The 57,155-nt window shown below is 60.3% G+C and carries 52 protein-coding genes and 1 riboswitch (1 of these 53 running past the window's edge); of the genes, 29 read left to right on the top strand and 23 right to left on the bottom strand.

The window, feature by feature from the left end; genetic code table 11:
* Window positions 1–479: the 5' portion of a FadR/GntR family transcriptional regulator gene (locus IP76_RS21905; RefSeq protein WP_054160366.1), read on the bottom strand. 220 nt of this gene lie to the left of the window's left edge; the window shows 479 of its 699 coding nt (coding positions 1–479); it begins with the start codon at window positions 477–479; its stop codon lies off the left edge, out of view.
* Window positions 480–632: 153 nt separating this feature from the next.
* Between IP76_RS21905 and IP76_RS21900 the strand changes: the two genes are divergently transcribed.
* From IP76_RS21900 to IP76_RS21875, 6 genes are all read left to right on the top strand, one after another.
* On the top strand, window positions 633–1,430 hold the full coding sequence (locus IP76_RS21900; RefSeq protein ID WP_054160365.1) for an ABC transporter substrate-binding protein: 798 nt from the start codon (window positions 633–635) through the stop codon (window positions 1,428–1,430).
* A 61-nt stretch (window positions 1,431–1,491) separates the two neighbouring features.
* On the top strand, window positions 1,492–2,163 hold the full coding sequence (locus tag IP76_RS21895; RefSeq protein WP_054160364.1) for an amino acid ABC transporter permease: 672 nt from the start codon (window positions 1,492–1,494) through the stop codon (window positions 2,161–2,163).
* Window positions 2,163–2,903 (top strand): amino acid ABC transporter ATP-binding protein, encoded by a 741-nt coding sequence (locus IP76_RS21890; RefSeq protein ID WP_054160363.1) that lies wholly within the window; start codon window positions 2,163–2,165, stop codon window positions 2,901–2,903. Before IP76_RS21895 ends, IP76_RS21890 begins: the two co-directional genes overlap by 1 nt.
* Before the next feature lie 31 nt (window positions 2,904–2,934).
* Window positions 2,935–4,200: a cysteine desulfurase-like protein gene (locus IP76_RS21885; protein WP_054160362.1), complete on the top strand. Its 1,266-nt coding sequence runs from the start codon at window positions 2,935–2,937 to the stop codon at window positions 4,198–4,200.
* Between the two features lie 31 nt (window positions 4,201–4,231).
* Window positions 4,232–5,644, top strand: a complete 1,413-nt coding sequence (gene hydA, locus IP76_RS21880) for a dihydropyrimidinase (protein ID WP_054160361.1) — start codon at window positions 4,232–4,234, stop codon at window positions 5,642–5,644.
* Between the two features lie 124 nt (window positions 5,645–5,768).
* Window positions 5,769–6,020, top strand: a complete 252-nt coding sequence (locus tag IP76_RS21875) for a WGR domain-containing protein (RefSeq protein WP_054160360.1) — start codon at window positions 5,769–5,771, stop codon at window positions 6,018–6,020.
* A 51-nt stretch (window positions 6,021–6,071) separates the two neighbouring features.
* Here IP76_RS21875 and IP76_RS21870 read toward each other — a convergent pair whose 3' ends face one another.
* From IP76_RS21870 to IP76_RS21840, 7 genes are all read right to left on the bottom strand, one after another.
* Window positions 6,072–6,983 (bottom strand): nucleoside hydrolase, encoded by a 912-nt coding sequence (locus IP76_RS21870; RefSeq protein WP_054160359.1) that lies wholly within the window; start codon window positions 6,981–6,983, stop codon window positions 6,072–6,074.
* A gap of 6 nt (window positions 6,984–6,989) precedes the next feature.
* On the bottom strand, window positions 6,990–8,096 hold the full coding sequence (locus tag IP76_RS21865) for an ABC transporter ATP-binding protein (protein WP_054160358.1): 1,107 nt from the start codon (window positions 8,094–8,096) through the stop codon (window positions 6,990–6,992).
* Between the two features lies 1 nt (window position 8,097).
* Window positions 8,098–9,834 carry an ABC transporter permease subunit gene (locus tag IP76_RS21860; protein WP_054160357.1) on the bottom strand — a complete coding sequence of 579 codons (1,737 nt, stop codon included), beginning with the start codon at window positions 9,832–9,834 and terminating at the stop codon, window positions 8,098–8,100.
* Between the two features lie 122 nt (window positions 9,835–9,956).
* Window positions 9,957–11,027 carry an ABC transporter substrate-binding protein gene (locus IP76_RS21855; protein WP_054160356.1) on the bottom strand — a complete coding sequence of 357 codons (1,071 nt, stop codon included), beginning with the start codon at window positions 11,025–11,027 and terminating at the stop codon, window positions 9,957–9,959.
* A gap of 106 nt (window positions 11,028–11,133) precedes the next feature.
* On the bottom strand, window positions 11,134–12,297 hold the full coding sequence (gene argE / locus IP76_RS21850) for an acetylornithine deacetylase (protein WP_054160355.1): 1,164 nt from the start codon (window positions 12,295–12,297) through the stop codon (window positions 11,134–11,136).
* Window positions 12,294–14,636, bottom strand: a complete 2,343-nt coding sequence (locus IP76_RS21845; RefSeq protein WP_082352671.1) for a glycoside hydrolase family 3 C-terminal domain-containing protein — start codon at window positions 14,634–14,636, stop codon at window positions 12,294–12,296. Before IP76_RS21845 ends, argE begins: the two co-directional genes overlap by 4 nt.
* A gap of 133 nt (window positions 14,637–14,769) precedes the next feature.
* Window positions 14,770–15,714 (bottom strand): LysR family transcriptional regulator, encoded by a 945-nt coding sequence (locus tag IP76_RS21840; protein WP_054160354.1) that lies wholly within the window; start codon window positions 15,712–15,714, stop codon window positions 14,770–14,772.
* Between the two features lie 248 nt (window positions 15,715–15,962).
* Here IP76_RS21840 and IP76_RS21835 point away from each other — a divergent pair, with 248 nt between their 5' ends.
* The 3 genes from IP76_RS21835 (at window position 15,963) to IP76_RS21825 (ending at window position 18,463) form a co-directional block, all read left to right on the top strand.
* Window positions 15,963–17,213 (top strand): NAD(P)/FAD-dependent oxidoreductase, encoded by a 1,251-nt coding sequence (locus tag IP76_RS21835; protein ID WP_054160353.1) that lies wholly within the window; start codon window positions 15,963–15,965, stop codon window positions 17,211–17,213.
* 53 nt (window positions 17,214–17,266) lie between these two features.
* Entirely contained in the window at window positions 17,267–17,680 is a 414-nt protein-coding gene (locus IP76_RS21830; RefSeq protein ID WP_054160352.1) for a RidA family protein, read from the top strand.
* A gap of 105 nt (window positions 17,681–17,785) precedes the next feature.
* Window positions 17,786–18,463 (top strand): DUF1028 domain-containing protein, encoded by a 678-nt coding sequence (locus IP76_RS21825; protein WP_054160351.1) that lies wholly within the window; start codon window positions 17,786–17,788, stop codon window positions 18,461–18,463.
* A 36-nt stretch (window positions 18,464–18,499) separates the two neighbouring features.
* Here IP76_RS21825 and IP76_RS21820 read toward each other — a convergent pair whose 3' ends face one another.
* From IP76_RS21820 to IP76_RS21800, 5 genes are all read right to left on the bottom strand, one after another.
* A complete protein-coding gene (locus IP76_RS21820; protein ID WP_082352670.1) occupies window positions 18,500–19,309 on the bottom strand; it encodes a DeoR/GlpR family DNA-binding transcription regulator in 810 nt (269 codons plus the stop codon).
* 93 nt (window positions 19,310–19,402) lie between these two features.
* Window positions 19,403–20,452: an ABC transporter permease gene (locus IP76_RS21815; RefSeq protein WP_054160386.1), complete on the bottom strand. Its 1,050-nt coding sequence runs from the start codon at window positions 20,450–20,452 to the stop codon at window positions 19,403–19,405.
* A gap of 14 nt (window positions 20,453–20,466) precedes the next feature.
* Entirely contained in the window at window positions 20,467–21,996 is a 1,530-nt protein-coding gene (locus IP76_RS21810; protein WP_054160350.1) for a sugar ABC transporter ATP-binding protein, read from the bottom strand.
* Entirely contained in the window at window positions 21,993–22,613 is a 621-nt protein-coding gene (locus IP76_RS21805) for a DUF2291 family protein (protein WP_054160349.1), read from the bottom strand. Before IP76_RS21805 ends, IP76_RS21810 begins: the two co-directional genes overlap by 4 nt.
* Before the next feature lie 70 nt (window positions 22,614–22,683).
* Window positions 22,684–23,625: a D-ribose ABC transporter substrate-binding protein gene (locus IP76_RS21800; RefSeq protein WP_054160348.1), complete on the bottom strand. Its 942-nt coding sequence runs from the start codon at window positions 23,623–23,625 to the stop codon at window positions 22,684–22,686.
* Window positions 23,626–23,974: 349 nt separating this feature from the next.
* On the opposite strand from IP76_RS21800, the gene IP76_RS21795 reads away from it, so the two are divergent.
* The 4 genes from IP76_RS21795 to IP76_RS21780 are packed head-to-tail and all read left to right on the top strand — an operon-like array spanning window position 23,975 to window position 28,253.
* On the top strand, window positions 23,975–24,955 hold the full coding sequence (locus IP76_RS21795; protein WP_054160347.1) for a sugar phosphate isomerase/epimerase: 981 nt from the start codon (window positions 23,975–23,977) through the stop codon (window positions 24,953–24,955).
* Window positions 24,956–25,000: 45 nt separating this feature from the next.
* Entirely contained in the window at window positions 25,001–25,822 is an 822-nt protein-coding gene (locus IP76_RS21790; RefSeq protein ID WP_054160346.1) for a transketolase, read from the top strand.
* Complete coding sequence (locus IP76_RS21785; RefSeq protein ID WP_054160345.1) at window positions 25,822–26,784, top strand: transketolase family protein; 963 nt, start codon at window positions 25,822–25,824, stop codon at window positions 26,782–26,784. Before IP76_RS21790 ends, IP76_RS21785 begins: the two co-directional genes overlap by 1 nt.
* Window positions 26,781–28,253 (top strand): FGGY family carbohydrate kinase, encoded by a 1,473-nt coding sequence (locus IP76_RS21780; RefSeq protein WP_054160344.1) that lies wholly within the window; start codon window positions 26,781–26,783, stop codon window positions 28,251–28,253. Before IP76_RS21785 ends, IP76_RS21780 begins: the two co-directional genes overlap by 4 nt.
* Before the next feature lie 64 nt (window positions 28,254–28,317).
* Here the strand turns inward: IP76_RS21780 and ribB are convergent, their stop codons facing one another.
* The 3 genes from ribB to IP76_RS21765 all read right to left on the bottom strand — a co-directional run bounded on the left by ribB (window position 28,318) and on the right by IP76_RS21765 (window position 31,677).
* Complete coding sequence (ribB, locus tag IP76_RS21775) at window positions 28,318–28,950, bottom strand: 3,4-dihydroxy-2-butanone-4-phosphate synthase (protein ID WP_054160343.1); 633 nt, start codon at window positions 28,948–28,950, stop codon at window positions 28,318–28,320.
* Between the two features lie 113 nt (window positions 28,951–29,063).
* A riboswitch (FMN riboswitch) is annotated at window positions 29,064–29,208 on the bottom strand.
* A gap of 102 nt (window positions 29,209–29,310) precedes the next feature.
* The gene (locus IP76_RS21770) at window positions 29,311–30,312 is read right to left on the bottom strand and encodes a GlxA family transcriptional regulator (protein ID WP_054160342.1); all 1,002 of its coding nucleotides are present in this window, start codon (window positions 30,310–30,312) and stop codon (window positions 29,311–29,313) included.
* Window positions 30,313–30,648: 336 nt separating this feature from the next.
* Window positions 30,649–31,677 carry a LacI family DNA-binding transcriptional regulator gene (locus IP76_RS21765; protein WP_054160385.1) on the bottom strand — a complete coding sequence of 343 codons (1,029 nt, stop codon included), beginning with the start codon at window positions 31,675–31,677 and terminating at the stop codon, window positions 30,649–30,651.
* Between the two features lie 304 nt (window positions 31,678–31,981).
* Here IP76_RS21765 and IP76_RS21760 point away from each other — a divergent pair, with 304 nt between their 5' ends.
* From IP76_RS21760 to IP76_RS21695, 14 genes are all read left to right on the top strand, one after another.
* Window positions 31,982–33,001, top strand: a complete 1,020-nt coding sequence (locus IP76_RS21760; protein ID WP_054160341.1) for a sterol desaturase family protein — start codon at window positions 31,982–31,984, stop codon at window positions 32,999–33,001.
* 117 nt (window positions 33,002–33,118) lie between these two features.
* On the top strand, window positions 33,119–34,093 hold the full coding sequence (locus tag IP76_RS21755; protein ID WP_054160340.1) for a substrate-binding domain-containing protein: 975 nt from the start codon (window positions 33,119–33,121) through the stop codon (window positions 34,091–34,093).
* Between the two features lie 103 nt (window positions 34,094–34,196).
* The gene (locus IP76_RS21750; RefSeq protein ID WP_054160339.1) at window positions 34,197–35,192 is read left to right on the top strand and encodes an ABC transporter permease; all 996 of its coding nucleotides are present in this window, start codon (window positions 34,197–34,199) and stop codon (window positions 35,190–35,192) included.
* An 11-nt stretch (window positions 35,193–35,203) separates the two neighbouring features.
* Window positions 35,204–36,022, top strand: a complete 819-nt coding sequence (locus IP76_RS21745) for an ATP-binding cassette domain-containing protein (RefSeq protein WP_054160338.1) — start codon at window positions 35,204–35,206, stop codon at window positions 36,020–36,022.
* A gap of 98 nt (window positions 36,023–36,120) precedes the next feature.
* Complete coding sequence (locus IP76_RS21740) at window positions 36,121–36,432, top strand: MocE family 2Fe-2S type ferredoxin (RefSeq protein WP_054160337.1); 312 nt, start codon at window positions 36,121–36,123, stop codon at window positions 36,430–36,432.
* A gap of 3 nt (window positions 36,433–36,435) precedes the next feature.
* Entirely contained in the window at window positions 36,436–37,215 is a 780-nt protein-coding gene (locus tag IP76_RS21735) for a TIM barrel protein (protein WP_054160336.1), read from the top strand.
* Between the two features lie 21 nt (window positions 37,216–37,236).
* The gene (locus IP76_RS21730; protein ID WP_054160335.1) at window positions 37,237–38,061 is read left to right on the top strand and encodes a 3-methyl-2-oxobutanoate hydroxymethyltransferase; all 825 of its coding nucleotides are present in this window, start codon (window positions 37,237–37,239) and stop codon (window positions 38,059–38,061) included.
* A 25-nt stretch (window positions 38,062–38,086) separates the two neighbouring features.
* A complete protein-coding gene (iolG, locus tag IP76_RS21725; RefSeq protein ID WP_054160334.1) occupies window positions 38,087–39,088 on the top strand; it encodes an inositol 2-dehydrogenase in 1,002 nt (333 codons plus the stop codon).
* A gap of 54 nt (window positions 39,089–39,142) precedes the next feature.
* Window positions 39,143–40,336, top strand: coding sequence for an NAD(P)/FAD-dependent oxidoreductase (locus IP76_RS21720; protein WP_054160384.1), 1,194 nt, complete (start codon window positions 39,143–39,145; stop codon window positions 40,334–40,336).
* A gap of 105 nt (window positions 40,337–40,441) precedes the next feature.
* Window positions 40,442–41,389 (top strand): hypothetical protein, encoded by a 948-nt coding sequence (locus IP76_RS21715; RefSeq protein WP_054160333.1) that lies wholly within the window; start codon window positions 40,442–40,444, stop codon window positions 41,387–41,389.
* A complete protein-coding gene (locus IP76_RS21710; protein ID WP_054160332.1) occupies window positions 41,386–42,261 on the top strand; it encodes a ThiF family adenylyltransferase in 876 nt (291 codons plus the stop codon). The genes IP76_RS21715 and IP76_RS21710 overlap by 4 nt, the downstream gene beginning before the upstream one ends.
* A complete protein-coding gene (locus tag IP76_RS21705) occupies window positions 42,258–43,463 on the top strand; it encodes a hypothetical protein (protein WP_054160331.1) in 1,206 nt (401 codons plus the stop codon). Before IP76_RS21710 ends, IP76_RS21705 begins: the two co-directional genes overlap by 4 nt.
* Complete coding sequence (locus tag IP76_RS21700; RefSeq protein WP_054160330.1) at window positions 43,447–44,553, top strand: GNAT family N-acetyltransferase; 1,107 nt, start codon at window positions 43,447–43,449, stop codon at window positions 44,551–44,553. Before IP76_RS21705 ends, IP76_RS21700 begins: the two co-directional genes overlap by 17 nt.
* Window positions 44,550–45,557: a hypothetical protein gene (locus tag IP76_RS21695; protein WP_054160329.1), complete on the top strand. Its 1,008-nt coding sequence runs from the start codon at window positions 44,550–44,552 to the stop codon at window positions 45,555–45,557. The genes IP76_RS21700 and IP76_RS21695 overlap by 4 nt, the downstream gene beginning before the upstream one ends.
* 34 nt (window positions 45,558–45,591) lie before the next feature.
* Here IP76_RS21695 and IP76_RS21690 read toward each other — a convergent pair whose 3' ends face one another.
* From IP76_RS21690 to IP76_RS21680, 3 genes are all read right to left on the bottom strand, one after another.
* Window positions 45,592–48,990 carry an acyl-[ACP]--phospholipid O-acyltransferase gene (locus IP76_RS21690; protein ID WP_054160328.1) on the bottom strand — a complete coding sequence of 1,133 codons (3,399 nt, stop codon included), beginning with the start codon at window positions 48,988–48,990 and terminating at the stop codon, window positions 45,592–45,594.
* Between the two features lie 90 nt (window positions 48,991–49,080).
* Window positions 49,081–49,359, bottom strand: a complete 279-nt coding sequence (locus IP76_RS21685) for a YiaA/YiaB family inner membrane protein (RefSeq protein ID WP_054160327.1) — start codon at window positions 49,357–49,359, stop codon at window positions 49,081–49,083.
* 41 nt (window positions 49,360–49,400) lie between these two features.
* On the bottom strand, window positions 49,401–50,087 hold the full coding sequence (locus IP76_RS21680; RefSeq protein ID WP_054160326.1) for a PspA/IM30 family protein: 687 nt from the start codon (window positions 50,085–50,087) through the stop codon (window positions 49,401–49,403).
* A 105-nt stretch (window positions 50,088–50,192) separates the two neighbouring features.
* On the opposite strand from IP76_RS21680, the gene IP76_RS21675 reads away from it, so the two are divergent.
* Window positions 50,193–50,789, top strand: a complete 597-nt coding sequence (locus tag IP76_RS21675; protein WP_054160325.1) for a TetR/AcrR family transcriptional regulator — start codon at window positions 50,193–50,195, stop codon at window positions 50,787–50,789.
* A gap of 72 nt (window positions 50,790–50,861) precedes the next feature.
* Here the strand turns inward: IP76_RS21675 and IP76_RS21670 are convergent, their stop codons facing one another.
* From IP76_RS21670 to IP76_RS21655, 4 genes are all read right to left on the bottom strand, one after another.
* Window positions 50,862–52,730: a diguanylate cyclase gene (locus IP76_RS21670; protein ID WP_245281541.1), complete on the bottom strand. Its 1,869-nt coding sequence runs from the start codon at window positions 52,728–52,730 to the stop codon at window positions 50,862–50,864.
* 375 nt (window positions 52,731–53,105) lie between these two features.
* Window positions 53,106–53,858 carry an ABC transporter ATP-binding protein gene (locus IP76_RS21665; protein WP_054160323.1) on the bottom strand — a complete coding sequence of 251 codons (753 nt, stop codon included), beginning with the start codon at window positions 53,856–53,858 and terminating at the stop codon, window positions 53,106–53,108.
* Window positions 53,852–54,916 carry an iron ABC transporter permease gene (locus tag IP76_RS21660; RefSeq protein WP_054160322.1) on the bottom strand — a complete coding sequence of 355 codons (1,065 nt, stop codon included), beginning with the start codon at window positions 54,914–54,916 and terminating at the stop codon, window positions 53,852–53,854. Before IP76_RS21660 ends, IP76_RS21665 begins: the two co-directional genes overlap by 7 nt.
* A gap of 3 nt (window positions 54,917–54,919) precedes the next feature.
* A complete protein-coding gene (locus tag IP76_RS21655; protein ID WP_054160321.1) occupies window positions 54,920–56,050 on the bottom strand; it encodes an ABC transporter substrate-binding protein in 1,131 nt (376 codons plus the stop codon).
* A gap of 118 nt (window positions 56,051–56,168) precedes the next feature.
* Between IP76_RS21655 and IP76_RS21650 the strand changes: the two genes are divergently transcribed.
* Entirely contained in the window at window positions 56,169–57,002 is an 834-nt protein-coding gene (locus IP76_RS21650; protein ID WP_054160320.1) for a class I SAM-dependent methyltransferase, read from the top strand.
* Window positions 57,003–57,155: the final 153 nt, after the last annotated feature.

Raw genomic sequence — 57,155 nt, 5'->3', positions numbered from 1 at the left:
GAGCAGGCAGAGACGATGAGCCCATGAAATTCAAGATCAGCATCGACATTGGCCAGCAGGTCCTGGCTCGCCCAGCACTCTTCCATGGTTTTGGTTGCTTGCTCCATCTTGTCGAGCTCCAGCTGCGTTAGTCGACCGGCGGCAAGCCCGGCGATCTCGCCTTCGAGCATGATACGGGTCTGGAAGACGTCAAAGACTGAATAGCTGTCAGAGTAGCGCCAAGGCGCCATATGGCCTGAAGTGCCGGGCGCGGCGCGTGACGGCTCGGCAACGAAGGTTCCCCGACCGGCCTCCGTCTTCAGGAGACCCAGCGTTTCAAGCGTCAGCAGCGCTTCGCGCAGCGAGGCGCGGCTGATGCCGAACTTCAGGGAGAACTCCCGCTGGGAGGGGATTTTTTCGCCGGGCTTCAACTGGCCGGACTGGATCATGCCCTGGATCTCGCGCGCCACAGACTGCGGTAGAAGCGTCTTGTTGAACATGCGATCCCTTTTCTCGCCTCTTGCCAGAGGTCCAATCTATTTTTTCCGACACCATCTTGCCAAGCGGAAAGCAGCATGCTTGTTTGGTCTAACTGGTCTGACCAGTTAGACCAATGTAGATTGAGTCATGTTCAAAAAACAAGGGGAACTCTCATGACACGCGCATTCACACTCAAAGCGACGCTTCTTGCCGGCCTGATGACCGCAATCGGTTCGGCGGGCGCCCAGGCCGCCGACTTCACTGTCGGCGCGAATATCGGCAACGTGCCGTGGGAATTCGAAGATGCCAGCGGCAAGGTCACTGGCTTCGAAGTCGATCTCGTCAACGAGATCGCCAAGCGCCTCGGCAAGACGGTGGAATTCGTCAACACGCCATTCAACGGCCTTTTCCCGGCGGTGCAGTCCGGCCGCATCAATATGGCGATCTCGTCGATCACCATCACCGAGAAGCGCCTGGAATCGGTGACCTTCGCCCAGCCCTATTATGACAGCGATCAGTCGCTCACCGTTACCGCCGCCTCCGGAATCACGGGCCTCAAGGACATGGGCGAAAAGGTCGTCGGCGTCGACACCGGCTCGACCGGCGACATGTGGGCCGAAGCCAACAAGGGCGAATACAAGCTCGGCGAAATCCGTCGCTTCGAAGGCCTGCAGCCGGCCATGCTCGATCTCGTCGCCGGCCGCGTCGACGGCTACATCTCCGACATCCCGGCGCTTCTCTACTACGTCAAGGACAAGCCGGAACTGAAGGTGGTCGAGCGCATTCCGACCGGCGAGAAATACTCGATCATGTTCAACAAGAACGACCCGCTCGCAACCGAAGTGAACGCCGTGATCACCACGCTGAAGCAGGAAGGCTTCATCGCCAAGCTGCACGAGACCTGGTTCGGCGCCAAGGCGGAAGACACGACCTCGACCGTTACCGTCCTCGATATGCCCAAGGGCAAGTAACCTGTGATGCATCCGGCGGGACGCCCATGTTCCGCCGGTTCACCAAGGGAGCCGATGCGGCATGACACTTCTCAATACCTTCTTCAATCTGCAGGTCCTAGCCGACAGCCTGCCCGCGCTTCTGTGGGGCCTGGTCGTGACGCTGCAGATCGGCGTGACCAGCATTGTCGTGGGTCTCGCCGGCGGGCTGTTTCTGGCGGTTTCCAGGCTCTATGCGCCCGGCTTCTTCAAGCTGCTGATCCGCATTTACATCGACATCTTCCGCTCGATCCCGCTGCTCGTCCTCTTGATCGTCGTTTATTACGCGCTGCCCTTCGTCGGCATCCGCCTCTCGCCTTTCCTGTCTGCGGTGACGGCACTGTCGCTGGTCTCGGCGGCCTATACGGCTGAAATCTTCCGGGCCGGCATCGAGGCGATCCCGCATGGCCAGTTCGAAGCCTCGGCAGCACTCGGCCTGTCCAACCGGCATACGATGATCGACGTGATCCTGCCCCAGGCGATCCGCATCGTCATTCCGCCGCTCACCAACAACTGCATCAACGTGATGAAGGATACGGCGCTCGCCTCCGTCGTTGCCATGCCGGATCTCCTCAAGCAGGCAACCCAGGCGCAGGCGCTTGCGGCCAACCCGACCCCGCTAATCGGGGCTGCGCTGATCTACATTGCCTTGCTCTGGCCGATGGTCGCCGTCGTCTCGCGTCTTGAGAAACACTTCAGCCGGGGGAAACGCTGATGACCACCCCTCTCATATCCATTCGCGGGCTGACCAAGGCCTATGGTACCTTCACCGTGCTGCATGGCATCGATCTCGACATTGCCGAAGGCGAAGTGGTCTGCGTGATCGGCCCGTCGGGCTCCGGCAAATCGACGCTGATCCGCTGCATCAATCACCTCGAAGCCTTCGCGCCGGAAAGCCGGATCACCGTGGACGGCATTCGCGTCGAGCCCGGTCCGGCGCTTGCCAAGGTCAGGGCCGAAGTCGGCATGGTCTTCCAGTCCTTCAACCTCTTCCCGCATATGACAGTCCTGAAGAACGTCATGCTCGCACCGATGCGGGTGCGCGGCACCCCAGAGGCAGACGCCGAACGCAAGGCGCGCGAACTGCTCGCCCGTGTCGGCATCTCGGAACAGGCGGAAAAGTTTCCCGGTCAGCTTTCCGGTGGCCAGCAGCAGCGCGTGGCGATTGCCCGGGCGCTTGCCATGGAGCCGCGCGTCCTGCTCTTCGACGAGCCGACCTCGGCGCTCGACCCGGAAATGGTCGGTGAAGTGCTCGACGTGATGCGCAAGCTTGCAGGCACCGGCGTCACCATGATCGTCGTCACTCACGAAATGGGCTTTGCCCGGCAGGTCGCAGACCGGGTGATCTTCATGGACGGCGGACGGCTGGTCGAAAGCGGCAAGCCTGAGGAGATCTTCGACACACCCAAGCATGAGCGGACGCGCGGGTTTCTCCGCGCTGTCCTCAATCACTGAATAAGAAAAATACAATCGGAGGACCACAAGGATGGCCACAACCTCGCCGCTCAATCTCGAATTCGTCCGCAGCCAGTTTCCCGGCCTCGATCGCGGCTGGACCTTTTTCGACAATGCCGGCGGATCGCAGATCCTGAAAGGCGCCGTGGAGCGGATCAATACCTTCCTCTACGAGAAGAATGTCCAGATCGGCGGCTCCTACGAGGTATCACAGGCAGCGGCCGCCGCGCTCTACGAGGCCCGCACCGCCGCGATGCATCTGGTCAATGCCAGCAGGCCCGAAGAGATCGTCTTCGGCAACTCGACCACGGCACTGCTGCAGAACCTTGCTCGCGCCATGCATAGCCAGCTATCCGAAGGCGACGAGATCATCATCACCGTCTCGGATCATGAGTCCAATATCGGCCCCTGGGACCGGTTGCAGGAACGCGGGATTGTTCTGAAGATCTGGCCGCTCAACAAGGATAGCCTGACCCTCGACCTTGCCGATCTCGCCCCGCTGATGAGTGACCGCACCAAGCTGGTCTGCGTCACTCATTGCTCGAACATTCTCGGTTCGATCAACCCGATCCGCGCGATTGCAGATTTCGTTCATGCCCGCGGCGCGAAGATCTGCGTCGATGCGGTTGCCTATGCGCCGCACCGCGCGGTCGATGTGCAGGCCTTCGATATCGATTATTACGTCTTCAGCCTCTACAAGACCTATGGTCCGCATTATGCGCTGATGTACGGCAAATACGACCTATTGCTCGAACTCGACACGCTCTACCACTATTTCTATGGTCGCGACAAAGTGCCGGGCAAGCTGGAGCCGGGCAATCCCAACTATGAGCTTGCCTATTCGACCTGTGGCATTGTCGACTATCTGGTGACGCTCGGCGAGCAGGCCGGCGAAACCGGGACGACCCGGCAGAAAATCGAAGCGGCCTATGGCGCGATCACGACGCAGGAAGATGCCCTGACCGAACGGCTTCTTGCCTATCTGCGCTCGCGCAATGACTGCACGATCGTCGGGCAATCCGTAAACCGAGAAAGCCATCGGGTGCCGACCATCGCCTTCCGCTTCGACGGACGCGAAGCCGGCGAATTGTGCAAGGCGATGGATGCCGAGAAGATTGCCATGCGTTTCGGCGATTTTCACTCGCGCCGACTTGCCGAATATCTCGGGCTGACCGACCATGGCGGCATGCTGCGCGTCTCGATGGTGCACTACAATACCATTGAGGAAGTGGACCGCTTTACCGCAGCACTGGACCGGATCCTCTCCGGCGAGGCTGGGCTTGCCAAAGCCAGCTGAAGACGACGACCTGTAAAGCAAGGAGACTGGCATGCGCTTCGATACGGTAATCCGACATGGGACGGTGGTGACGGCAAGCGACACCTTCGTCAGCGACGTCGGCATCAAGGATGGCCGGATCGCAGCACTCGCCGCAGAACTCACGGATGCGGACGAGGTGATCGATGCGACCGGCCTTTTCGTGCTGCCAGGGGGTATCGACAGCCATGTGCATCTCGACCAACCCTCCGGCGACGGCATCGTCATGGCCGATGACTTCGACAGCGGCACGCGCTCAGCCGCGATCGGCGGCAACAGCACGGTTCTCGCCTTTTGCATGCAGGAGAAAGGTCAGTCGCTGCGCGAAGCCTTGAAGGTCTATCACGCCAAGGCGGAGGGGAAGTGTCATGTCGACGTGTCTTTCCACCTCGTCATCACCGATCCAACGGCAGAAGTTCTCGGCCAGGAACTGCCGGCCCTCGTTGAGGATGGCTACACATCGCTCAAGGTCTTCATGACCTATGAAGGCCTGCGCCTGCGCGACGACGAGATCCTCGCGACGCTCGACACGGCACGCCGCACCGGTGCGCTGGTCATGGTCCACTGCGAAAACGAGGATGCGATCCGCTACCTGATCGGACGGCACGAGGAAGAGGGCAAACTCGCGCCGAAATACCATGCCACGACGCGACCGGTGGCGGCGGAACGCGAGGCGACCCATCGCGCGCTTTCACTCGCCGAAATCGTCGATGTGCCCATCGTCATCGTCCACGTCTCCAACCGCGAGGCGATGGAGGAAATCCGAAGAGCCCGTCAGCGCGGCCAGAAGATCGCGGGCGAGACCTGCCCGCAATATCTGATGCTGACCGCCGACGACCTCGATCTCGACGGCATGGACGGGGCAAAATTCGTCTGCTCCCCACCGCCCCGCGACAAGCCGAGCCAGGATGCCTGCTGGGAGGGGCTCGAACAGGGCGTCTTCGACCTCTTCTCCTCCGACCACTGCCCGTTCCGCTTCGACGATCCGGAAGGCAAGCTCAACGAGAAGGGAAAGCGGAATTTTCGCTGGATCCCGAACGGCATTCCAGGTGTGGCAACCCGCCTGCCTATCCTCTTTTCCGAAGGCGTGATGAAAGGCCGGATCGACATCAACCGCTTTGTCGCGCTGACTTCGACCAATCACGCCAAGCTTTACGGCCTGTATCCGCAGAAGGGCACGATCGCGATCGGGGCAGATGCCGATATCGCGCTCTGGGACCCGAAGAAGCAGGTAACGCTCACCAACGACATGCTGCAGCATGGGGCTGACTATACGCCCTATGAGGGGCTGGATATCAAAGGCTGGCCCGTCCATCTCATGGTGCGTGGAAAGACCGTCGTCCACGGGCAGGAACTGGTCGGTGGCGACCCAGTCGGCCTCTACCAGGCACGCGGCCGCTCGGGGCTTGTCTCCCCTCCGAAATAAAACGGGGGGCCTTGCTCACCGGCGACACCCGCGCCCTACAATCATCAGCCGCGTGAATCGGTCGCCCCGCTTCGATTCAAAACTCTCGTTGGACGAAAGGACCCGAATATTCGAGTCTCGTCCCATGAATGCAGACCCCGACCACCAGATTTATATCGAACGCATCGACCCGGCCAAGAACATGGCCCGCTTCTATGCCATGGAGATTTCAACGTCGCTGTTTGGCGGCATCTGCCTCACGCGGATCTGGGGGCGGATTGGCCGGCGCGGACAGACGAAGATGCATCTCTTCGAGCAGGAAGCCGAGGCCGTGGACCTCTTCCGCGATCTCATCCGGCGCAAACATGCCCGCGGCTATCGGCCCCCAACACGTTGACGGGTTTGGCAAAATGAAAAGCCGCAGTCGAGCGCATTGCCTGCTAGACGGCTATCTCAGCGCATCGAGACACAGCCGCCGGAAAGCCTCTGCATCCACCCCAGTCACGATGGTGCAATTGGGCTCGCGGCCAGCGAGATGGCGTTCGCTGACAGCCGCGACCACCTGGCCGGCGGCCGGGCCGCTGTCCGTGCAGATGGAGACGTGACCCTGCACGGTCGAAAACATGTCCGGCGCCAGCATCCAGGCGATGGCAGCGGGATCGTGCAGGCAGGGATCCTTGGATCCGTAGTGGATCAGGAGATGGGCAAACTCCCGTGCCACCGGCGTGCCAATGGCTTCTGCCTCCCGGATCATCTCCTCCGTCACGACCGCCTGGCGGGTGACGTCGAGGCCGAGCATGGTGATCGGAATGCCGCTGTCGAAGACGATGGCCGCGGCATGCGGATCGACGGCGAAATTGAACTCCGCCAGCGGTGTCGTATTGCCAGGGCAGAAGGCCGCCCCGCCCATCAGTGTGATCGCCTCGATGAAATCCGGCAATTCCGGATCGAGCAGCAGGGCAAGCGCGAGATTGGTCAGTGGTCCGGTGGCGCAGACATGCAGCCTGCCTTCCATCCGTGCGATGCGCGAAATCGCCTGTGCCGCATGGCCATCGGCAAGGGGCATTGTCGGCGGCGGCAGCGTGCTGCCGGCCAGCCCATCCGACCCATGCATGATCGAAATACGACCGCGTGAAGCCATGATCGGCCGGGCAGCGCCGGCATGGACAACGATATCCTGACGACCGGCAAGTTCGAGGATGCGCCGCGCATTGTCGACGACCGGCTGCAGGCCGACATTGCCTGCCACACAGGTGAGCGCGATCATGTCCAGCGCGTCAGGCCGCCCCAAGGCAACCAGCATGGCCAGCGCATCATCTGCACCCGGATCGCAATCATAGATGAAACGCAGGGCAGTCATCAGGTGTCAGGCCTTGTCCATCAGGAAACGGGCGGCATCCGGTGTCCAGCCGAACCGGACCATGGAGCCGACCGCGACGTCGAAATCACGCGCAGGCGCGCGGGCAATGATCTCCTGCTCGCCGGCGTCAATAATGACACGCAGTTCCGCACCACCATAGACCGTTTCGCGTACCCGCCCCTCGCAGAAGCCTTCACCAAGTGTGATTGCCTCGGGACGCACGACAAGCGCGCCACGGCTGCCGTCTGGCAGCGTGTCACCGGCAACCGGCAGCGCGCCGATAGCGGTTTCGAGCCTGCCTGCCTTGACCGTGCCGCGCAGTATCGAGGAAACCCCGATGAAGTCGGCTACGAACAGGTCCTGCGGTTCGTCATACATTTCGCGCGGCGTGCCGAGCTGGGCTATTCTGCCCTCATTCATCAGGCAGATGCGATCCGAGAGCGCCAGCGCTTCCTGCTGGTCATGGGTGACGAAGATGATCGTCGCACCGGTTTCGCGGTGGATGCGCTTGATTTCGATCTGCATCACCTCGCGAAGCTTCGCATCAAGTGCGCCAAGCGGCTCATCCATCAGGATGATCGCCGGATCGTAGACGAGGCAACGGGCGAGCGCCACGCGCTGTTGCTGGCCACCGGAGAGCTGTGACGGTGAACGTGACGCGGCGTGGGCAAGCCCCACCGTCTCCAGAGCCTTGGCAACTTTCGTGGCGATCTCGGCCTTGGGGAGGTCGCGCATCTTCAACGCGAATCCGACATTCTCTGCGACCGTCATATGCGGAAAGAGAGCGTAATTCTGAAAGACGACGCCGATGTCGCGCTTGTTGACCGGGGCATGGGTCTGGTCCTTGCCATCGATGATGACGGTGCCAGTGGTCGGCTCCTGCAGACCGCAGATCAACTGCAAAAGCGTGGTCTTGCCTGAGCCCGATGGGCCGAGAAGGGTGAGAAGCTCGCCCTTGCGCACTTCGAGATCAACGTGATCGAGCGCAATGGTGTGGCCATAGAGCTTGGCAAGCCCTTTGACCTGAAGCTTGATGTCCGGCGTGTTGGCAGAAGCGGCTGACATGTCGAAACGGGTTCCTTTGGTCGTGATGGGATCGGCGGCGTCACGCATATCAGCGCGGCCTCGCCTTTTCAGCGATGACGAAGAGTACGGTCACCACCGCCACGATGAAGACCGAGGCCGCAGCCAGGGTCGGGGAAATGCTGAGGATGATATCGTCCCACATCTGCTTGGGCAGGGTCTGCTTGACGCCGGCACCAACGAAAAGCGCGATTGTCAGCTCCTCGAAGGAATGCAGCAGGCCGAAGAGGAAGGCCGCGACCGCACCGCCCTTGACCATGGGAAGGAGAACGAGGCGGATCTGCTGCCAGCGGCTGGCGCCAAGCGTTTCGGCGGCCTGCAGCAGACGCCAGTCGAAGCTCCTGAAGGTCGTCAGCAGGATGACAAAGACGATCGGCATGGCGGAGAGCGTATGGCCGAGAATGATGCCGGTATCAGTGGCGATCAGGCCAATCTTGGCCATGACGTAGAACAGCGATACACCGATGACGATGTTCGGGACGACCATTGGCAGCATGAAGGACAGGAAGATGAGACCGCCTGCCTTGCGCTGCGTGCGCGCCAGGCCATAGGCCGCCATGCCCGAGATGATGGTGGCCGCAATGCCGGTGATGATCGCGATGACCGCCGAGCGCGTGGTGGCCCCCATCCATTGGCTTGAGCTCAAATAGGCTTCAAACCAACGCAGCGAGAAGCTCTTCGGCGGGAATTCGAGGAAGCTCGAACCGGAAAAGGCCATGGGAGGAAAAGCCAGCACCGGCACAATCAGGATCGCGATGACGATCCAGACGAAGGCCGTGAAGACACCGCGACCGAGGCGGGCGGGAAAGAGGTTCGCGACGAAATCGCTGACCGCCGCACCCACTTCGATGACAACGCCGCCTATCGCGCCAATGATGCCCCCGCGCTTTGCCATAGTGCCACCGCCAGAGACAGCGGACATGCCGAAGAAACGGTCATAGACCGCAATGGTGATCAGCGTGACCGCAAGAAGCAGAGCCGCCAGCGCGCCTGCAAGGCGCATGTTGAACAGCTTCTGCACCTGAGTGATCATCATCTGGCCGATCACCGTCTCATTGGGCGAACCGAGCAGGGCCGGCGTAATGAAGAAGCCGAGGCCCATGACGAAGATCAAGAGACCGGCGGCCGCGACGCCCGGCATGGACAGCGGTACGAAGATACGCCAGAAGGACTGAGCCCGGCTCGCGCCCATTGTCATGGCAGCCGGAAGCAGGCGACCGTCGATGGCCAGCATGGTCGGTAGCATGGTGAGGATGGCGACCGGCAGCATCGCATGCGCCATGCCGAAGACCACCGCACCACGGCCATAGAGGAGATCGAGTTCCGTGTCGAAGCCGATGCCTGTCAGCATCTGGGCGACAATCCCCTTGCGGGCGAGAAGCACGATCCAGGCGAAATTCTTGAGGAGTGGACTCACCCAGAAAGGCAGAAGTACCAGCCACATGGCCATACGCCGGCGACGTTCTTCCATGCCGGCCAGCCAGACGGCAATCGGGTATCCGACGAACAGGCAGACGATCGTCACCTGCGCTGCAATCGCAAACGTGTTGACCAGCACCTTCACGTAGACGCCAGCAGAGAACATCTGCTCGTAGACGGAGAGGTCGAAGGCACCGCTCTTCGGATCGATGAAGGATTGCCAGATCAGCGCGCCCGCCGGCAGGATCAACAGCAGCGCCATATAGACAAGGCCGGGGGTGGAGAGCCAGAGACTATCCAGCTTCAGGCGCTGCCGAAGGGACGTCTGTGTGGCGGGATAATCAGCCATAGTGGTTCCGTGTGTTGAAATGGCCCGTCCTGCGTATCGCCGGACCGGGCCACCCAGTGTCAGATGGTCAGCCCCATCCCAAGACGGGGCCTCTTTAAGCGAACGAACGGGTCAGACCGGGCTCAGCTGAGGATCCACTGCTCGAAGCGCTGGGTCAGGGCATCCTGGTTTTCGGCCCAATACGCGGCATTGAGCACCGTCAGACCCTTGATATTGTCCGGCGCGGTCGGCAGCAGGGCGGCCTTCTCAGCGCTGAGATGTTCATAGGCCTTCATGTTGGTCGGGCCGCAAGCCAGGATATCCGTATAGGCCGCCTGACGCTTGGCATCCAGGCACCATTCGATGAACTTGCGGGAAAGGTCCGCCTTTTCGGTGTTGCCGGCAATGGTCCAGCCGTCAATGTTGAACAAGCCACCATTCCAGACGATACCGGCCGGCGCCCCGGCATTGATCGCGGCCTGGGCGCGGGTCGACCAAGTCGACATCATGTCCAGTTCACCGTCCTTGAGCAGCTGGGTCGCATGGGCACCGGAGGTCCACCAGATGTTGATGCTGGACTTGATCTTGTCGAGGCTCTTGAAGGCGCGGTCAACATCAAGCGGATAGAGCTTGTCGAGCGGCACGCCATCGGCGAGCAGCGCCATCTCCAGCGTGGTAACCGGGCTACGCCACAGGCCGCGACGTCCCTGGAAGGCTTCCGTGTTCCAGAAGTCGGCCCAGCTTGTCGGCACGGTCTTCAGCGTGTCCTTGCGATATCCCATGGCGAGCGCGAAGATCGCGACGCCGACGAAATCCTTTTCAAAGGTATGCGGCGTGAAATCGGCCTGGTTCGGAACCTCGATATTGACCGGCAGCATGTAGTTGTCACCGAGCTGGCGGATGCGCAGCACGTGTTCCGGCGTCATCAGGGCGACGTCAAAAAGCTTGGTGTCGGTATCGATCGCCATCTTGTACTGCGGGATCGGATCCGGCTCATTCGTGTTGGTCTGGATCGTCACGCCGGTCTCGGCGGCGAAGGTGTCGTAGAAGGCGACCTTGAAGCCCTCGTAAAATGCGCCACCCATGTCGCGCACGACGAGGGTCTCGCCAGCGAACACGCGGTTACCCTTGAGGATTACCGGAGCTGCGAGTGCGACGGCTGCCAGGCCTGTGCTTGCCTTCATGAAGCCACGGCGCGAAATACTGTTGTTCATTTGGACCCTCTGGGTTTGTTGATATTTATCAGTCTACATTTCGCATCGATGCAGCTTAGGTAAATTACATTTTTCCGTGCATCTGCTTTGGGACATGCGAAGCAGGTCAGGATAGGCCACGGCAAAAGCGATCCACGAGACCGAGAAGCAGGCTGTCGCAAGCGCGAAGCTGGCTTTGCTCGATGAATTCATCCGGCCGATGCCCTTGTTGCATGCTGCCCGGACCGCAAATTACCACCGGCACATCGAGCGCCTGGGCGAACAACCCGCCCTCCGTGCCGAAGCTCAAGCGGCATTCCGTCGTGCCTTCCGGCAAGCAATCGGCAAAGGCCTGAACGGCAGGATCATCCACCTCGGTGGCGAGGCCCGGATAGCTTCCGCTGTCTTCGACATCGATTGCGGCTTCCGGGAAGCGATCTTGATAGGGGGCAACGGCTGATGCTGCGATCCGACGGATTCGTTCGCCCAGCGCCAAAGGATCGTCTGCCGCCATCATCCGGCATTCCATCAGAAGTTCGGCTCTATCGGGCACAAGATTGACGGCTGTTCCTCCGACAAGCTTGCCGACATGCACAGTGGCATAAGGCACGGAATAACCCGCCTCCCGGGGACCACGTGCTTCGATCTCATCCTGCAGCCTGCGGAGACCCAGAATGAAATCGGTTGCCAAGTGCAGCGCATTCAACGCAAGCGGTGCTTCGGCAGAGTGCCGGGGAACGCCGGTGGCAGTCACCCGAAACGCCATCTTGCCCTTGTGCCCGAGACCGAGCTGCATCGATGTTGGTTCTCCGACGACGATCAGATCTGGTCGGATACCGCGATCGGCAATATCGTCGAGCATCGGCCGGACACCAACGCAGCCGATTTCCTCATCATAGGAGATTGCGATCCAGAGCGGCGCAGTCAGCGAGGGAACATCCAGCCTTTCGGCAAAGGCCATGATGCAGGCGATGAAGCCCTTCATATCGGCCGTTCCGCGACCATAGAGACGGCCATCGCGGCGGGTCATCTCGAAGGGCGGCACCGTCCAATCCTGACCGGCGACGGGAACGACGTCGACATGTCCAGAGAGCATCAACCCGCCGGGGCGGTCCGGACCGAAACGTACCAGCAGGGCAGCCTTCTGCCCGGTCGCATCGGGAAAGCGCTCGCAAACGCCCCCGGCTCCGTTCAATTCCGTCTCGATCTCCGCAATGAGCGGGAGGTTTGTGTCGGCGCTGAGGGTCGGATACGCGATCAGCCGCGCAAGCCAGTCTTCCGTCGCAGTCACAGTTCGGCCTCGGCCGCATCCATTGCCGCGTTGATCTCGGCGATCAGGCCAGCCACGTCCGTTTCGGGGATGGACAAGCGCAGACGCCGTTCCAGCGAGGTGAAGATGCCGTAGAACGAGTTCGAGCAATGGTTCAGCATGCGCATGGCGTCTTCCGCCGTGATGCCGCAACGCTTGACCAGATAAGCGCATATGCGCTCACAGGCGATTGCATTGGGCAGGACGTAAGCCGGCTGGGTATCATAGGCGAGTCGACGGAACGGCAGCACCGATGGCTTGAGCTTTACCTCTGCGGACAGGCGTGGGTCCCGCGACGATGCACCGACGACAACGTGGGCCGCCACGCCTTCGAGTACCCAGCGACCGAGCGCCGGATCCCAGACCGAAAGATCCCTACCCTTCAACAGGATCTCGACACGCTTGCTCTCACCCGGCAGCAGGAAGGGCTTGGCAAAGCTCTTAAGCTCCTGAGGCGACCGCTTCAGGCGCTTTCCGGGTGCCCGGAGATAGAGCTGTGCCACCTCGGCACCGGCGCGATCGCCGGTATTGGTCACGGTGAAGGAAACGGTAAGTTCATCGCGAAGGCCGATCTGTACCGACGATAGCGTCAGGTCGGAATAGGCGAATGTCGTGTAGCTCAGGCCATGGCCGAAGGGAAACAACGGCTCGATCTCACGCAGGTCATAGGACCGGTAGCCGACATGGATGCCTTCGCTGTAGATGTGTCGGCCGTTCTCGCCGGGATAATGCAGGAAACCCGGCACATCCGTGAGGCGCTGCGGGAAGGTTACGGAAAGTTTGCCCGAGGGGTTGACCGCACCGGTCAGGAGATCAGCGACGCCGCCGCCCATGGCCTGGCCGGAATAGAAGGTAATGAGCACGGCACCAACCGTATCGAGCCAAGGCATTTCCACCGCATCCGGGCAGGCTATGATGACAGCGACCTTGCTGGAGACAGCCGCAAGTGCCGCGATCATCGCATCCTGGCCGGGGCCGAGCGCAAGCGTGGTGCGGTCCGAGCCCTCGCCGTCATAGGCGCCCTCGGTCGAGGTGTAGACGAGAACGAGATCTGCCTTTACCGCCAGTTCCAGGGTCTCGGCATCGGCCTCCGGACGGAAGATCAGGCTGTGAGCTGTTCCGAGTACCTTTTCCAGCTCGGCGAGCGGCTGGTCGACCATGGTCGGCGTGGTGGTGGCGCAGCCCGAGCCCTGGATCACCGGCGTGCCGGCATCACGGCCGACAACCAGAATGGTTTTCATCTCGGCCCGGATCGGCAGCAGGCCGTCATTCTTCGCCAAAACCATGGAAGCGGCGGCCATGGCACGCGCTTCGGCATGGTGCTCGTCTGCCGTATAGGCCGGCAACGGCCTTGCGGCACCCTTGTTGCAAAGTTCGATCAGCTCCAGCATGCGGCGGCAGGAGAGGTCTGCAACATCAGGAGAAACCGTGCCGGCGTTGAGTGCGGCTAGCAGATCGGCCTTGCGACGCGGGCTTTCCGGCATGTCGAGATCGCCACCCGATATCAGCGAGGTCGGACGGTCCTTGATGCCGTGCCAGTCGGAGACGACGACACCTTCATAACCCCAGTCGCCGCGCAAAACATCGTTCAGAAGCCACGGGTCCTCGGAGGCCTGCACCCCGTTCAGCCGGTTGTAGGAGGACATGATTGTCCAGGGATTGGACTGCTTTATCGCGATCTCAAAACCCTTGAGGTAGATTTCGCGCAGCGCCCGCTCCTCGACGATGCTGTCCATCGTTGTGCGTTCGACCTCGGAATTATTGCAGGCGAAATGCTTGAGTGATGTGCCGACACCCTGGCTCTGGATGCCGTCGATCACGGCGGCCGAGAGCTTGCCGGTAACAACAGGGTCTTCCGAATAGTATTCGTAGGAGCGACCGGCCAACGGTGTGCGACGTATGTTGATACCAGGCCCGAGCAGGAGGTGCACACCCATTGTGCGGCATTCCTCACCGAGCAATTCGCCCAGCCGATACATCAGGCCTTCATCCCAGCTGTTGCCCATGGCTGAACCATTGGGAAAACAGGTCGCCGGCTTCATCTCGCCCCAGGCGACCGCCACATCGCTGGCGCGCTGGTTAACCACCGACAGGAAGGCATCGATGTCCATGCCGCCACGTTCGTCGCCGTCGATCTGCGGGATCGAGTAGCGAACGCCATAGGTGCCATCCGTCATGACGATCGGCTCGATGCCATGGGCGGGAATGGCGGCCGTCTTCCACATTCCGAAACCGGAGAGAAGATCCACCTTCTCCGCGTTGGACATGGACTGGACGATGGCGTCGATCTTCGGATCGGCGGATGCGGTCTTCTCAGGCAAAACTCTTCTCCGGGTATGATGACACGGCCAACCGGCCGGGCAATGGCGCGCAACCTCTCATTCGCGCAGAGAAAAGCAAAATAAGATATTCGAAACTGGTGCTTTGAAAAAAACGAGCCAACGCGTCGTGGATCTAGACGCGGCGCAAATTGAGGATCGGCGCATCCATGCCTGGAACATAACTGTCCGAGATCAGATGCCTGCAATGATCCTCGAAGCTACGCACCAGGCGGGTCGAAACCTGTTGCCCGACCCGGATCAGACCAATGCGCATAGGCCTGTGTTCACCGGCCAGCCGCAGCGAAACCAGACGCCGGCCATCCAGCGCCGCCTTGTTCTTCGGCCGGACATTGGCAAGCGTGTACCCATAACGATTGCCGACCATGGTGCGGATGACCTCCTGGTGTTGGATCTGGCCGACAATGTTCGGCGTAACGCCGGCTGCAGCGAAGAGACCAAGGAAATAATCCCGCGACAGCGGCAAATCGAGCAGGATGAAATCATGCTCCGCGAGTTCATCGAGCGTGACGGCTGAACGGGCGGCGAGAGGATCAGTCTCCGCGACCTGCACATAGGGCGGCAGCTCGGCGAGCGGAATGAATTCGAAATCCTCAGGCACCGAAAGATCATAGGACAGCGCAATATCGAGTTCGGCCCTCTCCAGTTTTGCCAGGAGAACGCTGTGATCTGCTACTGTCGGGCGAACCTGAACGCCCGGGAAAGCTGCACCGAAGCTGTGGCTGACCTCGGGAAGCAGCATGGGGGCAAAGGTCAGGAGGCAACCGAGTGACAGCGTGCCGCGAACCTGCTCCGTCGCCTCTGAAGCCGTCGTATAGAGGTTCTGGACCTGCTCGATCACTGCCTTGGCCTGGACCAGCAACTTCTGGCCGGCCGGCGTGAGCGACAGGCCCTGCGCATGACGTCTCAGGAAAAGCTGGGTGTTAAGCTCAATTTCAAGCTGCGAGATCGCCGTGGAAATCGAAGGTTGCGATACGCGGATTCGCTCGGAGGCAAGCGTGATCGAGCCGGCCTCGGCTGTTGCAATGAAATATTCGATCTGGCGAAGCGTAAAGCGCATGTGAAACCCCGATGCAGACGGCGCGCGCGGCGTTGCAGGCACCCTCTCAGCGCCCGCCTGCCCTTGCAGACTTGATAAATGTCCTTCTCAGAACTGTAAACGCCCGGCGCATGCCGAGGAACGATTTGCTTTCGATGATCCTAATCAGTGCTGCAGGAAATCATAATTTTCCCAAACCAAGAGCTTCGCTAGACCGTCATCATGAAACCGCAGGAAGGCTGACCCGTTCAGCCAGAGAAGGACAAGTCATGTCGGTCGAAACTATCCACACGCTCGTCATCGGCGCGGGCCAGGCCGGTGTCGCGATGAGTGAGCATCTTGGCAGGAACAACGTGCCGCATCTCGTGCTGGAAAAGGGTCGCATCGCCGAAGGATGGCGCTCGAAGCGGTGGGACTCCCTGGTTGCCAATGGTCCTGCCTGGCATGATCGCTTCCCCAACCTGGAGTTTTCCGGCAATCCCGATGCCTTCGTGCCAAAGGACGAGGTGGCCGATTATTTCGAAGCCTATGCGAAGAAACATGATGCGCCGATCCGCTGCGGCGTGGAAGTGACCGGCGTCGAACGACTTTCCGGCCGCTCTGGCTTTCGTGTGGAAACGACGAGCGGGATTATCGAAGCGCTGAACGTGGTCTCCGCAACGGGCCCTTTCCAGCAGCCGAGCATTCCACCGCTGGTGCCCGCAGACGCGAACGTCCGGCAGATGCATTCGAGCGACTATCGCAATCCGGCTCAACTCGCGGACGGGGCCGTCATGGTTGTTGGTGCCGGGTCCTCCGGTGTCCAAATCGCTGAAGAATTGATGCGCTCTGGCCGCAAGGTCTATCTGTCCGTCGGCGCGCATGATCGCCCGCCTCGGGCTTATCGCGGCCGTGATTTCGTCTGGTGGCTCGGCGTGCTGGGCAAATGGGACGCTCAGGCTCAGGCGCCCGGCAGTGAACACGTGACGATTGCGGTGAGTGGCGCACGCGGTGGAGAGACAATCGATTTCCGCCGGCTTGCTGCGCAGGGTATGGTGCTGGTCGGCATGACCCAAGGCTTTACCGATGGCAAGCTGACCTTCGCCCCCGATCTTGCACGCAATCTAGACCGTGGCGACGCCAATTATCTCTCCTTGCTCGACGAAGCGGATGCCTTTGTTGCCGCTAACGGGCTCGACCTGCCGGAAGAGCCGGAAGCCCGAGTGCTCGGCCCTGCCGTCGATTGCGTCACAAACCCGCTCACAGAGGTCGAACTGGCCGAAGCCGGCGTGACCACCATCATCTGGGCGACCGGCTTCCGCTCCGACTATAGCTGGCTGAAGGTCAATGCCTTCGATGAGGCGGGACGCCCGCGACACCAGCGCGGCGTGTCCTCCGAAAAAGGCATCTACTTCCTCGGTCTTCCCTGGCTGTCCGGTCGCGGCTCAAGTTTCATCTGGGGCGTCTGGCACGATGCCAAGCACGTGGCCGATCACATCCTGATTCAGGACGCCTACCTGGCCTACACGCCACAGGACTGACCGGCCCTAAACACAGCTCCCGCAATTGATTGCCTGATCCCATGGAGACGCAAATGGCCCATACCCGCATTCGCAAGTTCAACACCAAGGAAACCTATCCCGAGCAGAACCTCGACAACGATCTCTGCCAGGCCGTTGTCGCACGCGGCACGACGATCTTCCTGCGCGGCCAGTGCCCGCAGGATCTCGACACGGCGAAGAATATCGACAGCCATGATCCCGTCGAGCAAACCCACAAGGTAATGCAGAACATCATGCAGCTCGTCGATGAAGCCGGCGGCAAGCCGGAACACATCACCAAGCTCGTCGTCTACCTGACCGATGTGCGCCACCGCGAGGCGGTCTACCGGACCATGGGCGCTTATATCAAGGGCGTCTTCCCGGTCTGCACCGGCCTCGTCGTCGTCGCACTGGCCCGCCCGGAATGGCTGGTCGAGATCGATGCCACCGCCGTCATCCCGGACTGATCCAGACTGCGAAAAGCCGGTGGGCCGGATCTGTGTCCGGCCTGTCGCTTCATCTTCAACGCGACGATTCACACGCCAGATCATCCGCCACCAGGGAGTTTCCGCATGACATTTTCCATTGTGGCGCGTTGCGCCAGGACCAATCAGTTCGGCGTGGCGATCTCCTCATCCTCTCCCGCCGTTGCCGCACGTTGCGCCTGGGCCCGCGCCGGGGTCGGTGCGGTGGCAACGCAGAATATCACCAATCCGGCACTTGGACCCTTCGCACTGGACAGGCTCACCACCGGCGCCAGCGCCGAAGAGGCTGTCCATGCAGCGCGCGACCACGATGACTTTCCGGACTACCGCCAGCTGCTGGCCATCGACGCAAACGGGGTGACGGCCATTCATTCCGGCGCGAATGCGCTCGGAATATGGACCTCGGCCTTCGGACGGGACTGCGCCGCAGGCGGAAACCTTTTGGCAAATGACGGCGTGCCGTCCGCCATGATCGCGGCTTTCGAAAACTCGCCCGGTCCGCTTGGCGACAGATTGATGGCGGCCATGACAGCAGCAGTCGAGGCAGGTGGTGAAGCCGGCCCAATCCACTCCGCCGGCCTTTTAATCGTCGACACTCAAAGCTGGCCTTATGCGGAACTGCGTGTCGACTGGCTCGACGACGGATGCCCCGTGGCCGCAGTTGCTCATGCCTGGGAGATCTACAAACCACAGGCAGGCGCCTACGTGACCCGCGCACTCAATCCCTCGGCGGCCCCATCTTACGGGGTACCGGGCGACGAATAGAGCAAGTCTTGGTCATCTGAAACCAGGATCGAGGCTTCAGACCGCGATCAGTACTTCCACGCCACGGCGCTCGAATTCACGGGCAACGCGGTCCGGAATGCCGTCATCGGTGATCAGTGACTGGATGACATCGAGAGATCCGAGACGGGTGAAGGATGACCGGCCGATCTTGGAGGAATCTGCCACGAGATAGACATGGGCGGCGGCCTTGATCATGGCTTCCTTCAATTGCAGATCGGCGAAGCTCGGATAGGTGAGACCGGCCTCGAGATCGACGCCGGCCGTCGCGAGGAACAGCTTTCCGGCAAAGATATTGCTGAAATATTCGACAGATTTATCACCCGACAGAGAGAGTGTCGGCGATTTAAACTGGCCACCCGGCATGTGGACGGCGAAACTCGGCACGGCGCCGAGGATGATCGCAATGTTCAGCGCATTGGTGATCAGGGTCAGGTTGCGGCGGTTGGTCAGCCGCATCGCGATCTCGGTCGTGGTGGTGCCGGCGTCGAGGATCAGGGTTTCGCCATCCTTGACAAGACCAGCTGCAAGCGCGCCGATCTTGCGCTTCTTGTCCATGTTCTCCTGATGATGGAGCGTCATGGTGCCGGTCTGCGGTGCCACCGAATTCAGGTAGGCACCGCCATGTTCGCGGGTGATGAAGCCCTCGTTTTCCAGCCGCTCGAGATCCTGACGGATCGTCGCTTCCGACACATGGAAAGCCGAAGCCAGTTCCCGGACGCGGGCCGAGCCCTCTTCCTGCAACCATTCCAGAATTCTGCGCCGCCGCGGTTCGGACAAAAGCCCGATCATGGAGTCGGAAGAGTCATTTTCAGTCTTCGCTTCCATATGACGGTCCAAACCTCGAATTTCGCAAGCAAACGATACTGTTCGATTTAAGCTGACCCTTCGCGTTCAACAAGTGCCTGACGGTTGAAATCCTCAAGCCGTCTGCTGCTGCAAAACCACCCGTGCCTGCAGTTTCTGCTGCACCTGATCGACAACAACGGCGGCGATGATGACCAGCCCCTTGATGACGGTCTGCCAGAAGGACGAGACACCCATCATGATCAGGCCGTCTGCCAGGATGCCGATGACGAAGGCACCGACGATGGTGCCCCCGATACGGCCGCGACCGCCGGACATCGAGGTCCCACCAAGAACGGCCGCCGCAATGGCATTCAGCTCGAAGGTCTCACCAGTCGCCGGATGGCTCGCCTGCAGCTGGGAGGCAATGATCAGACCGACAAGCGCGGCACAAAAGCCCGAGAACATGTAGACGAAGAGCTTGATCCGATCGACGTTGACGCCGGAAAGAGCCGCGCCCCGCTCATTGCCGCCGACGGCATAGATATGCCGGCCAAGCGGCGTGCGGGTGGCGAGATAGGCCGCGAGCAAGGCGACGACGACCATGATCCAGACCGAAAGCGGGAAGCCGAAGAGCGATCCGGAGCCAATCAGACGGAAGGTATCGGACCCATAATCCGGATTGCCTGCGAGATTCGGGAAGGTGCGGCCATCAGAGAACAAAAGGGCGGCACCGCGCGCCACATAGAGCGTGCCGAGCGTTGCGATAAAGGGGGCCACGTTCAACTTGGTAATCAACAGCCCGTTCACCAGCCCGATCACCACCCCGACGACCGCAACGATCAGGCAGATCTCCAGCGTGTTGAACTGAAGACTGTAGCCAATCTGCAGATCGACGCCGTAGAGGACCAGATAACCGGCCACCATGGCGCACAGGCCGACGATCGAGCCGACCGAGAGATCGATGCCGCCCGACACGATGACGAAGGTCATGCCGATGGCGAGCAGCGCATTGAGGGCCACATGCTTGGAGATGATCAGCATGTTGGCGCCGCTGAGAAAATTCGGCGCGGCAATCGCGAAGAAGGCGAAGACCAGGATCAGCGCGACGAAGGTACGCATGCGCAGCAGAAGCAGAAGTGCGGAGGCCTGCGAGGTCGAGCCGGTCGGCTTGGCGGTGGACATGGTGGCGGAGCTGCTCATTGGTGTTCGACCTTGTTCGAATTGGGCGTTGCTGCGGAAATCACGTCCGAAGCGGCGGCACCGGCCGGGAAATCACCGGTCAACCTGCCATTCGCCATCACGAGAATACGGTCGGAGAGGGCAAGCACCTCCTCCAGATCCGAGGTTACGAAGAGAATGCCCAGGCCTTCCGAGGCGAGCTTGCGCATCGTCCGGAAGATCTCGGCCTTGGCACCGATATCGATGCCGCGAGACGGCTCGTCCATCAGCAGGATGCGCGGCTTGGTCATCAGCGCCTTGCCGATCACCACCTTCTGCTGGTTGCCGCCGGACAGGCTCGACACCGGGTGTTCGAGGCTGGCGATCTTGATCGCCATACGCTTGACGAATTCGACGGCCTTCGCCGCCTCTGCCTTGAGGCTGAGATGGAATCCCCGGGTGAAGTCACCAAGCGACGACAGGGTCAGGTTCTCGCGGATCGACATGATCTGCACCAGACCGTCACGCTTGCGGTCCTCCGGAATCAGAGCAAGGCCACGGCGAATACGCCCCGATACGCTCTTCTCCCGAACCAGATCGCCTTGAATATAGAGGCGGCCCGAGGATGCGGGATGCTGGGCCATGATGCATTCCAGCAGTTCCGAGCGCCCGGCCCCCATCAGGCCATAGAGGCCGACGATCTCACCTTCCCGCACACTGAGCGACATGTGATCGACGAGATATCCACCCGCAGCGCGCGGCAGGCAGACATCCTCGACCCGGAAGACTTCACCGCCGAGATCATGCTGTTCCGTCTTCGGAAATTCCTTTGAGGCACTGCCGATCATGTTGGCCACGATCCACGGGATATCGACGCCCTGCATGGAGCGCGCACCGGTGATCACGCCATCGCGCAGAACGGTGATGTAGTCACCGATCCGGATCAATTCCTCCAGCCGATGCGAGATATAGACAATGCCGACACCTTCCCGCTTGAGGTCGCCGATCACCCGGAACAAGACCTCGACTTCTGTCGCGGACAGGGCGGAGGTTGGCTCATCGAGGATGAGGATCCGGGCGTTTTCCGCCAGCGCCTTGGCGATCTCGATGATCTGCTGCTGGCCAATCCTCAGATTGCCCAGCGGCGTATCCGGATCGATATCCTGCTCCAGACGCTTCATCAGCGCCCGGGCTGCGGCCGACTGCCCTGCCCGATCGATATGGACCCCACCAATCGTCTTCTCGTGTCCAACGAAAATATTCTCGGCGACTGTGAGGTTTGGAAAGAGATTGAGTTCCTGAAAGACGATGCCGACACCGTGACGCGCAGCATCCGCCCGGTCGGCAAAGGTGACCGGCTTGCCATCAAGGGTGATCGAACCGCCGTTCAGCTGCTCGACACCGGCGATCACCTTCATCAGCGTGGACTTGCCGGCACCGTTCTCGCCGACCAACACATTGACGGCGCCAAGGCGCAGATCGAAATCGACATTCTTCAAGGCTTGCGTGCCAGGATAGACCTTGGAGCCGTTGCGGATCGTCAGACCGATAGGATGTGCCTCGCTCATGGCACGACCTCGATCGACACCGGCGTAATGAGCGGTTTTTCGCTCACCGAGCGGATGACAACGGCACCCAGGAATTGGATCGACTTGCCTTTCAGCGGCACGTCCGCAGACGGCAGCTTCGAGACGGCCCGATCATTCAGGGCGCGGCCGAGGCGGGCATACTCGATCTGGTCGCGGAAAGTGGAAAAATCAAAGAGCGCTGTCGCATCGCGCAATGCTGTTCCCTTGACCACCGGACCGAGCTGCAAGGTAGCGTCGGCTTTGCCGTCACCATCCATGTCAATTTCGGCCACGGCTGCCTTTGAGGCGCGGTTTTCAGCGACCACCATCGCCTGCCCCTTGACGACGAAGTTCCAGCCGCCACCGGCACCGCCGACCTTGAGGCCGAAGCGCGAACCGGCGCCATCGAGCCCCGACGCCAGCGCATCACGCAGCGTTGTGAAGTCAACCGCCTTCCCTGTCAGCGCAGGGACGAGTTTGGCGTCAAAGCTTTCGGCAACCAGTTCCGCGATCGGATCGGCCGACGCTTGATCGGCGCTCTCGGTTTTCACCAGCTTGCAGCCGGACAGGCACAGCAAGGCGAGCATGCTCGAGGCGAGCAAGATGGATTTCATCATCGAAGGACCATTTCTCTGCACAGAACGGACCACCCGGAACACGAGGTTTCCGGGTGGCGATCTCACGTTCTCAGGGCTTCAGCGCGAATGTCTCGAGCTTCGAGCTGTTCTCGGCATTGATCAGGATGCAATCCATCAGCTGCTTTTCATCGACGCCGGTGGACCCGGTCTTGATGAACTTGTCGGCCTGCTCGACCGCCAGCTGTGCCTGCTGGTAGGCCGGCTGGAGGACGGTAGCCTTGATCCCACCCTTGAGGATGGAATCACGCACATCGTTGGAGCCGTCGAAGCCGACGACGATAACGTCTTTTCGACCAGCAGCTTCGAGGGCCGCATAGGCGCCCATGGCCATTGTGTCGTTGCCGGAGATCACGCCCTTGATATCGGGATGCGCCTGCAGCATGGATTCCATGACGGTATAGGCTTCAGTCTGGGACCAGTTGGCCGTCTGACGGGCGACCATCTTCATGTTCGAATACTGGTCGATCACATCGTGATAGCCCTGCGAACGAATGCCGGCATTGGTGTCGGATTCCTTGCCGACCAACTCGGCATAGTTACCGCCCTCCGCCATCAGCTTGACGAATTCCTCGGCACCGAGCTGTGCGCCCTGGTAGTTGTTCGAAACGATCTGCGACACGGCAACGCCGGTAGCCGTGATTTCGCGGTCGATCAGGAAGGACGGAATGCCCTTGTCCTTGGCCTTCTGTACAGCGGCGACGGAAGCATCCGCACCGGCGTTGTCGAGGATGATCGCCTTGACGCCCGCAGCGATGGCGCTGTCGAACAGCTCGTTCTGCTTGTTGGCATCGTCATCATGCACGAGGATCATCGTCTCGTAGCCGAGCTCCTTGGCTTTGGCCGCGGCACCGTCCGCCTCCGCCTTGAAGAACGGATTGTCGTGGCTCGGCGTGATGATGGCGATCGTATCCGCAGCCATAGCGAAGCCAGGCACAAAGCCGGACAGGCTTAGGGCGCAAACGGATACCAGCAAACGTCTTGAAATTTTCATGAGAACCTCCCTTTCTCGCAAGCCACAAGTCGTGACCTGTCCAATTCCTATCGAATGATTTCGAATTCTGTCAATCTGTTTTTGTTTTATGACGCAAACTGTCGATTTCTTTCGCCACATGCTGCAAACGCGCGCAAAATCAGATGATTCATATCGCAATGCAGCAATTCAGCCCGCAAAATTGAAAAAACCCTTGCCGAGATTTACGAGATATGGAAGATATCGAAATCAAACAACAGCATTCGAAAGACAACTATTGCGGCCCAGGGCAAAAAGCCGCCATTTGCGGCCGAAGCCCTCTGATGGGGGTTCGCGTGGTCTTTTGCAGTCGACAACGGAGGAGTGATCTATGACGACACAGCGTTTTGGCGCCGGCATCTGGCATTTTGCAACCTATGTGGATCGGTATGCGACCGACGGCTATGGCGCACCGCGCAGCGTCATCGACGCGATCGATCTTGCCGGACAGGTCAAGGACCTCTCCGTCGTCGACATCAACTACCCCTTCTTCGGCGGCGACTTCTCCAATGCCCAGATCAAGGAAGCGCTCGACCGTAACAAGCTCGGCGTCATCGGCATCACGCCGGAAATCTATACCCGCGAATTCTCGAAGGGCTCCTTCACCAACCCCGACGCGGGCGTTCGCCGCCGCACCCATGAACTGGTGACGGAAGCCTGCGACCAGGTCCGCTATTTCGGCGCCGACTACGTCAAGCTCTGGCCCGGCCAGGACGGTTGGGACTACCCCTTCCAGGTTGACCACGGCACCCTGTGGAAGCATTCACTCGACGGCGTGGGACAGCTTGCAGCCGAAAACCCGGACCTCAAATTCGTCATCGAATACAAGCCGCGCGAACCGCGCGTGCGCATGAGCTTCGGCTCTGTGGCCCGCACGCTGCTCGGCATAGAAAAGATCGGCCTGCCCAATATCGGCATCCTTCTCGATTTCGGCCATGCGATCATGGGTGGCGAATCCGCCGCCGACAGCGCGCAGCTCGCCATCGACTACGGTCGTCTCTTCGGCATGGACGTGAACGACAACTACCGCAGCTGGGACGACGATCTGGTTGCCGGCAGCCTGCATCCGATCGAGATCTTCGAATTCTTCTATGTGCTGCGCAAGAATGGCTGGGATGGCGTCTGGCAGCTCGACCAGTTCCCGTTCCGCGAGGACAGCATCGCAACGGCGAACCACGCAATCGACTTCCTCAAGGCCGCATCGAAGGGGCTGGATGCGCTCGATATCGATGCGCTCAAGGAGGCCCAGAGCCGGCATGATGCCATCGCCGCATTGCGGATTGCTCAGAAGGCACTGTTCGGCGCCATGTGAGCGCCGGTTGCGGAAGGGTTCGGCCCTGACTGAAAGGCTTATTGAATGCTGAAGAACGATACGGTTCAAACCATACGGGACAAGGCGCTGTGGATGCGCCGACGGGCCTTCAGGATGGTCCATGAGGCCCAGCTCGGGCATCCGGGCGGCGATTTCTCCGCCATCGACATCATCGCGACCCTCTATTTCGGCGTGATGCGTTTCGATCCGGCAAAGCCCGACCTCGAAGGGCGGGACCGGTTCATCATGTCGAAGGGGCATGCAACGGGAGCGCTTTATACGGCGCTCTGTGCCGCAGGCTACTATCCCGAGGATTGGCTTTCGACCTACATGCAGCCGAACTCGAAGCTGAACGGCCATCCGAACCGCAACTATCTTCCGGGTGTCGAGACGAATACCGGACCGCTCGGGCACGGCATGCCGGTCGCGCTGGGGATCGCCATCGCCGGCCAGATTTCCGGCAGCGATCACCGCACCTTCGTTCTGACCGGCGACGGCGAGTTGCAGGAAGGATCGAACTGGGAAGCTGCGATGACGGCCGGGCATCGCAAGCTCGAAAACCTGACGCTGATCGTTGACCGCAACCGCTTGCAGCAGGGCATGGGAACCGAAGAGACCAACGGTCTCGATCCGCTGGACGACAAGTTCCGCGCCTTCGGCTGGGAAGCCGTTATGGTCGACGGCCATGATCTCGGCGGGCTGCTCGATATATTGTCGGAACCGCGCACGGGCAAGTCGAAGCCGCTTTGCGTCATCGCCAACACGGTCAAGGGCAAGGGTGTGTCCTTCATGGAAAACAAGGCATCCTGGCACCATGGCGTGCCGAATGCCGAACAGTTTGCAATTGCTATGGAGGAACTGGTCTGATGGCTGCTCCCGCCGCAAAACAAGATGGCTTCCATGATTGCCGCGACGCGTGGGCGCGCACGCTGGAAGAGCTTGCCGCCGACAATCCTGATATCGTGGCCGTGGTCAACGATTCCATCGGCTCCTCGAAACTCGGTGGTTTCCAGAAGAAGTTCCCCGACCGGCTGGTCAATGTCGGTATTGCCGAACAGACTATGGTCGGCGTCGGTGCCGGCCTTGCCAATGGCGGCAAGATCCCCTTCGTTTCGGCAGCGTCCTGTTTCCTCACCGGCCGCGCGCTGGAACAGATCAAGGCCGACATTGCCTATGCTCGCTTCAACGTAAAGCTCGTCGGCCAGTCCTCGGGCGTCGCCTATGGCGAACTTGGTCCGACGCATCACTCGATCGAGGACTTTGCCTGGCTGCGTCCGCTCGACGCGATCACCGTCGTCACGCCTGCCGATGCCTGGGAGACAGCCGAGGCCGTCAAATGGGCCGCTGCCCATGACGGTCCGGTCTATCTCCGCCTGAGCCGCATGCCGGTTCCCGATCTGGACATCGCGAACCGCGTCTTCCGGCCGGGCAAGGCGGAAGTCGTGCGCGAGGGCCAGGACGTGACCCTGATCGCCAGCGGCACCACCGTGCATCTGGCCGCCCGTGCCGCCAATGCCCTGCAAGCCGAAGGTGTCTCCGCTCGCGTCCTCAACATGGCGACGCTCAACCCGCTGGACGAGGCGGCGCTGTCCGCCGCAGCAAGCGAGACGGGCGCCATCGTGACGGTCGAGGAAGCCAATATTCGTGGCGGCCTTGGCGGTGCTGTCGCCGAATTCACCGCGGGTCACCTGCCCGTTCCGGTCGAGCGGGTCGGTTTCCCGGGCTTCGTTGTGACCGGCTCGGTTGACTGGCTGTTCGAACACTACGGCATTAGCGAAACCGGCATCGCGTCCGCTGCGCGCCGCGCCATTGCACGCAAAAGACCATGAAGCAGCCGCTCGTCATCGCCATTGACCAGGGCACGACCAATACCAAGGCCGTGCTTGTTGACGGGCAGGGCCACGTCGTTGCCAAGGCCTCGATACCGCTCCGGTCGACCTATCCGAAACCAGGCTGGGCCGAGCAGGCGGCAGACGATATCTGGACCAGCGTCCAGGCTGTCATCGCGGATGTCGCAGCTCAGAGCCCGGTCGAGATTTCCGGCATCGCCATCAGCAACCAGCGCGAAACACTGGTTGTCTGGGATGCCCAAACTGGCAAGGCCATAACACCCGCCATTCTGTGGCAATGCCGCCGCACGGCATCCGCCTGCCAGGCACTGATCGAAGCTGGACAAAACGCGCGCGTGGAGAGCACGACCGGTCTTTCGATCAACGCCCTCTTTCCAGCCTCCAAGCTGGGATGGGTGATGGAAAATGTCGAAGCGGCAGGCGAGCTTGCGGAACAGGGGCGCTTGCGGGCAGGCACCGTCGACAGTTGGCTCCTGTTCAGGCTGACCGGCGGCGCGGTCTTTGCGACGGATCACTCCAACGCGTCGCGCACGCAATTGTTCGACACGGCCAAGCTGGCTTGGAGCGAGGATGTTTGCCGGCTGTTCGGGGTCCCGGTCGCAGCACTTCCGCAACCCCTGCCCTCGAACAGTGTTTTCGGTCAGACGCAGGAAGGCACAACCGCCCTTCCCGGCGGCGTTCCGATCCTGGCAATGATGGGTGACAGCCATGCTGCGCTGTACGGGCACGGCGTCCGCGCCCCTGGCCTGGTCAAGGCGACCTATGGCACGGGATCGTCGCTGATGACGCTCACCGGTGAGCGCGTCCTGTCCGGCCACGGGCTTTCCAGCACGATTGCATGGTCGGACGATAGCGGCACTGCCTATGCCCTGGAGGGCAATATCACGGTATCGGCCCAGGCCATCGCCTTTGCCGCGACCATGCTCGGACTATCAGGGCCGCAAGCCTTGTCCGATCTTGCCGAGACCGTTCCGGACAGCGGCAATGTCACCTTCGTTCCCGCTCTGGCAGGCCTCGGCGCACCGCACTGGAACGACGAGGCGACGGGTACGATTGCCGGCATGACGCTGGCCTCGACGCCGGCGCATGTGGCCCGCGCCACGATGGAAGCGGTCGTGCTGCAGATTGCCGATGTTTTCCGGGCAATGGAGCAGGATACGGGCCAGCCTCTGGCCGGTCTTCTGGCTGACGGCGGCGCCTCGATGAATGATTTCCTGATGCAGCTTCAGGCCGATATCCTCGATCGACCCGTCATGCGTGGCGATCAGGCGGAAGTGGGTGCCCTCGGTGCCGCCTCCATGGCGCTTCGCACCCTCGGCGTGATGCTTGACGAAACCAGCCATGCGCTGAACTTTGCGCCGGGCTCGGTGGAAGATCAGAAGCGCCGGGATGTGCTTCGCCGGTGGCAGAAGGCCATCGCACGAGTGAAAGCCTCAATCGCAGATTAGTAGCATATGATGGATATAGGGGGAGATGCGGTCAGCAACCGGCATCTCCCCGTAGCCTTCGAAATCAGGCGGCAGCCGCCTTCTCTTCCCGTTTCGCTTGAATATAGAGCGTCAGATCCGCGATCGTGATCAGCGGCAGCTTGTGCTTTTCACAAAAGACCTCCAGTTGCGGCAGACGGGCCATGGTGCCGTCGTCATTGGCCACTTCGCAGATGACACCCGATGCCTTCAGACCCGCAAGCCGCGCGAGATCGACGGCAGCTTCGGTATGGCCCGAACGGCCAAGGACACCCTCCGGATGGGCGCGCAGAGGAAAGATATGGCCAGGCCGGGCAAAATCCTCTCCGACCGTCTTTTCATCCAGCAGCGCACGCACGGTCGCGGCCCTGTCTGCAGCAGATATTCCAGTCGTCGTGCCATGGATATAGTCGACTGAGACGGTAAACGCGGTCTTCAGAAATTCGGTGTTGCGCGGCACCATCAATGGGATATCGAGCGCATCCAGCCGATCTCCCTCCATAGCAACGCAGATCAGTCCGCGTGCATGGTTCATCATGAAAGCAACGGCCTCGGGTGTGATTGCTTCGGAGGCGACGATCACATCACCTTCGTTTTCCCGGTCCTCGTCGTCCACCACAACGATCATGCCGCCGCGCGCAAGCGCGGAAATCGCCTCTTGAATTTTCGATACAGTCATTCCTATGCCTTTCAAGGGTGCTCCGCTTTCGCGGCAAACCACGACCCTGCGGTCGCCATTCATCCCTTGGGCGAACAAAGCCCACGCCATCTCCTTGCGGAGGGCGTCGCAGACTATGTCCTCTTCCATCCGGACTTTAACCGTCGGCTCCGGCATCGCACCGGATCTGCTGCCTTTCACCGAAATGAAAGCGCTCGCGGGCTCCCGGCAAAGCCGGATACCGCCGGTGGGGAATTACACCCCGCCCTGAGAACATGAGAATGATACTATCTGTTTTGGTGGAGATGCAAGCCGGATAGCGACTTGCGCAGGATGAACAGCCGACCGATCCAAACAGCCCGAGGCGATCCAAGGCCAGCGTCAAGCCGCCGCGCTGTTGCCAATGGAACTTCTCCATTCTGCCGCCGACTGCCCATAGGCACTGCGGAAGACGCGGGAGAAGTGCGACGCGTTCACGAAACCCACGGCAACGGCGATCTCGATCAGTGGCGCCTTGGTGCGCGCGAGCAGATGGCGCGCCCGCTCAAGGCGGATCCGTCGATAAACGGCCGATGGCGTGCTCTTGGCCTTCTCGACGAACAACCGCTCCAGTTGCCGCCGCGACAGACCAACGGCGGACGCCATCTTCGAGATCGACAGCATCTCTTCGATATTCTGCTCCATCAACAGGATCACAGCGCGCAAGCGCGTATCGTCATAATCGGTCGAAAGAGGCCGGCGCGGCTGGATGTCCAGATGCGTTCGTGCCTTGTCGATCTGCAGGACTTCAAGCGCATTGCGCTCCGCAGACGGGCCGATATGCCGACGGACAATATGCGCCGCCATGTCTGCGGCACTGCTTCCGCCAGCGCAGGAGCCGCGTGACCGGTCAAGCTGGAAGATCCTGTCTGCTCGGACAGCGAGATCAGGAAAGCGTTCGCGAAACGCATCATAATGCAGCCAGCTCACACAGGTCTCGTGCTTAGCCATCAGACCTGCCTCAGCGAGGATGAAAGTGCCCGTACAGACCCCGATCAGCCGAACCTTCTTGGCCGCCGCGCGGCGGAGATAGGCAAGCGTTTCCTCATCAACGGGGTTTTCGCAATTGAGCAGCCCGCCCACGACGACGATGTAGTCAAACTGGGTCGGATCGACGAGGCCCGACGTCGGCGCGACCTGGATACCGCAGCTTGAACCAATGAGATTGCCCTTGCTGCTCAGCACATGCCAATCAGCAAAGCGCCGTCCCGACTTATCCGTGTCATCGCTTGCAAGCCTGAGCGTATCAACGAACAGGGAAAAGGCGGAGAGCGTGAACGACCGGGCAAGCACGAATCCGATGTTCAACCGTCCGCTGACCGTGGCCATCATCGTGGATTTCATGCGTTTATTCCTTCGACCCTTCGCCTGTCGCGAGGCTTTCGATCATAGAACAGCACGGCCATGGTGAGGAAGCCTTCTTCCTTCATTTTATCTGGAAGCCATGGTGCGGCTTCGAGATCTACAGTGCCTCACCCTACCACTCGCTCCTGAAGAGGCCGGCTTGGCGGAATGTCGCAAACAGGCGCCAGCCACACGGCAGTCCCAACAACGGACCTGTGCCGAAGCATTGAACCGTCGAACAGCAAAACCCGGATGCCCATGCAAGGCGCCGGACCCTCAAGATCCAAGGAGTTATGATTGGGTGAAAACGCCTTAGGTCATCCGGGTATATCCAACTCAGATATTTTCCCGCGTATAGATCTCGAAGGGCGTGATCTTCGTCAGGCTACCGACATCCTGAGGGGCCGATGCAGCCTCTATCATCCCACTGATTGCGCAGTCCGCCATCTGACGAAGGGGATGAGCAATCGCGACCGTCATAGTGCCATCCAGCAGGGCTGCGCGCGTGACGTCCATGAGTTCGTAGCCGACAACGACCAGGGTGCCGCTTCTGCCCTGCGCGCGCAGTGCCGATAATGCGCCGCTGATACCGCCGCCCGCGACATAGAGGCCGGCAAGGTCGGAATGCTCGCGCAGCAGCTTTTCCGTCATTTCTTGCGATACGGCGGAGGATTCAAACGTGGACAATGGCTCTAGCAAGGTGAATTCGGTGGCATACTCCCTAAAATAGCTCCGGAATCCGGTTTCGTTCATCTCCTGATTTCGGTAGCGCGGATTTCCGAGCAGAATGCCAATCTTGCCTGGCGCCTTGCAAACATTCGCGATCGCCCAGGCCGCCTGCCTTCCGACTTTCCAGTTGTCGAGGCCGACATAAGGAAATTGACCGGTCGCCGAAAGCTGGGTGATGAAGGCAAAAACGGGCACGCCGTCATCCGTGATCCGATCCAGCGCCTCGGTCACGACCGGATGAACTGCCGCTGTGACGCAAATGGCCTGGCAGTCCCGAGACAATTCCAGGGCACGGCTAGCCGTATTCTGCGGCGAAAGATCCTCCAGAAATTCGATACGGAGTTCGACATCGGCATCGGTCACGGCTCTTGCGGCATCGCGCAGCGCAGCCGCGGTCATCTGGTAAAAGGGACGATGCGGCTGCAGCAGCAGCACGCCGAACCGGTATTTTGGCCTGCTTGCCAGATTGCGATTCTGGATCGCACCCAAGCCGTAAAAGCCGATCTCACCGGCAGCCCGCTCCACCTTCTCGCGCATGGCCGGCCGAACGCCATCCTGCCCGGCAAGTACCCGGTTTACCGTCGCGACGGACACCCCTGCCTTCTCGGCCAGATCGCGGATCGTTGGTCGCATCATCATCGGTCACCTGAGACAAAAAACATCATTAGAGAGTGCTTGCTGATATAAAAGAGACAACATTTGCGGAGCATTGAGTCAAGGCTTGATTTGATGTCGCTCAATTCGGCATGCTCTCTGTCAAGGAAGAGGGACTGCCGCAAAGCCACGGATTGGCTGGCAGTTCGGGAGGATCAGGCGAGCAAAGCGCGGTGCCACGCCAGTTAGGGTGAGGCGTCATCGCGTCTCTATGTGATCCACCCGGTCATCCCTCTCTTCAACGAATGAACGTACGGGACGGCCCTTCCGTCCAAGGAGAGATCAAGTGGACGATCTGCAATACGGCAAACGAAACAAGCGCGGCGACTGGGCGCCAAATGCACCGATCGAGACTGCGCCCTTCTGGGCGTGGCCGCCAAAATTCCTGTCAGTGCTCAAATGGATCCCGGAATACCTGTTTCCGTGGAACGCCTTCCACATGGCAACCACGCTCGCCTATTGGTACCTAGTCATCCCTGACCGCGAGGTCATGGCAACATTGAGCTGGGGATGGGCCTTGTGGCTTTATGCCGTCAATGCATCCGCCATCTTTGTTTTCTACGGTGCGATTGAGCTCATTTACTACGTGAAGCGCAAGCAGGGCACTCGGTTCAAGTACAATGCCAAGTTTCCCAGCGAACAGCCGTCGGATGTCTTCTGGTTCAAGAGCCAGAACATCGATAATTTTCTGAGATCCTTCTTCATATCGATCCCACTCTGGACGGTCGTCGAAGTGCTCTTTCTCTGGGTCTTTGCCAATGGCTGGGTTCCATGGCTGAACTGGGCCGATCATCCCGTCTATCTTTGCGTCCTGGTGCTGCTCTGCCCTGCCATCCATGAGGTCCATTTCTTCTGCATTCACTGGCTGATGCATCAGGAGCCGATCTACAAGTGGGTCCATTCGGTCCATCACAATTCGGTCAACCCGTCTCCGTGGTCCTCTTTGTCGATGCATCCGATCGAAGGATTTCTGTATCACGCCGTCGCGTTCTGGCACCTGGTCATCCCGTCCAACCCGATTGTGGCTCTCTTTCAGCTGCACTCGGCCGGCTTCGGCGCCGTGAACGGACATATCGGTTTCGACAAGCTGGAGATTACCGAGAATACGCCGCTCAATAGTCATGCCTATGCGCACTACCTGCACCATAAGTATTTCGAGGTGAACTATGGCGGAGATGGCCTGATCCCACTCGATAAGCTGTTCGGCACCTGGCACGACGGCACCAGAGAGGGCGATGCCAGGATGGAGGCGCGCTTCGAAAAGAAGAAGGCACGCATGAACGCCAAGAACTCGCAAACAAGCTGACAGACATGTGGTGCGCCTCGTCGAGGAGGACACGGCGCACCAGCCGACCGGCCCGGAGGGCAATCACCAGTCATTTTTAAAGTCCGCCGAGGGGGCGGACAAGGAGGAGGAAACCCAATGACCATTCTGACATGCATCACCAGGCTCGCAACTGCGGCTGCCATTCTCACCATCGGCGTCACGGCGGCTTCCGCCGCCAACATCGCAGTTGTCGGCGGCAAGAACGACGACGCCTTCTGGAACAAGATCAAGAAGGGCGTCGACGATGCCCAGTTGGTGGTAGCGGCCAATGGCGGATCCGTGAACTATCTGCGACTACAGACCTACGACAACTTCGCGCCTGACGTGGTCCAGCTCATCCAGACCGCAATTTCGATGAAGGTCGATGGCCTGGTCATCCCGAACTGGGTTCCAGAATCCGAAGACCCCGTCATCAAGCAGGCCGTTGAAGCCGGCATCAAGGTCATCCTGATGAATGCCGGTAGCGCCGAAAAGGCGAAAGAACTCGGTGCCATCAACTATGTCGGTTCCGACGAATACATTGCCGGCGTTGCCGGCGGCGAATATTTCGGCCAGCACGGTCAGAAGAATGTCGTCTGTGTGAACACCCTGCCGGGAACCGCAAACATCGAGTCCCGCTGCAAGGGCATTGCCGATGGCATCGCAAAGTCGGGCGGCAAATCCACCTCGCTCCCGCTTCCTTCCTCAAGCTTCGGCGATCCGAACGCCGTGGCAGAAGCCATCAAGGCGACGCTGCTTCAAGACCCGACGATCGATGGTCTGGCAACAATCAGTGCCGGTGACGCCGATAGTGCTGCAATCGGCATCCAGCAAGCCGACCGGATTGGCAAGGTTCACCTGGGATCCTTCGATTTCAGCGAATCCACGCTCGCGCGTATTAAAAACAAGGAACAAGCCTTCGCCATCGACCAGCAGCCGTATCTGCAGTCCTTGCTCTCGGTCACCTTGCTCGCGGCCCACATCGATTTCGGCACCGACCTTCCGACCCGCCCGGTCCTGACAGGACCCGGCATCGTCGATGCGTCGAACATCAACGCCACCCTCGCAGGCGTACAGAAGGGCGCTCGTTAATCGAGCCCCGGTGCCAGCCGTTTCGCTTGGAGCGGCTGGCACATTACGCGCATGGCAGAGCCCCTCGGGCTTGCCAAAGCACCTGCCGTTGAAAGGGAAAACCGTGCGACACATTCATTTTTCCGGCCTTTTGCGCCGACCCGAAGCTGGTGCATTTCTAGGCCTCGTCTTCGTTCTCGTCTTCTTCACGATCTTCGGATCGTCCCAATTTCTCGCACCAGCCGGCGCATCAAGCTGGCTGAATGTTGCGGCCAATCTGGGTGTTATTGCCATCCCGATCGGCCTGCTGATGATCGCGGGCGAACTGGACGTGTCCATCGGCTCCATGATCCCGGCAGGCTCGATGACGGTCGCGATCATCTCAGGCCATTTCGACCTGCCGATCTGGGTCGGAATCGGCGGCGCGCTGGGTCTCGGCGTCGTGGTGGGCCTGATCAACGGTCTGCTGGTCGTCAGAACCGCCGTACCTTCGCTGATTGTGACACTGGGTACGCTGTTTGCAGTTGCAGGTCTTACTCTTGGCCTTTCGGTGATGTTCACCGGCTCAACCAGCGTGGCGCTTGCAACTGATGGCGTGGCCAAGCTGATCTTCGGCTCGTTCATCAACAACACGTTCCAGGTGATGATCCTGTGGTGGCTGGCACTGACCGCCGCCTACATCTTTGTCGTCCACTTCTCCCCTTGGGGCAATTGGATCTTCGCGATGGGCGGCGACCGGATCAGCGCCCGCAATGCCGGCATCCCAACTGACAAGCTCACCATTGCGCTTTTCGTCGTCTCATCCGTGAGTGCCGCCTTTGTCGGCATGTGCCAGGCCATGCTGTTCAACTCAGCCCAGGTTTCGGCCGGCAGCGCCTTCATCTTCAACTCGATCATTTCCGTGGTCGTTGGTGGTGTACTCCTGACAGGTGGCTTTGGCTCGATCATCGGCATTTTCCTCGGCACGATCACCTTCGCCGTCGTCAACCAGGGCATCTACTTCACAACCTTCGACCGGAACCTTTCGAGCCTGATCATCGGCATCATGCTGCTCGCGGCCGTTTTGATGAACAATACCTTCCGCCAGATGGCGCTCTCCTACAGTAGCAAGAAGAAGTGAGGTCCCGTGCCATGACCGCAGCCATCATGAAGCTGACCAACATCTGCAAGTCCTTCGGTCCGATTGACGTGCTCAACGATATCTCGCTGGAAATCCGCGCCGGAGAAGTTCTCTGTCTTCTCGGAGACAATGGCGCCGGAAAGTCGACGCTGATCAAGACCCTATCGGGCGTCTACACGCCGAACTCCGGCACCATGGAAATGGACGGTGTGCCTGTCGCGTTTCGCAATCCGCGTGAAGCCAGCGAGCGTGGGATCGCGACCGTACACCAGTTCGGCGGCACGTTCCCACTGATGTCGATCGGGCGTTCGTTCTTTGTGGGCGTTGAGCCGACCAAGGGATGGGGCCCATTCAAGATCTTCGATCGCAAGAAGGCGAACGAAATCGCCGTAAAGGCGGTCCGCGATTTCGGCATCACGCGGATCGATGACGGAGACCGGCTTGTCGGCGGGCTTTCAGGCGGGGAGCGGCAGTCGCTTGCGATTGCGCGGGCCGTCCACTTCGGCGCCCGCGTGCTGATCCTCGACGAACCGACCGCAGCGCTCGGCGTAAAGCAGGCGACACATGTGCTTCGGATCGTCAACGAGGCCAAACGCCGGGGTCTTGCAGTCGTTTTCATTACCCATCAGGTCACCCATGCCATGGCCGTCGGGGACCATTTTGCGGTGCTCATCCGGGGCGCGATCGCGGCCGATTTCAAACGCGGCGAAAAGACCCGTGAGGAGATCACCGATCTGATGGCCGGGGGAGAAACCATGGCCGATCTGGAAGCGGCCATCGACGGCAGCCGGAATGAAGCCGAGAGCGCGACGCCACAGGCCGCAGCGTAAATCAACCGCATATCGGGTGCCCGACCGTGTGGCGCTGCAACCTCAGCCAAGAACGCCTCAGTCAACCCGACCATACGAACAGAGACAAGGAAACGAAAATGGGGACCTGGACCCGCGTTTGCGCAACAGACGAGATCGAGCAGGAGGATCTGATCCGGTTCGATCATCAAGGACGCACCTTCATTGTCGTCCGCAGCCCGGAGGACGCATTCTACTGCTCCGATGGAATCTGCACGCATGAACACGTGCATCTGGGTGACGGACTGGTCATGGACCACACCGTCGAATGCCCCAAGCACAATGCCACCTTCGACTATCGCACCGGCGAGGCCAAACGTGCGCCTGCCTGCATCAACCTGAAAACCTGGCCGGTGAAGGTTCAGGACAACGACATATTTATCGAGATCTGACCCATGACCCAGTTTTCACTCGCAGCCTGCGCCGAAATGATCTGGCGCGACAGACCCATCGAATGGCGAGCCAGCCGCCTCAAGGAGCAGGGCTTCGGCGTGGGCCTGTGGAACTGGCCGGATCATGATCTTGCAAAGCTCGAAAAGACCGGCGCGACCTTTACCATCATGAATGGCTACCTCACAGGTCGCCTGACGGACGACGAAGGGGCAAACGAACTCCTGCGGACTGCCCGTGAGACGGCGCAAGTCGGCAAGCGGCTCGGCGTACAGCGTCTCAACCTGCATGGCACAGGCCTTGGCGACGGCGGCCTGCCGGTTCAACCCATCGAGGTTGTCACGGGCGCCATGTGGCTTAAGGCACGCGATACGCTACACCGGATCGTGGAGATGGCGGAGGAAGAGGGTGTCGTCTTCACGCTGGAGAACCTCAATCTGCCTGTTGATCATCCGGGCGTGCCCTTTGGTCGGGCCGAAGACACTTTGGCGCTTGTCTCGGGCATCAATCACCCAAGGCTGCGGCTCAACCTCGACCTTTATCACGCACAGATCGGCGAAGGAAATCTGATCGAGCTTTGCCGGAAGTGCCTGCCCTTCATCGGCGAGATCCAGGTTGCAGACGTACCCGGACGCTGTGAGCCCGGCACAGGCGAATTGAACTGGCACGGCATCGCCAAGGCACTGAAAGCGATGGACTATCAAGGGCCGGTTGGCATGGAGGCATTTGCGTCAGGCGATGCGGACGAGGCACTCGAAGCCTTCCGCAACGCCTTCACTTTTTGACCCAGCACTGAGGAGCCGACCATGGTTCACCGGAACGCCCGTCCGACCGTATCCGATATTCGTGGCATGAAGGCGCGTGGCGAAAAGATTTCCATGCTTTACGTCACGACCCTGGAACAGGCGGCAGCGGCCGACGCTGCGGGCATCCACATGCTTTCCATCGAAGGGCGCTTCTTCAGCCCCGAGATGCGCGAGGCCGCTGGCCGATGCTTCGTGCAGGTTGGCCTCCCCTATGGCGGCTGGGGACTTTTCCAGGGGCAGCATCTTGCCACCGCCGAGGACTATTTGCGCGCCGCCTATCACTTTGCCGCCATGGGGGGCGACTGCTTCTATTGTGCTGCATCCTATGACATCCAGAAGGTGCTTTGCGACAACCACGTGCCGATCGTTGCCCATGTCGGTCTCATTCCCTCCTACATCACCTGGACTGGCTTTCGCGCAGTGGGCAAGACGGCAACCGAGGCGCTGAATCTTTGGAAGCATGTGAAGGATCTCGAATCCATCGGTTGTTTCGGTGCGGAACTCGAAGTGGTGCCTGACCGGATCGGCGAACTGATTTCGCAAAACACCTCGATGATCATGCTCGGCATGGGCGCTGGCCCCGGTGCAGACGCGCAATATCTGTTCGCCGAAGATGTGCTCGGCCATACCGATGGTCACAAACCGCGGCATGCGAAGACCTATCGCAATTTCTCGGCAGAGTTCGATCGCCTTCAGCAGGAGCGGATTGCCGCCTTCAAGGAATTTGTGGCCGACGTGAATTCCGGCGCCTATCCGGAAGCACAGCACAACGTCTCCATCGCCGACGCCGAATTCGACGCTTTCAAGGCTGGTTTCAGCCAATAACTCTCAAACAATCAAGGATATCGCCATGTTGAATGTAGGCCTCCTCGGCGCCGGCCGGATTGCCGGCGTCCACGCCACAGCCATCTCCAGCAATCCCGGCAGCCGCCTGGTTGCCATTTCCGATATCAATCAGGCTGCCGCTGAAAAACTCGCTGCGCAATATGGCGCCGAAGCACGCTCCACGGATGCCGTGCTCAGCGATCCCGCCATTGACGCCGTCCTGATCGCCACATCGACCGACACGCATTCGGATCTGATCGAACGGGCAACCGCCGCCGGTAAAGCCGTTCTCTGCGAAAAGCCGGTGGATCTCAGCCTTGCACGGGCTCGCGCCTGTGAGAAGGCGGCGGCCCAGACCGGCCGCCCCGTCATGATCGGCTTCAATCGCCGCTTCGATCCGAATTTCGCTGCCGTAAAGGCTGCAGCGGACAGGGGTGAGATCGGCAAGACCGAACTTCTGTCGATCACGTCCTTCGATCCAGCACCTCCACCGGTTGCCTATATCAAGGTGTCCGGAGGCCTCTTCCGCGACATGATGATCCACGACTTCGACATGGCCAATTTCATCATGGGCGCCACTCCGAGTTCCGTATCGGCCGTCGGCAGTTCGATCGTCGATCCTGAAATCGGTGCAGCGGGCGATGTGGACACGGCAGTGGTCACCCTTTCCTATGCAGACGGTCGGATTGCCGTGATCAAGAACAGCCGGCGTGCCGTCTATGGTTACGACCAGCGGCTTGAACTCCTCGGCTCTGAAGGCTTGCTGCAGGCCCAGAACATGCTTGAGAACACCGTCGTGAAGTCGACGACTTCAGGCGTAACCGGTGCGAAACCGACCTACTTCTTTCTTGAGCGCTACATGCCGGCCTATGCGGCCGAATGGGCGGCCTTCGTTGCCGCCGTCGCCGATGGCGCAGCCTTGCCTGTCACACTCCAGGATGGCGTGGCAGCGCTCGCCATGGCCGAAGCCGCTGCGCAGTCGCTGGCGAATGGCCATCCGGTGACGCTCGCAAGCGTCCTCGCCTGACACAACGCAATGGCGGGCGGCAAACCCGCTCGCCCCTCCTCCGAGGTCACGATCATGAAGCATGTTATCATTGGTGCAGGCGAAGCGGGCCTGCGCGCGGCTATCGCCCTGCGCGGTGCCGGAGAGCAGCACATCATCCTGCTGAACGGAGAAACACTCGCCCCTTACGAGCGACCTGCCCTCTCGAAACCGACTAACGACCACGGATATCATCGACCGATCGACGCCGATGTCTCCGGTATCGATGCGCGGATCGGCACCCTTGCTGTCGACATCAATCCTGTGGCGCGCTCGATCCGATGCGACGACGGGGCCGACATCTTCTATGACAGGCTGCTTCTGGCAACCGGCGCCCGCGCCCGCAAGCTGGCGATGCCGGACATGACACAGGCATTGACGCTCCGCACCGCTTCCGATGCCAAGGCCATCTACGCCAAGGCCGAGCCTGGCGGAAACGCAGTGATCATCGGAGCCGGTCTGATTGGCCTTGAAATGGCCGCCGAACTCAACTCTCGGGGCCTGACAGTTACCGTCGTTGAAGCTGGCCCCCGCGCCTTGGGTCGCGCTGTTCCCGCCCTGCTCGCCGGGATGATCGTCGAACGGCATGGGGAGGCTGGGGTGCGGTTTCTATTCGACCAATCGGTTCAGGCAATCGGACCCAAGACCGTGACGCTCGGCGATGGCACCATCCTGCCGGCCGACCTCACCATCGTGGCAATTGGTGTCGAACCGAATGTCGAACTGGCATCGGGCGCCGGTATTTCCTGCGAGAACGGCATTCTAACCGACCAGCAGCTGAAGACATCGGAGGACGGCATTTATGCCGCCGGCGACTGTGCCGCCATCAACCATCCACGTTATGGCACCATGCGGTTCGAGACGTGGCGCAATGCGGTTGATCAAGGCAGCTTTGCCGCAGCGGCCATGTTGGGAAGCACCGAAGCCTTCACAGCACTGCCCTGGTTCTGGTCCGACCAATATAACCTCGGGCTCCAGGGTGTCGGCCTCCACAAGCCGGAGCGCACAACAATCCGGCGCGACCTTACTGATGGCGGGGTCTTGCTGTTCGAGCTGGATGAAGACGGTATACTTCAGGCAGCGTACGGCCTTGCCAAAGGCAACCTCGTTGCCAAAGACATCCGCCTGGCTGAAAAACTGATCGAGAGAAACGCCGTCATCGCGCCGGAAAATCTCGCAGATCAAGGCTATGCGCTGAAATCCGCACTGAAATCGAGCGCACAGGTATGAGGCAGCACGGATCCACCGCTTAAAGCAAATGAAAGGGTTCGGCCGCAACTATAGCGCCTCCGACAAACCGAGCTTGCTCTCCCGGCGGCGCCTTGGATCCGAACCGTGCTCAACCCGCTTTCCATCGTCTTCAAGAAGCGCCTCGACCTGACGCTCAATACCTCGTCCGAGTTTCGTGCGCGGATCGTCGAGTTCCCCGGCCTCTGGATGAAGGCCGCGGGGCTTGCGGCGCTAAGGCAGGATCTGAAATCCGTGGCGTCCCGTGCCGTTCCGGGCGGCGATCTGGACTATGGCGTTTTCTCCGAGCATGAAGACGCACTGAACCGCACCATCATAACCCTCGTCTACCGCGTCTCCGATGGCATGCCGGTCGCCTTCAACGCGCTTCCGGTCATTTCCCTTTCCCTCTATGGAAAGCCGACCGACGTGCTGCATCTCGGTCTCGTGATGATCGATCCTGCCGTGCGCAGCCAGGGGCTTTCCTGGGTGCTTTACGGCCTCACCTGTTTTTTGCTTTTCCTGCGCAATCAGTTGCGGCCCTTGTGGATTTCCAATGTCACACAGGTCCCGGCCGTCGCTGGCATGGTGGCCGAGACATTTTCCGATGTCTTTCCCTCGCCGACCCAAGGGGCGCGGCGCGCGCTTCGCAAGCAATTGATCGCAACCGAGATCATGGGCTCGCACCGGCATGTCTTCGGCGTCGGTCCTGATGCCGGCTTCGACCCGGACCGTTTCGTCATCACGAATGCCTATACGGGCGGTTCCGACAATCTGAAGAAGACGTTCGACGCGGCACCGAAACACCGCAAGCCAGAATATAACGACTTCTGCGCCGCGGAACTCGACTATGACCGCGGCGACGATCTCCTGCAGATCGGCCAAATCGATCTCGAGGCCGCCCAGCGCTATCTGCTCGAAAGCGTGCCGCGCAATGCACTCGGCCGCCTTTCCGTCGCCGCCCTGATCGTGACCGTGCAACGCCTTGTTCTGCCTGTCATCCACTGGATGGACAGTGACCGCCAGTGGGGCATATTGAGGCCTTCCAAACGATGAGCGAATTCTCCTACCGCACTTTCACCAACCGCAATATCGGCTTCATCAGCGAGGCCGAGCAAGAGCGGCTTCACGATGCCACCATTTTCGTCTGCGGCACCGGCGGCATGGGTGGTGCGGCCATCCAGGCGCTGGTGCGCGCTGGCATTGGCCAATTGATCCTGGCGGATATCGACCAGTTTGAGGTGTCGAACCTCAATCGTCAGGTTTTCTGTTTCGCTCACACGATCGACCAGCCGAAAGCGGAGGCGACGCGTGACGTCTGCCTGACGATCAATCCCGAACTCAAGGTGACGGTCTTTGGACCCGAATGGACGGCGCATGTGGAGGCCCTCGTCTCCGAGGCTGACGTGGTGATCAACGGCACGGATGATCTGGGCGCCAGCCTGCTCCTCTATCGCACCGCCCGCAGCCACGGCAAAACGGTGATCGACGCCTATGCCTCGCCCCTACCCTCGGTCTATGTCACCCGCCCGACCGACCCCATGCCCGAAGAGCGGCTCGGATATCCGACGATCGGCACTGCCTGGAATGCCCTCAGCCCGGACCAGCGCGCCCAGGCTTTCCTCTCAGAGGCCGAGCACGTGATGGTCCATTCTTCTTCGCGCCATCATGTCGATCTCGCGCTTGCGGGCGAAGTGGTCGCCGGCAAACGCAGCCGCATGTCCTTTGCCCCCATGGTAATCTCGACCGGCATGCTGATGGCCTATGAGGCAATTAACGCGGTGCTCGGAAAGCCCCACGGGGCGGATTTCCGTGGCTGGTTCTTCAATCCGCATGCCGGCCGGGTCGAGCGTCCCCGCAATGCATTGATTGCGGCCATGCTGCGCCCTCTGGTCCGGCGCTTCCTGACGCGGCTTGCGGCACCATGAACCTCCCGCCGACGATCGCCGATACCTTCATTTCGCTTGCGGCCTTTCTCGGCCTGATCGTGCTGATCCGCGCGATACGCTCCTTCGACGCCGGCAGCCCGCAGACACGCCGCTTCCTGTTCGGCCTTCGGGTTCTTGCCGTCTTGATGGTCAGCCGCGTCCTGGCCTGGTGGACGGGCTTTTTCGTCTTTGAAGCGGCAACGATCATTGCCGCCGGCCTGGTTCCACTGGCCGCCGTTCTCGTTGCCGAAGCCCTGATGCGCCGCCATGCACCACCCCTGACCAAGTGGATCGCCGGTGGCGGGGCAGCGAGTTTCGCCGTGCTTGCCTTCCTCCCCGACGCGCTCTTCGGTCCATGGCTGTTGATCGGCCTCTTCCTCTACCAGTTGCTGACCCTCGCCCTTGCAGGCCACATGGCCGTTACGCGGGATCGCAAGAGCCTATCGCGAGCTGAAAACCAGGCTGTCGACCGGATAGCCCTGTCTTTGCTCCTTATTCTGCCGCTCTTGATTACCGACTTTCGCTCCACCCATGTGGACTTTCCCGTGCGGCTTGGCGGCGTGGCAATCCTCTTTCTCTGCTGGCTGCTGATCAGCCTTGGCCAACGCACGGTCAGCCACCGCGACACCGTGGTCTCGTTTGTCATTCTGACAGCAGTATCGCTCATTGCAGCGCTTGCCATCGTGCTGGAGGCGGGCTTCGACACGGCAGCGCTGATCCGGACGGCAAGTGTTGTCACTTCTGCCGCCCTCGTTGCCGTGATTTGGAAGGACAGTCTCAGCCTGCGCATGGAACAGCGGCGCCAGAGCCTCATTCGCCACCTTGCCGAAGACCGCATCGACGACACCATGGGCTTTCTCAAGGAATTGCAGATCCATCCCATGGTGGAGGGCGCCCTGCTGCTGGAAGAGACGGATCTCGCCGACCTCGATCTGACCAGCCTCAAGACGCTTCTCTCCGCCCGGCCGCTGCTGCGCGCCTCGGAAACATCGGCACTATCCGAAGCGGAAATCGAGCAACTGGCCTGGCTCTTCGAAAAATACGAGGCGACGCATGTCATGCTCGTCTCCAAGAAACCCTTCCGGCTGATTGCACTCAACATGCCCTCCGTCTCCGCCACGCCCGGCGCAGAAACGGAATTGAAAGTCGTCCAGCGCATGGCCTTGTTAATCTCGGAGCGGACCCATGATCGACATCCGTGAGGGTGACATCAACGCCTTTTTCGCGGCGCCCTTTGCCGCATATGGCAAAGCCTCGCCCTATATCTCTCCGATGCTGAGCGATCTTCGGCGCTTTCTCTCGGCCAAGACCAACCCGCTCTTCGAGACTGCCGACGATTTCGCCATTTTCACCGCGCATGAAAACGGGGCGGTCCGCGGCCGTATCACCGCCCATGTCCATCGCGCCTCGAACCTTCGGTTCGGCCTCGGCCGCTGCTATTTCGGATACTTCGATTGTGTCGATGATGAACAAGTAGCCGCAAGCCTGCTTGAGCGCGCGGAAGACTGGGGCCGAAGCCGCGGCTTTTCCGAGATCATCGGCAATTTCAATCTGACGGCCATGCAGCAGATCGGCATCATGACCGACGGTTTCGAGCATGCTCCCTACACGGACCAGATCTGGGGACCACCCCATTTGCCGAAGCTTCTGGAAAGCCGCGGCTACAGCCCATCCTTTCCTATGACCACTTTCGAGATCGATCTGCGCACAGCCCCTCTCGACGGCATTCTGAAGAGTTCCGCGATGCAGGCGCTGCTCGCTGACGGCTTTGCCTTTTCGCCGATCCAGCGCTCCACACTCGATCGGCGACTGGAAGACTCGCGGCTGATCCTCAACGAGAGCTTCATCGACAACCCGATGTTCGTGCCGGTCAGCCGGGCAGAATATGAGTTTCAGGCCAAGGAGATGAAATGGATCATGGATCCCCGCATCTCCGCCGTCGCCGAAAAGGACGGGGCTCCGGCAGGCGCGGTTATTGCCATCCCTGATGTGAACCCGATGCTGAAGGCCATGGGATCGCGCATCGGACTTTCCGCGCCGTGGCATCTGATCAAACATCGGCTGAAACGACGCCGGGCGGTCGTCATCTTTCAGGGTGTCAAACCTGCTTTTCAGGGTCGAGGGCTTAATCCCCTGATGCTCGCCCATGTGCTTGGCCAGATGAAATCCGCTGGATATCAGACTGTCGGCGGCACCTGGATTGCCGACTCCAATGCCGCAAGCCTTCGTCAGGCTGAGAAGGCCGGTGCTCGACCACTTCATAAACTTCATCTCTTTGGCAAGACCCTATGACCCAGCTCGATCTCTCCACTTTCCAGACACTTGCCGCCGAGGCCAATCGCGCGCCGTCCGTCCACAATACCCAGCCGGCTCGCTTTGCCATGGACGAGACTGGTCGGCTTCTCGTACTGGCAGACCTCTCTCGCCATCTCGCCGTTGGAGACCCAACCGGACGCGACATGGGTCTGTCCTGCGGTACGGCGCTTGAAGGCATGGTAATGGCACTGGCTGATCGTGGTCTCGGCGCGAGCGTCGAGGACTGCTGGGCTCAGGATCTCGAAGTCCGTGCCGGCTACCGGCTGGCGGCACGCCTCACGCTTGGCGGTGAGGCGAAGGCCTCAGACCTCTCCGCCTATGCGGAAAAGCGCTTCACCTGGCGCGGGGCATTTTGCCCCACTACCGCCGAGATCCGGATGGCGCTCGATGGGTGGGTAGCGCAGCAGGATGACGTGATCTCCGCTTCCGGCCCGGAGGCGCTGTCCTTTGTCGCAACCCTCAATGACGAGACGAGCCTTGGCATCATGAGGGACTGCGCCTTCCGCGACGAACTCGTCAGCTGGATGCGGCTTTCGCTGGGACACCCGAATTACGCGACGGATGGGCTCAACCTTGAGGCCCTGCATATGGGCCGGCTAGAAGGCGCACTCGCCGGCAAGGTGCTGGCGTCTCCGCTGTTCGACATTGCGGATCGTTTGAGGCTTGGCAAATCGCTGGTCTCCGAAGCCGCCAAGACCCTGAGTGCGACGGCTTGTCTGCTGTTTTACCGCCCATTTGACGAAAGCCCGGTCACGACGGGCCGGGCCTTCTATCGATTCTGGCTGGGCTTTTCCCGGCTTCGTCTTGCGGGCTGGCCGATGGCATCACTGGCTGACATGCCTGAGGCCGCAGAGGCGATGGGCCAACGTTTTGCCGTGCCATCCGGTCATCGCCTGATCAATGTGCTGCGCGTCGGTCCCGCACCTGCCGGCATGGCGAAATATCGCCTGCCAGCGCCAGAGCTTGTGCTCATGGACTGAAGGGGCCGGCCTTCGCCGACCCCTCATCAAGCGGTCAAGCCGCCTCTTCGGATTTCGCTCGCTCTGACAGCATCTTCTGCGCACTGACAAAGTCGACCTTGCCGGAGCCGAGTACAGGCACCGTGCCGACCTGGACCTCGGCTGGCACCATCATGTCCATAGCCCCCTTTTCCTTCGCAAAGCGCAGGAATGCGGCGCGGGTCGCGTCGGGCTGATCCGTCAGCAGCACCAGACGTTCTCCTTTGCGGGCATCGGGAAGCGAGACGACAACGGAGAGTTTTCCGGACCAAAGTTCGCCAGCCAGGGCCTCGACGGCCGCCAGCGAGACCATTTCCCCGCCAATCTTGGCGAAACGCTTGGCGCGGCCCCGGATGGTGATGAACCCTTCGTCGTCGACCGTGACGATGTCGCCAGTGTCATGCCAGCCATCCGGGGTCGGCTCCAACACGCCGGGGTTTTCGGCCCGGAGATAACCCGCCATGACATTGGCGCCGCGCACGAACAGACGCCCGCCGTCATCGACACCCGGCACGGCGTCCAGCCGGTATTCCATACCTGGCATGATCTTGCCGACGCTACCGGCCTTATTGAACATCGGCGTGTTAAGCGCGATGACCGGTGCGGCTTCCGTCACACCATAGCCTTCGAGAATGCGCACGCCGAACTTTTCCATGTAGAGCGCACGTGTCGTGGCACGCACCGGTTCGGCTCCGGCGAAGCAATAGCGGATGGAGCGGAAATCATAGGGATGCGCCGTCCGGGCATAGCCGTTGAGGAAGGTATCCGTACCAAAGATGATAGTGGCATTGGAGGAATAGATCAGCTCCGGGATGATCCGGTAGTGCAGTGGCGACGGATAGAAATAGACCGGCACGCCGGAGACCAGCGGTAGGATGGTGCCAGCGGTCAGGCCGAAGGAGTGGAACACCGGCAGGATGTTGAACACCTTGTCGCCAGCGTGGAAATCGATGCGGGACGCGGCCTGCGCGGCATTCGACAGGATGTTGCGGTGGGTGAGCACGACACCCTTTGGCGTACCTTCCGAGCCTGAGGTGAACAGGATCACCGCGGCATCATCTGCCTTGCGCTTCGCCAGCGGCCGCCCCTTGCGCAGGAAGCCCAGCGCCTTGTCTGCAAAGCCAATGGTCTGGCGCAGGTCGTCGAGCCAGACGATCTCGACCGCCTTCGCCATGTCATCCAGCACTGGACCGAGCTTGGCCTGCGTAACGAAGGCACGAGACGTCAGCACGCGGCGCACGCCAGCTGCCTTGCAGGCCGACAGGATATTGCTGGAACCGGCCGTGAAGTTGAGCATGGCCGGAACTTTGCCAGCGGACATGACGCCGAGAAGCGTGGCGACGGATCCATTGGCATTGGGAAGCAGAACGCCGAGCGTTTCGTCATCGGGATAGAGGTTGCGGAACTTGGCGCCGAGGACTGCGGCACCGGTCAGCAGCTTGGCATAGGTCAGGGAACCGGTCACCGGGTCCTGGATCGCCAGACGGCCCATGCCGCGATCCGTCGCCGTTTCGATGATCTTTTCGAGCACGGTGGTGCTGGTATTGGTCGTGGTGAACATCAGCATGGACATCACCTGATAGAGTTCTGCGCCCGCCGCCATGCGGCGCTTGCGACCCTTCAACTCAGCAGGAACCGTCAGGCGGACCGGCGGCAGGATCGTCACCTTTACCTTTGGGAAAAGCCGCCTGCGTACATGCTGCGCGGAGAGGCGCGAGAAATAGCTCTTTTCCAGCCCGTCTATGCGGACCGGAACGACCATCGCGCCGGTTTTGTCAGCCACCATGGCCGCACCGTCATAGACCTTCATCAGCGCGCCCGTCACCGTGATGCGACCTTCAGGGAAGATGACCAGCGGCTCGCCATTGTTGACCGTCTTGATCAGCGTGCGCGTCGCCATCGGCTTAGAGGGATCGAGCGGCAGGAAGTTGCACATCTTGAGGAAGGGTTTCACCCACCAGGCCTGAGCAATGGTGTAGTCGACGGCAAAGGTTGGCTCGTCTTCGGTGAGCGCCAGCGCCAATGCACCGTCGAGGAAGGAGACATGGTTGAGCGCGATGATCGGCGCCTTACCGGCCTTTTTCAGATTGTCGAGGCCATCGACCTCAAGCCGCAGGAATGCGCGGAACAGAATAGAGATGAAATCACGGAAAGCGTTGGTCGGCAGCGTGCGCAGCATGACCCAGGATGCAACAATGTTGGTGACCGCAAGTCCAGCCAGAAGCATTGGGGTTGCAGCACCGGCGGCCTGCAGGGCGGCAACCACACCGCCACCCACCGTCATGAAACCGGCCGACAGTACATTGGCGGCACCAATGACGCGCGAGCGATGCTCCTCTTCCGCCCAGGCCTGCAGTGCCGCAAATGTGGGCACAACGAGGAAGGCGCCGGCAATCGCCATACCGGCCAGATCAATCGCAATGCGGATCGTATAAGGGCCCGCGAAGAAGGCCGAAAGAGATGCGGCAGGAGTTGTGACATCCACCTGGGCGACACTCCAGGCGAGATCAAGACCGAAGAGGCCCATGATCAGGGTGCCGACAGGGGCCGGCAGAAGCACGATGCGGCCAGCCGACATCCAGGCCGCGATGGCAGAACCTGCACCCACGGCAAGCGCGAAGACGGCGAGATAAGCGGTGATCGCGGTTTCGCTGCCGCCGAGATTGCCCTTCACCATCGGCGGGAGCAGCGAGAGCACGATGGCCCCAACGAGCCAGAACCAGGAGGCCATCAATGCCGAACGCCACAGGCGCTTGTCGCCACGCAGCGCATTGACAAGGCGGCCTGTCGAGCGGAACACATTGTGCTCGATGGCAAGATCCGGCGCCTTGGCGCCGACGCGGGGAATAAAGCGACTGGACAGCCAGCAGGCAACCGCAAGACCGAGCATCATCGGTCCGAAAAGCCAGGGATCAACGCCATCGGTGGCCGCAAGACCTGCGACAAGCGTGCCGGCCAGGATCGCTATGAAGGTTGCGCCCTCAATCCAGGCATTGGCGCGCGGCAGGTCCTTGCGCTCCAGATGATCGGGAAGGATGCCGTATTTGACCGGACCGAACAGCGCGGAAATGATACCGAAAAGGAAGAGTGCGATCATCAGGACCGTGATCGAATGGAAGGCAAGCCCAAGCACCGCAACGGCTGCGGCCACAAGTTCCACCCGCTTCAGACGCTCTGCCATGACAGCCTTGTCGAACTTGTCGGCAAGCTCACCGCCCAGGGCCGAGAAGAGGAGGAACGGCGCCATGAAGACAGCACCGGCAAGCGTGACCAGCGAGGCGGCCTGATCCGCGGCCACAGTCGCAAGGATCAGGAAGACCAGGGTGTTCTTCAAGAAATTATCGTTGAAGGCCGAAAGGAACTGGGTCCAGAAGAGTGGCGCAAAACGCCTGGAGGTCATGAGATTCTGTTGCACTGCACATCTCCCTTTTGTGGGACTGATAGAGAGAAAGCCTTGCCGTTTCTTTCATGAGTTGAAGAAATTCCCGGCAAGGTCAATCTGTGGTTAAACGTCATCACTCTTCATGCCGAGAAGCAGTTTTTCGGTCTTGGCGTCATCGATGCGGCGCAAAAGCTTGTCGGCTTCCTGGTTGTCGCGCAGCGTCTTGGTAACGTTGACCGTTGTCTGGACCAGCATGAGGATGCCCATGGTGAGGTAGCCTTTGCCCCAGAGATCGAGTGGCATCATGTAGAGCCCCAAGCCCAGCATGAAGGCGGCGAGGCCGAAGCTGGCGTAGGAAAAGCTTGTCCAGGCAGACGAATGTTTCATCAGACTGTCGTTCATGGTCGTGGTTCCCCTGATTTGTTCGGTTGAGCTCGTTCGGTTCAATGGGACGTGTTCATGCGACTGCGCAGGCGCTCAAGCACCTCGTCAGCACTGGTGACGAGCGGGCGTCCGCAACCGGCGGCGGCCAGTCGTTCGACCAGGGCGGACGGATCGGAGTCGGCCTCCAACGACGCCAAAGCTTCGGCCGTCAATTCTGACTGGCGCTGGCGCTGCTCGAGGCGTGCCAATGTTGCTTCCGCATCGGCCAGTGTTGAAAGGTCTTCACCTGGGACATCGGCGGTGAGCTTGCGAGTGCGCTCGCGGGCCACGGCGAGCCGCTCTCCGCGCCGGAGCGCTGCAAGCCGCATCTCGCTTTGTCGAACAGCCTGCCGCAAGCGCTCTATACCGGTCGCGAATTCAGACTGTACCTGACGGGCATTCTGCAATTCGGTCTCAAGGCGGGCGATGGAGGATGCCGCTTCGGCGGCCAGGTCGTTGCGATCCTTTTCAAGCGCAGCAATGGCTCGCGTCTCAAGGTCGGCAATACGCTTGGAGAGCCGCTCGGCGTTTTCCGCCTCGATCCGGTTCTGCGCCATGGCAACGGCCACAGCGCGCCTTGCGGCTTCAACACCGCGAGCAGCATCCCGGACCTGCTGGGCAAGGATGGGAAGCGCATGGTGATAGGTGAAGGCTTCTTGTGCCTCATACGTTCGGCCGCGCATCAATGTCAGTATCTGTTTGAACATCTGCGTTTTCCCCTATATGAACAACGTTCAATAATGTTGTCGCACAGAAATGAACGCCGTTCAATATAAAAAATGAACAACGTTCATTGAGGGAGGATCGGATTAATGGCGAACCAACCGGGGCACAAAAAGGAGGACCTGAAAACACGGCTGATCACAGCCGCCAGGGAGCTGATCCAAGAACAGGGTCTCAAGGGGCTGAGGGCACGAGACATTGCCGAACGCGCCGGTTCAGCCCTTGGAAGCCTCTACACGGTGTTCGAAGATCTGGACGCTCTTGTACTCACCGTGAATTCGGGAACGCTGAAGCGGATGGAAACCGCTCTCTCAGAAGCCATTGCCGAAGCAGAGGCCATCGACCAGATCTATGCCAGCCTATCGCTTGCCTATTTGCGTTTTGCCGTTTGCAACCGAAATCTGTGGTTCGCTCTTTTCGAGCACCGCATGCCCGAAGGCGTGGCGGTACCGGATTGGCATATTGCCGAACATGCCTTTCTGATCGGCTTCATCGCCGCACCGCTTGCTCGGAACATGCCCAACGCGTCCGCGCCAGACATCGCCATCCGGGCGAGGACCATATTTGCCGCCATTCACGGGGTGATTTCTATTAGCCTGGAAAACCGCTTTGTCGGGATTGCTCCAGAACGGCTGGAGCAGGAAGTCGAGACGCTCGCTCGGCTGCTGGCGAAGAATGTGAATTGAACCATTCGGACTTGGGTGCGATCCGAACCTGAATTTGGGGCACAGAGGGTCACTTACAGCTCTTTAAAATCCTCAGGAGCGGGAGGCCGACTTCCTTTCGCGGTCGTCCTCCAGACGCTGGAAGCCAACGCAGTCACGCCCGGCGCCTTTTGCCTGATAAAGCGCAAGGTCGGCGCGCGCGACAAGTTCCGCCGCGTTGGAAATCAGAGACTGCGATGACAGGACCGTTGCACCGATACTCACCGTCACGCTACCGAATTCGCTACCTTCGTGTTGGATAGCAAGGTCACGGATGGACTGTCGAAGCCTGTCAGCGATGGCAATAGCCTTGTCAGCCCTGGTGTCTGGAAGCAGGATCGCGAATTCTTCACCACCAAATCGCGCGGCGAGATCCGATGAACGGCGGGCCGCTTTACTGATGCATCCGGCCACTTTACGCAAACATTCATCCCCAGCCATATGACCATAGGTATCGTTGAAGCGCTTGAACCTGTCGACATCGACCAACAAAAGAGACAAGGGCCTGCTGCTGCTGAGGGCGTGATTGAATTCTCGCGACAAGGCGTTGTCAAACGACCGACGATTGGCAAGTCCGGTGAGACTATCCGTCTCGGCAAGACCCTTCATTTGTTCGGCGAGTTCTCGCAGCGACTGCTCGGATTCCTTCAACGCCGTGATATCCGACACCAGAGCCAGAACGCGCTGGTCTTCGGTGACACGCGTACGCAATGATAGCCAGCGCCCGTCCGCGAGAGCAAGGATCTCATCCTTGTTGACGAACAGCTGACGCCCCGCTTCCTGGATGACATCCTCTGCCAGGTCGATCGGAAGATCCTTGCGCTCGCCGTTTCGCACGGAGGCTCTGATAATGTCCGTTATATGGGCACCCTTGCAGCGGGCATATGCGGAGCGCGGGAATAGAGCCTGGTACTGTTCATTGCAGAAAACGATCCGCCCGTCCGGATCGAACATGGCAAGGCCATCCGACATTTCGGCCATGGCTTGCGCCATCACGTTCCGGCTCGCGCGAAGCTCCTGCTCAAGATTTTTCTTCTCGGTGATATCTACGGTCACACCGGACAGGCCGACGAGATTTCCTTGGCGGTTGCGCAGGGGAACCTTGGACGTCGAGTACCAGCGAGGCTCTTTGCCTTCCTCAACCAGGAATTCCTCGAACCGTTCAAGCGGCTTGCCGGTGGCGAGAATTTCCTCCTCAATCGCGATCAACTCATCGGCACGTTCTTTCGAAGTCAGATCATAATCCGTCAGCCCGATCATCTCGGAGGAGCGCGTTCTGCCATTGTGGCGCGCCACTCGAAGGTTGGTCGCGACAAATCTGTGCTGCAGATCCTTCACATAGTGGTAGTCTGGTGCCTGCGTCAGAGCGGCGTAGAGAATGTCCCGTTCCAGAGTGAAACGGCGAAAATAAGCAAGATAGAATCCGATTGATGCAGTTGCTGCAAAATTCAGGGTGGCGATGGGAAGGCCAACCTCTTTGAGCGCCCGATCAAAGGCCTCCTGAGACAGGAGGGACAAGACAGCGACGGACAGGCATCCCGCAAGCGCCGCGGCCGAAAAAATGGTTGCCGCGTGCTCAACCGGTCGCTTTCCCGCGATGAACCAAAGGCCAAGCCCCAAGATCATCACGATGCCAATTGATACCAAGCCCGGCACGACACCCGCCCCGCCCAGATAGATGCGGAACGATGCGGCCATGACTGCAGCAACAAGGGCGGCAAGAGGCCCGCCAAATACGGCAGCCGACTCGATGATTGCGAGGCGCAGGTCAAAGATGATGCCCTGATCGAACTCCACGGCGAGCAACATCGAGGACATGGCAGCAAAACCCAGCGCCAAGCCGAGGCCCGCACTCTGCTTGACGGCTGAAAGCCTGTACAATCGATAGGAAACATGCGTCCAGATCGAAACAATCAACGCCACGGCAGCGAGATTCCCGACCAGGACTTGCCAAGCACTACTCATTCGCCCCTGAACCCAACGGAATACCAGGCCAATGGTCCAGCAAGCTTCCGTGACTTGCAGCGCCAGAACACCCGATCCAACCAACCTCGAACCACACCGGCCCTGGCCCCGTTGCCGAGGGTCAAAAATGACTGCCCTCTTCCAAATCTGCGGAAACAAGCGGTCAAGAGGACGCTTCGCGATCAGATCCGATCATTCATCACGACGATTATCAGGAACCACTAAATTTTCAGTTTACCATTCACCTGTTCAGGGCCACATGGCATTAAACTAAAGTTGAATAGGGCGCTTCGGGTTTAGATTGACGATGGCCTTCGGGGGAGGCGGCGGCAATCAAAGAGCGCCATCGACAATCACCATCGGTCGGCCGCGTGAGCATGTCTCGATACGGGCGTCGACGCGGTAGATGTCACGCAACATGGAGGACGTGATGACATCCCCCGTCGAGCCGCTCGATGCCATCTCGCCATTCGCAATGACGATCGTGTTTGTGCAATAACGAAGGGCATGGTTCAGGTCATGCAAGGCCATCAACACGATCATGCCGGTGCGGGCGGCAAGATCAGCGACGAATTCGAGCACGTCGATCTGGCGGTGCAGATCGAGCGCCGAGGTCGGCTCATCCATCAAAAGAACCTCGGGCTTGCGGACCAGCGCCTGACCAAGGGAGACCAGCTGCCGCTGACCGCCGGACAGTGCGTCAAGACCGCGAAACGCAATATCCTCGATCCGCAGAGCCTTGAGGATTGCATCGATCTCGAAGAGTTCGTCATCGTGGACCCGCCAACCTCCACCTTGCTTGGCAGAGAGAAGCATCGACTCGTAGACCGAGAGCACGGCATTCGAGCCCGTGTCCTGGGGCATGTAACAGATCGACCGATCACCGCGCGTGGCATCCGAGAGCTGAACGACGCCGGGGCCTGATATGATGCCAGCAATCCTCTTGAACAGGGTGGATTTCCCCGCTGCATTCGGACCGATTACCGCTGTCGTCGAGCCCGGGGTCAGAAGGTCCACCGCGACCTTGGAGAGAACCGTCGTGCGCCCATAACTGGCGCCCAGGTCCTTCAGCACCAAGCTTACCATGCGCGCCTCCGGTTCGAGAAAATCAGAATGAAGAAGAAGGGAACGCCGACAAGCGCGGTAATCACGCCGATCGGCAGGATAGCGCCTGGGATCAGGATCTTGCTGACCACAGATGTCGCCGAGAGCAGCAAGGCGCCGCAAATCACGGCACCAGGCAGGAAGAAGCGTTGATCCTCACCGACAACCATTCGGGCAATATGCGGACCAACGAGGCCGACGAAGCCGATCGTACCGACAAAGGAAACGGGGATGGCGGCCAGCAGGCTGACGATCAACATCGTGTGCAAGCGCAGGCGCCGCACGTTCACGCCCATGCTGGCGGCCTTGTCGTCTCCCAGCCGCAGGGCCGTGAGCGCCCAGGCGTTGCGGACGAATAGCGGCAAGGTAACAACGAGGATAGCAGCTGTGACATAGACCTTGTCCCAGGTCGCCTTGGTCAGGCTGCCCATGGTCCAGAAGACGACGGCCGCAAGCGCCTGCTCGGAGGCCAGATATTCGAGGAGCGACAAGGCGGCGTTGAAGGTGAAAACCAGCGCAATGCCGAGCAGGACAATCGTTTCAACCGTCACGCCACGCAAGGTCGAGGCGAAGTGAATGAAAAGTGCAGCCACCATCGCCATGATGAAGGCGTTGATCGGCACCATATATTGGACGGCACTGGGAAAGATTGCGACCCCAGAGACCAGACCGAGCGCCGCGCCAAAGCTGGCGGCGGCGGAGATGCCGAGCGTGAAAGGACTGGCAAGCGGGTTCGACAGGATCGTCTGCATCTGCGCGCCGGCAACAGAGAGCGAGGCACCGACGGTGACGGCCATCAGGGCAATCGGCATACGGATATCCCAGATGACCACACGAAGCTGGTTGCCAACGGCCTCAGGCTGAAAAAGGGCCGAGAGCACTTCGGACAGGCTGTAGTTTGCAGGCCCCAACGCCATATCGATGGCGATGCTGGCGGCCAGTGCCATGGCAAGCGCCGTCAGGATCAGGATCCGCCGGAAGGCAAGGGCGCGATACTGATCGCGCCCCGTTACCTGTGCTTCGCTCACCGCGACACTCATCGACTATTCGCCCTTCAGCGAGACGAAATATCCCGGCTTGTAGTCGAGAGGCAGGAAGCGCGCATGCAGCTCCTTGAACGTAGCGTCCGGGTCGAGATCCTTGAACAGATCGGGATGCAGCCATTTGGCAATCTGCTGGATCGCGACGAACTGATAGGGATTGTTGTAGAACTGATGCCAGATGGCGTGGACGTTACCATCCGCGACGGCCTTGATGCCGGTGAAGGCAGGTCGCTTCGTCAGGTTCTCCAACTTGCGATGCGCTTCCTTGGTGTCCGCGCCATAGCCGACGCCGACCCAGTTGCCAGCCGGCACATATTTTTCCCACATGCCACCGGTGATGATGACCTGATCAGGATTGGAGGCGATGATCTGCTCCGGATTGACAGTGCCAAAGGTGCCGGGAATGATGTCCTTGGCCATGTTCACGCCACCGGCCAGCTCGACCATTTTGCCGAAGTTCTCGTTGCCGAAGGACATGCAGCAATCATCGGAATAGCCGCCTGCCCGCTCCATGAACACGACAGGTTTGGACGGGTTGGTCTTCTCGAGCACGTCCGTTACCTTGCGGATTGCATCGGCGCGGAACGCGATAAAGTCCTCGGCGACCTTCTCCTTGCCCATCAGGGTGCCCATGATGCGCATGCTCGGCTCGGTGTTTTCCATCGGCTTTTCGCGGAAGTCGACATAGACAAGCGGGATTCCGACCTTGGCGAGCTTCTCGATGTAACCGGCTTCTTCCGTCGCAGTCTTGGCGTCGACATTCATCAGGATGACGTCGGGCTTCAGAGCCACGGCCTGCTCGATGTCGAAGGTGCCGTCCTTCATTCCACCGAAGGTCGGCAGTTTGGCAATCTCCGGATACTTCTCGAGATAGGCGGCATAGGATTCCGGATCGGCTTTCGGCAGATCATCGCGCCAGCCGACGACGTGCTGGAACGGATTAGCCTTGTCGAGCGCGGCGAGGAAGTAGATCTGACGACCTTCACCCAGGATTACGTGCTCGACCGGCACATTGACCTCAACGTCACGCCCCGTGACATCCTTGATGACGACAGGATCGGCCATTGCAGGCAGAACGGTGGAGACGAGGAGGCCAAGGGCTGAGAGCGCCGACTTGCCAGAAAAACGCATGGGATTTTTCTCCGGTGGAAACTGCCCGGCACATATTATTTGATGACTTTAATAGTCAAGATTTATCTTTTAGAAGAATTCGAAGTTGAGACAAAGACCGAACAGGCAAAGGGATCCGATGACCGAGGGTGCGAATTTTACGTTGCGGGATGAAATCAAGGCCTATTGGTCAGCACGCGCTGCAACCTTCGACCTGTCTCCCGGACACGAAATCTTTTCCGAGGAAGAACGCGCCGCCTGGCACGCGCTCTTTGAGAGACATCTCGGAAAGGGTCAGGGCCGCAAGGCGCTGGACCTTGCCAGCGGTACCGGCGTGATCTCCCACCTGATGGACGATCTTGGCTACCAGGTAACAGGGATCGACTGGTCGGAAGCCATGCTGGAGCGAGCCCGGGCGAAAGCTGCAACACGCGGCCGGATCATCCGCTTTCACCTCGGCGACGCAGAAAATACGCATGAAGCCGATAACAGTTACGACGTGATCGTCACGCGGCACCTAGTCTGGACGCTGGTCGATCCGGATGCCTGTTTCCGAGAATGGCTGCGCGTCCTCAAACCGGGCGGCAAGCTGCTCGTGATTGACGGGGACTTCGTCAACACAGGACTGGCCGAGCGGTTCGTCAAGCGACTTGCGGCCCTCCTGGAGCTGGGGGGGCTTGTGCAACCGCAGGCGCATCACGCCCCCCAGTCGATGGCCGGAACCCATGAAAGCATCCTGTCGCGCGTCCATTTCGCCCGCGGTGCGCGAGCCGAGGAGGTTAGCCGCCTGATTGAAAAAGCGGGCTTTGATAAGGTGACCACCGATACCGACATGCGGCAGATCCACAAGACCCAGGCCGCGCATTTCGGCTTCTTCAAGGCTGTCGCCCGCGGACTCCAGCACCGCTACGCCATTGTCGCGCATAAGCCTGCGGCCGATTTCGCGTCTGGAAGTTCGCTAGAAGGATCATAAAGTCTGCGGGCGCACTTGTGCAGGACCACTCATGCGGCTTTGTGACATTGAGAGCGTCACGAAGCCGCCATGCCTTGATCATCGTGAGATAAGCCCGAAAACGAAAAAGCCTGCCGCGGGAGGAGGTGCGGCAGGCTTTTCGAATAAGTGAAC

Origin of the sequence: Rhizobium sp. AAP43 (assembly GCF_001296045.1) — a bacterium.
GTDB lineage: Bacteria > Pseudomonadota > Alphaproteobacteria > Rhizobiales > Rhizobiaceae > Allorhizobium.
Note: the sequence above shows the minus strand (reverse complement) of the source record. Positions and strands in the feature narration are given on the sequence as shown.

What these genes read in the sequence shown, in the direction of transcription:
- IP76_RS21900 (WP_054160365.1), top strand. Translation starts at nt 633, where the DNA reads ATGACACGCGCATTCACACTCAAAGCGACGCTTCTTGCCGGCCTGATG.
- IP76_RS21895 (WP_054160364.1), top strand. Translation starts at nt 1,492, where the DNA reads ATGACACTTCTCAATACCTTCTTCAATCTGCAGGTCCTAGCCGACAGC.
- IP76_RS21890 (WP_054160363.1), top strand. Translation starts at nt 2,163, where the DNA reads ATGACCACCCCTCTCATATCCATTCGCGGGCTGACCAAGGCCTATGGT.
- IP76_RS21885 (WP_054160362.1), top strand. Translation starts at nt 2,935, where the DNA reads ATGGCCACAACCTCGCCGCTCAATCTCGAATTCGTCCGCAGCCAGTTT.
- hydA (WP_054160361.1), top strand. Translation starts at nt 4,232, where the DNA reads ATGCGCTTCGATACGGTAATCCGACATGGGACGGTGGTGACGGCAAGC.
- IP76_RS21875 (WP_054160360.1), top strand. Translation starts at nt 5,769, where the DNA reads ATGAATGCAGACCCCGACCACCAGATTTATATCGAACGCATCGACCCG.
- IP76_RS21870 (WP_054160359.1), bottom strand. Translation starts at nt 6,983, where the DNA reads ATGACTGCCCTGCGTTTCATCTATGATTGCGATCCGGGTGCAGATGAT.
- IP76_RS21865 (WP_054160358.1), bottom strand. Translation starts at nt 8,096, where the DNA reads ATGCGTGACGCCGCCGATCCCATCACGACCAAAGGAACCCGTTTCGAC.
- IP76_RS21860 (WP_054160357.1), bottom strand. Translation starts at nt 9,834, where the DNA reads ATGGCTGATTATCCCGCCACACAGACGTCCCTTCGGCAGCGCCTGAAG.
- IP76_RS21855 (WP_054160356.1), bottom strand. Translation starts at nt 11,027, where the DNA reads ATGAACAACAGTATTTCGCGCCGTGGCTTCATGAAGGCAAGCACAGGC.
- IP76_RS21840 (WP_054160354.1), bottom strand. Translation starts at nt 15,714, where the DNA reads ATGCGCTTTACGCTTCGCCAGATCGAATATTTCATTGCAACAGCCGAG.
- IP76_RS21835 (WP_054160353.1), top strand. Translation starts at nt 15,963, where the DNA reads ATGTCGGTCGAAACTATCCACACGCTCGTCATCGGCGCGGGCCAGGCC.
- IP76_RS21830 (WP_054160352.1), top strand. Translation starts at nt 17,267, where the DNA reads ATGGCCCATACCCGCATTCGCAAGTTCAACACCAAGGAAACCTATCCC.
- IP76_RS21825 (WP_054160351.1), top strand. Translation starts at nt 17,786, where the DNA reads ATGACATTTTCCATTGTGGCGCGTTGCGCCAGGACCAATCAGTTCGGC.
- IP76_RS21820 (WP_082352670.1), bottom strand. Translation starts at nt 19,309, where the DNA reads ATGGAAGCGAAGACTGAAAATGACTCTTCCGACTCCATGATCGGGCTT.
- IP76_RS21815 (WP_054160386.1), bottom strand. Translation starts at nt 20,452, where the DNA reads ATGTCCACCGCCAAGCCGACCGGCTCGACCTCGCAGGCCTCCGCACTT.
- IP76_RS21810 (WP_054160350.1), bottom strand. Translation starts at nt 21,996, where the DNA reads ATGAGCGAGGCACATCCTATCGGTCTGACGATCCGCAACGGCTCCAAG.
- IP76_RS21805 (WP_054160349.1), bottom strand. Translation starts at nt 22,613, where the DNA reads ATGATGAAATCCATCTTGCTCGCCTCGAGCATGCTCGCCTTGCTGTGC.
- IP76_RS21800 (WP_054160348.1), bottom strand. Translation starts at nt 23,625, where the DNA reads ATGAAAATTTCAAGACGTTTGCTGGTATCCGTTTGCGCCCTAAGCCTG.
- IP76_RS21795 (WP_054160347.1), top strand. Translation starts at nt 23,975, where the DNA reads ATGACGACACAGCGTTTTGGCGCCGGCATCTGGCATTTTGCAACCTAT.
- IP76_RS21790 (WP_054160346.1), top strand. Translation starts at nt 25,001, where the DNA reads ATGCTGAAGAACGATACGGTTCAAACCATACGGGACAAGGCGCTGTGG.
- IP76_RS21785 (WP_054160345.1), top strand. Translation starts at nt 25,822, where the DNA reads ATGGCTGCTCCCGCCGCAAAACAAGATGGCTTCCATGATTGCCGCGAC.
- IP76_RS21780 (WP_054160344.1), top strand. Translation starts at nt 26,781, where the DNA reads ATGAAGCAGCCGCTCGTCATCGCCATTGACCAGGGCACGACCAATACC.
- ribB (WP_054160343.1), bottom strand. Translation starts at nt 28,950, where the DNA reads ATGACTGTATCGAAAATTCAAGAGGCGATTTCCGCGCTTGCGCGCGGC.
- IP76_RS21770 (WP_054160342.1), bottom strand. Translation starts at nt 30,312, where the DNA reads ATGAAATCCACGATGATGGCCACGGTCAGCGGACGGTTGAACATCGGA.
- IP76_RS21765 (WP_054160385.1), bottom strand. Translation starts at nt 31,677, where the DNA reads ATGATGCGACCAACGATCCGCGATCTGGCCGAGAAGGCAGGGGTGTCC.
- IP76_RS21755 (WP_054160340.1), top strand. Translation starts at nt 33,119, where the DNA reads ATGACCATTCTGACATGCATCACCAGGCTCGCAACTGCGGCTGCCATT.
- IP76_RS21745 (WP_054160338.1), top strand. Translation starts at nt 35,204, where the DNA reads ATGACCGCAGCCATCATGAAGCTGACCAACATCTGCAAGTCCTTCGGT.
- IP76_RS21740 (WP_054160337.1), top strand. Translation starts at nt 36,121, where the DNA reads ATGGGGACCTGGACCCGCGTTTGCGCAACAGACGAGATCGAGCAGGAG.
- IP76_RS21735 (WP_054160336.1), top strand. Translation starts at nt 36,436, where the DNA reads ATGACCCAGTTTTCACTCGCAGCCTGCGCCGAAATGATCTGGCGCGAC.
- IP76_RS21730 (WP_054160335.1), top strand. Translation starts at nt 37,237, where the DNA reads ATGGTTCACCGGAACGCCCGTCCGACCGTATCCGATATTCGTGGCATG.
- iolG (WP_054160334.1), top strand. Translation starts at nt 38,087, where the DNA reads ATGTTGAATGTAGGCCTCCTCGGCGCCGGCCGGATTGCCGGCGTCCAC.
- IP76_RS21720 (WP_054160384.1), top strand. Translation starts at nt 39,143, where the DNA reads ATGAAGCATGTTATCATTGGTGCAGGCGAAGCGGGCCTGCGCGCGGCT.
- IP76_RS21710 (WP_054160332.1), top strand. Translation starts at nt 41,386, where the DNA reads ATGAGCGAATTCTCCTACCGCACTTTCACCAACCGCAATATCGGCTTC.
- IP76_RS21705 (WP_054160331.1), top strand. Translation starts at nt 42,258, where the DNA reads ATGAACCTCCCGCCGACGATCGCCGATACCTTCATTTCGCTTGCGGCC.
- IP76_RS21700 (WP_054160330.1), top strand. Translation starts at nt 43,447, where the DNA reads ATGATCGACATCCGTGAGGGTGACATCAACGCCTTTTTCGCGGCGCCC.
- IP76_RS21695 (WP_054160329.1), top strand. Translation starts at nt 44,550, where the DNA reads ATGACCCAGCTCGATCTCTCCACTTTCCAGACACTTGCCGCCGAGGCC.
- IP76_RS21685 (WP_054160327.1), bottom strand. Translation starts at nt 49,359, where the DNA reads ATGAACGACAGTCTGATGAAACATTCGTCTGCCTGGACAAGCTTTTCC.
- IP76_RS21680 (WP_054160326.1), bottom strand. Translation starts at nt 50,087, where the DNA reads ATGTTCAAACAGATACTGACATTGATGCGCGGCCGAACGTATGAGGCA.
- IP76_RS21675 (WP_054160325.1), top strand. Translation starts at nt 50,193, where the DNA reads ATGGCGAACCAACCGGGGCACAAAAAGGAGGACCTGAAAACACGGCTG.
- IP76_RS21665 (WP_054160323.1), bottom strand. Translation starts at nt 53,858, where the DNA reads ATGGTAAGCTTGGTGCTGAAGGACCTGGGCGCCAGTTATGGGCGCACG.
- IP76_RS21660 (WP_054160322.1), bottom strand. Translation starts at nt 54,916, where the DNA reads ATGAGTGTCGCGGTGAGCGAAGCACAGGTAACGGGGCGCGATCAGTAT.
- IP76_RS21655 (WP_054160321.1), bottom strand. Translation starts at nt 56,050, where the DNA reads ATGCGTTTTTCTGGCAAGTCGGCGCTCTCAGCCCTTGGCCTCCTCGTC.
- IP76_RS21650 (WP_054160320.1), top strand. Translation starts at nt 56,169, where the DNA reads ATGACCGAGGGTGCGAATTTTACGTTGCGGGATGAAATCAAGGCCTAT.